This window comes from Melioribacter sp. Ez-97, assembly GCF_051488665.1.
In the GTDB taxonomy this organism is placed as follows: Bacteria; Bacteroidota; Ignavibacteria; order Ignavibacteriales; family Melioribacteraceae; genus Melioribacter.
Map to the genome: position 1 here is coordinate 115,344 of NZ_JBPSEG010000002.1, position 57,671 is coordinate 173,014.

The following is a 57,671-nucleotide window of genomic DNA, read 5'->3' on the forward strand; positions in this document are numbered from 1 at the left end:
TTTCAAAGCCGACAGTATAACATCTTCGGAATTCGGAATTAACAACAACATCCAAACACGCAAAGAATCGAATTATCATATTTCAGACAGGCTTACATTCGCTCAGTTAAATTCTCCATTGAAATTCGAACTGGCAGGTAAACTTTCGTGGAAACAGGTGGAAAGGTCTACCAGATACGTAAGCGCATTAAATATATCCGGCAGTTCATTCGACTCTGAAATTGGCGAAATGAATCTGGAGTTGGGCGCTAATGTAGATTATACCACCGAGACTCTGAAATCAACGCTGAGATTTACATACTCCGAGCGCGACGAAAATCATAAACCGCGGGCAATTGAAGGCTTGAGTCAAATAATATTCAATCAAAGGGAAAAGACCGAATCCTTAAAAAATAATTTTTCGAAAATCGCTAACGTCTCTTTTTCAACATTATATAAAATAACAACCAACGATTTACTCACCTTTAATTTATACCACAGAAAACTCCAGTATGACACTCCGAGCCCTGATAATTATGACGACCGCGACGAGCTCCTAAGCACAGCCGCTTTAACTTATCTGAAAAAACTGAGCCGGATTTTTGCTGCATTTATCAACCTGGAAGGCACATTTAATAAAACCGTTTATATTTTTTCCCAGCGGAGTTCCAATAACAATGTACAAAGAATACTAAAATTCGGCACGGGAGGCATAATCGAGTCAGGCAAATTCCGCTCGGTTAATACCGCTGAAGTTTCCGCAAATTATACAGTATTCGATTACGAAAAACTGAATCCGAACTACAAAAGTTTTTCATATCGGCATCTCATGTTGAAAGATTCCACATTAACTAACGTCTGGAAGAATCTGAATTTTTTCGTAACCTCCTATGTTAAATATTCCGAGCAGGGCGATTTCAACTGGGATAATTTTTCTGCCAGCCCCGTAAGATTTTTAACCGAATTTTACGCCGAGCCCAAATTGATTCTCAATATCGAAGGATTCAATATAGGATTCGGCATACGATACTTTTTACTGGATACGTATAATTACACGGCGGGTCTCCAGAAAAAATTGGCTTCCACATACAAGAGCGTCGGACCTATAGCTTCGGCGCGTTATATAATAAGCGACAAAATAGATTTTTCATTCGACGGAACCTATGAATTCATTTCTTCATCAAACAACTACAGAAAACAGATTAATTTCAATATGTATTTAAATTATCGATTATAATTTGCACCAATAAAGAATGTGTTTTATTTTTATAGAGCGATTTAAGGAGTATCTATTTTGACAGAGAAAATATGTTATAAAGAAATTCCGAGCGACAGAAGTCTGCTGCCGGCATTGGACGAATTTATTATTGGGGTTGCAAAAGACGCGGGATTGTCGCCCGAAAAATTCAACAATCTGTCGTTGTCTTTTTCCGAAGCCGTTTCCAATAGCATTATTCACGGCAACAAAAACGACCCCGACAAAAGAATAAGAATCACAGTTAAAGTTGACGATTCCAAAATGGTAATAATAATAAAAGACCAGGGCAAAGGATTCGATCTGAAGTCCATTCCCGACCCTACAAAACCGGAAAACCTTCTCAAAGAAAGCGGACGCGGCATTCATATAATCAAATCTTTCGTCGACGAACTGAAATATAATTTTACCGGCGAAGGCACTGAAACCATTCTTGTGCTGAATTTAAAATAAATCGTTATTTTACTTGTTCGACAAACTTCCTATATTGTGTCCGTAAATCCAATTAAATTAAAGGAGCAGCCATGCCTAGAAAAAAAATAGCGCTTATCGGAGGGGGCCAAATTGGCGGCGTTCTCACTCAATTAATAGCCTTAAAAGAATTAGGCGATGTGGTTTTATACGATATCGTCGAAGACCTTCCCCAGGGTAAAACATTGGACATAGCCGAAGCATCGAGAGTAGACCAGTCGGATGTATCAATCAAAGGCACGAATGATTACAAAGACATTTCAGGCGCTGACCTCGTTATAATTACAGCGGGATTGCCGAGAAAGCCCGGAATGAGCCGCGACGACCTTCTTACTACCAATGCAAAGATTATGAAAACAGTCGCGGAAAATGTTAAGACTTACGCGCCCGATTCGATTGTAATTGTTATCTCGAATCCGCTTGACGCAATGGTAACTCTGTTTCAAAAAGTAAGCGGTTTCCCCACTCAAAAAGTTATGGGTCAAGCCGGAGTCCTCGACTCTTCCAGATTCGCTTCGTTCATAGCGTGGGAATTGGGCGTTTCCGTTAAAGATGTAAACGCAATGGTACTCGGCGGTCACGGAGATACGATGGTCCCGCTCGTACACTACGCCAACGTAAACGGAATTCCGGTTATGGAAATGCTGGAACGCAAATACAATGACGCCGGAAAAGCCAAGGAAGTTATGGAAGCGATAGTCCAAAGAACGCGGATGGCAGGCGGCGAAGTTGTAAAATTGCTCAAAACCGGTTCGGCATTTTATTCCCCGGCTGCATCTGCAATAGCCATGGCTAAAGCTATTTTGAACGACGAGAAAAGACTATTGCCAACGTGCGCTTACCTCGACGGCGAATTCGGCGTTAAAGGCTTTTATGCGGGAGTGCCAGCCATTTTAGGAGAAAAAGGAGTCGAAAAAGTCGTGGAACTTACGTTGAACGATGAAGAACAGGCAATGTTTAATAATTCGGTAGAGGCGGTTAAAAAGTTAATTGATGATATGACCCGATTGGGATTTTAACAAAAAAACCCTCCTTTAAGGAGGGTTTTTTTATGAAAGAGTTTCGTAAACGCTTATGTATTTCCTGTTGTTTTTCTTGCGTTCAAACTTTACATAACCGTCGATTGTGGCAAAGAGAGAATGGTCGCCAGCCAATTTAACGTTCTTGCCCGGATGAAAATTGGTTCCCTTTTGGCGGACTAAAATTGAACCGGCTGTTACTCTTTCTCCTCCGAAAGCTTTTACCCCTAAATATTGAGGATTACTGTCGCGACCGTTTCTAGACGAACCCTGTCCTTTTTTATGAGCCATTTATTCCTCCTTCTTATGCTATCTTTGTAATTTCGATTCTTGTTAACTGCTGGCGATGTCCGTTTTTCTTTTTGTACGATTTTCTTCTCTTCTTTTTGAAGACCAGCACTTTATCGTCTTTTACGTGTTCCAGCACTTTTGCATGCACTTTTACGCCTTCCACTTTGGGAGCGCCCACTTTAGTATTTTTATCGTCGTTATACAACAAAACCGAATCGAATACTACTTCCGAATCGGGTTCACTGTTTAATTTCGGAACGTATATTTTTTTGTTCTCCGTTACGACAAACTGTTGCCCAGCGATATCTACAACAGCAAACATTATTCCTCCAAATTATCATATTTTTTGAACTACTAATATAGTCAAAACGTTTTATAGTTGTCAACCAGACAAGTAAGGATTTTTTGTTTATACTTAAATTTCAATGAGTTATCCTATAAATTGAATATTTACTTTTATCGTATTATATTTGTTGCGCTCTTTTTAATATTTTGTTTAGGATAGTCTATCTTAAAGGATTGTCGGCAGCATTATACAATCGCTTATTAGCGATTAAGTGTCGGCTTTTTTGGCTAACGGAGGATAGAGCATCTGGCTGTTATTGAAAGTTTCTAAATTTTTATGTTCTTTTTTATTTTATCGCTTGTATGCACCCGTAGCTTATCCGTTAGCTAACGGAGGATAGAACATCTGACTGTTATAGAAAGTTTCTAAATTTTTGTGTTCTTTATTATTTTATCGATTGTATGCACCCGTAGCTTAATTGGATAGAGCATCTGACTACGGATCAGAAGGTTGGAGGTTCGAGTCCTCCCGGGTGTACAAAAAAGCAGACCGGTTTATACGGTCTGCTTTTTTAATATTGGGGGGGGGGGTAAATTCAATACCTGTATTATTGCTACTTTTTCAAATGAACTGCATCTTACCCATATTTTGTTGAATGAATATGAATAACGATAAACATATTTATACAATATTCGGCGCTTCGGGCGACCTTACAAAACGCAAACTGGTACCCGCACTTTATTCGCTTTATATCCAGAATCTTCTGCCGGATAAATTTATAATTCTCGGAGCCGCGCGCAGTCCGCTCTCGAACGAAGATTTCAGAGAAATAATGAAAGATTCGATACTTAATTCGGACGAAATCGAAGAGAAATCTTCTGTAAATAAATTCCTCGAACATTTATTTTACATCGGCTTGCAGTATGACAATCCGGAACATTACATACAATTAAAAGAATACCTGGAAAAACTGAGGACGAAATTCGAAATCCCTGGCAATACGATTTTCTACCTCTCTACCCCGCCTTCATTGTATAAAGTCATACCGGTTCATTTAGCGGCGGCAGGGCTCAACAAAACCAGCGACGGCTGGAAAAGATTAATTATAGAAAAGCCGTTCGGCTTTGATCTTCAATCAGCCATCGAATTGAAAGACCTGCTGCTAAAAGACTGGAAAGAGGAACAAATTTACCGAATCGACCACTATCTCGGCAAGGAGACCGTACAAAACGTACTGGTAACCCGCTTTTCCAACGGCATATTCGAGCCTCTCTGGAACAGAAATTACATACACCGCGTCGAAGTGACCGCCGCCGAAAATATCGGCATCGAAAACAGAGGCGGATATTACGACGCCATCGGCGCTTTGAGGGACATGATCCAGAATCATTTGCTCCAGCTTGTCGGTTTAATAGCGATGGAGCCTCCCTCTTCGCTTGAGCCGCTTTCAATCCGGAACGAAATTTTGAAAGTTTTTCAGTCCCTGCGTCCGATCAAGAAAGAAGAAGTAGCTAAATTTGCGGTAAGAGGACAGTATATTTCTTCGGTTATTAACGGCGAAACAGTCAAAGGATACCGGGAAGAAAAAAATATAAAACCCGATTCCAAAACAGAAACGTATGCCGCAATTAAATTCTATATTGACAACTGGCGCTGGGGCGGAGTCCCGTTTTATATAAGAACAGGCAAGAGGCTTCCTACTCGTGTTACTGAAGTTGTTATCCATTTCAAACCTACTCCCCATTTTTTATTTACGCGGAAAAATATACAGGAAGCCTGCAATAAATTAATTTTGAGGATACAACCGGACGAAGGAATGCTTCTGGAAATCGGGATCAAAACTCCCGGCGCAGGTTTTGAAGTCCAAAATATCGACCTCGATTTCAGATATTCGGAACTGGCGCATCAACGAATACCGAGCGCATACGAACGGTTGCTGCACGATACGATAAGAGGCGACAACACGCTTTTTGCGCGCACGGAAGAAGTAATTGAAGCATGGAAGTTTCTTACTCCGGTTTTGGAAGAATGGGCGAACAATCCGAATGTTCCGCTTTACGGCTATCCTGCCGGAACATGGGGTCCGAAAGAAGCCGACAATCTGTTCGAAGACGAAAATCAAACCTGGCGGTTCCCATGCCGCAATTTAACCAACAGTAATCTTTATTGTGAATTGTAATGGCTAACGAAAATCTTATCATTACCGACGATATTGACAAAATAGCCAAAACGGCTGTCGATTACATTAACAATCAACTCGAAGATATTACGCCGGAAAATTATTTTACGATAGCCCTATCCGGCGGCAATACTCCGAAAAAACTATTCAGACATATTGCGGAAAATTATAATAAAGCTTTGCCGTGGAAGAGGATTAAATTATTTTGGGGCGACGAGAGATGCGTACCGCCGGAGAGCGACGAGAGCAATTTCAAAATGACTTACGATAATTTGATTAAATTCATCGATATACCTCCTGAAAATATCTTCAGAATCAAAGGAGAAAACGACCCCGATGAAGAAGCCTGCAATTACACTAAAACGCTCGAACAAAATTTGCGTTTCCGGCGCGGACATCCCTCATTCGATTTAATATTGTTAGGCTTGGGCGAGGACGGACATACAGCTTCTATTTTTCCGGACCGCCTGGATTTATTTACCACAGAAGATTATTGTGCTACTGCCGTTCATCCCGTTACAGGTCAAAGAAGAATTACAATCACGGGTAAAATCATCAATAATGCAGTTAAGGTAACGTTCCTTATTTCCGGCATAAAAAAGGCAAAGGTAGTACGCGAAGTAATATTACGTTCGCCGGAAGCCAGTAGATACCCCGCGTATTTTGTAAATCCCGTAGATGGAAAATTAAAATGGATACTGGACGCCGAAGCCGCCGGCGAATTATGAGCGTTTACTCTTCGACCTTAATATCGAGGAATACGGTTGTGCTTTTTCTATTTTGTTTATACTTTCGTTTTGGAATAATTAGAATTAAGATGGTATTAATAATTACGGGCAAAGATTCAAATAGTCTCACAACTTTTTGAATTTTTGTATATAAAATGATTTTCCCTGAAACCGTCTATAAAAATATGTTTGCCGCGCTTCAAGAAGCAGAAAAAGCATTCGAGGAGAACGAATCGCCTATCGGAGCGGTAGTTGTTTATCAGAATAAAATAATCGGCAGAGGCTACAATCAAACGGAGCGGCTAAAGGATCCAACCGCACACGCAGAAATGATTGCAATTACTTCCGCCGCCAATTATTTAAGCGACTGGCGACTGAACGAATGCGACATTTACGTTACCGCAGAACCGTGTATTATGTGCACAGGAGCTCTGCTTTTATCGAGAATCAAAACAATCTACTTCGGCGCTTATCAACCGAAATTCGGAGCCTGCGGTTCCCTCCTCAATCTGATCGAAACAAGTAATTATAATCATAAGCCCAAAGTTTACTCCGGAATCTACGAAAGCGAATCGAAAGCGTTACTGGAAGAATTTTTCAGGAGAAAGCGGGAGCCTTAAAACTAAAAGCGGTTTGTTAATTAGGACATTTATAACTAATTTTCGCCGTAAAAATTTCTTTTTTAATCACAAAATAACGAATTAGCTATGCAGATAATAATATTCGGAGCCCCCGGAGTGGGCAAAGGAACCCAAGCTAAAATTCTGGCTTCCAAATTAAATCTGGCTCATATTTCTACAGGCGACATTTTACGAGAAGCAATCAAAAACGAAACCGAACTGGGACTGAAGGCAAAGGAAATAGTCCAGAGCGGCGGACTTGTTCCGGACGAAATTGTCGGCGGAATTGTCAAAGAAACACTTCAGCAGGAAAGGTGCAAAAACGGTTTTATCCTCGACGGATTTCCGAGAACTCTTCCTCAGGCTGAAATTCTAACCAGAATTCTCTCGGAATTAAACAACGAGAAATTGTATCTAATTAAACTCGAAGCCGACGACAATGTTATCATCAATCGACTTTCGAACAGACTTGTATGCAGCCAATGCGGATATATAATCAATAAAGACGCGCTGACTGACAATCCCAAATGCCCTTCCTGCGGCGCCGAAAACAGCTTTGTCAAAAGAAAAGACGACGAAGAAGAAGTAATCAAAAACAGACTGAAAGTATACCACGAAACTACAGAACCGGTATTCGAATATTACAAAGACAAAGCCGAAATAATCGAAGTGGACGGCACAAAGCCGATAGAAGAAGTTAACCAGGCAATCCTCGATAAACTAAACGGCAATTAATATTAAGGCAGTCTTATCCGCAGATGTTAAATTCCCGGCGGGCAGGACTGCCTTTTTTTAATTTTCTTTTTTCTTCAAAACTACTTTAACAGCCTTACCGTTATCCAATTTCAATATTTTTGCGTTGTATGCCCGTATCAATTCGTAATTATGAGTGGCAAAAATAACCGACGTGCCGCGCGAATTAATTCGTTTCAAAATAGAAAGAATTTCATCCGCCGTTTCCGGATCGAGATTTCCGGTAGGCTCGTCCGCCAAAATCAAGAACGGCTCGTTAATGATGGCTCTTGCAATTGCGACTCTTTGCTTTTCGCCGCCGGATAATTCGTCCGGCATATTCGTCTGTTTGTGCGTTAAACCGACTTCCGAAAGCGCATGAATTATGCGTCTTTTAATTTCCTTCCTCGGAGCGCCTGTTACCTCGAGAACGAATGCAAGATTATCGTAAACATTGCGGTCGCTCAGCAACTGAAAGTCCTGAAAGATAATTCCGATTTTTCTTCTGAGAAAAGGAATCTCTTTTTTCTTGATCGAATCGGAAGAAAATTCGCCCACCTGTACATATCCTGAATCCGGAAAGCAGTCCATATAGATCAGTTTTAAGAGTGTCGATTTTCCGATGCCGCTTTTGCCGATTAGAAAAACAAACTCGCCCTGCTCCACCTGAAGGTTCAAATCCTGAAACACAGGCTGATTCGGATACGAAAAATCTACGTGATTAAATATCAGCATGACTTTTTCTTTAATATAAATTGAGCTCTTTCGGAATCCGGTTTCACGTCGTCAAACGTAAAAGCGTCAAAACAATTTTCAACATACAATCCGCTCCCGTCTATCGCTTCGAGATATTCTTCAATTGTATAAATTCTTTGACGGTGTTCTTCGTAATATTTTGTTCCGTCTTCCATTATAATTTCAAAATTGTTGTAATGAATTTTTTCTTTTTTATCATAGTAGCTTTTTTGGGAATACTTAATTTTGCCGAATTTTCCTTTCCTGTTGAGATACTTTGCATGTTTTATGCTGTTGGGCTCGAGACTAACGTCAAAAGTAAAAATGCCGGGGACATCCAAACATCTCTTTACTTCGGCGAATAACATTTTAAGCTTTTCTTTATGCAAAAGATAATTAATGCTGTCGAAAGTTGAAAAGATAAAATTGAATTTATTCTTAAACGGCAACGACGTCATGTCGCAGCAGACAATTTTAACGGGTTCTCTTATCAACTTCAGCATATTGACCGAATAGTCGGTTGCAACGTAATCGGAAAATTTATTCGACAAAAAGCGCGACAATTCGCCTGCGCCTGCCGCAAGTTCGAGAGCTCTGTATTCATCCGCTTCGAGTCCCGCCGCAATTTCCAATAAATATTCCGCCCAGTCTTTATAATCGATTGAGCGCATCAGATGCCCGTAAATCAGAGCCAATGCGGAATATTGCGGAGCGGTTTTATCGTTCATTCTTTTTTCTGTTCCGTACGATTTTTTCAGCCCATAAAATTGCCTCGATCATACTTCCCGCATTCGCCTTTCCTTTGCCCGCAATATCGAAAGCAGTACCGTGATCGGGCGACGTTCTTACAATCGGTAAATTTGCAGTGTAATTAACTCCCCTGTCGAAATAGAGCATTTTGAAAGGAATCAACACTTGATCGTGGTACATACCGACAATGCCGTCGAATTTTTTATAGAGTCCCGAACCGAAAAAAGCATCTGCGGGAAACGGGCCGTGAGCATATCCGTATAAATCGACAACCGGTTTTATTATCATTTTTTCTTCTTTACCGATGATGCCCTGTTCACCCGCATGAGGATTGAGTCCCAATACTGCAATTTTGGGTTTCTTTATTCCTGCTTCTTCCGAAAGCGTCCGGTAAAGAATTTCGAGATTATTTTTAAGCGCCCTTTTATTGATCATTCCCGGAACTTCTTTAACCGGAACATGAATCGTCAACAAAGAACAGATCATCTGTTTCGACAAAAAGACCATCGAATATTTTTTAGCGCCTGTTAAATGCGCAAGCAGTTCGGTATGTCCGGGGAAGTCGATTCCCGCAAGCGACAAAGCCTCTTTTGAAATAGGCGCGGTAACCATCGCGTCGCACAAATTATTTTTTACCGCCTGAACCGCGCCGAGCACAGCCTTATAGGATAATTCTCCGGATTCTTCGGAAGGCTTGCCCGCAGTCAGCCGGGCTTTCCCAAGGTCGCAGATATGAATATTATATTTGCCGCTCGCCTGTTCTTCGTCTTTAATTATTTCATACGATATATTAAAGTTGAATTTTTTTCTGTATCGTTCAAATATATTTGCAGGAATGTAAATAAAAAATTTGCGTTTACGCGACGCCAGTACGGACACGGCTTTCAGAATTATTTCCGGACCGATACCGTTGATATCTCCGCATGTGATTGCAAATTTAGACATCTATTTCTCTAATCTGTAATTGCCCAGTCCCTTCTCGTCGACAAATATAAATCTCTTCCCGATATTTTCATAATACCAGAATTCTTTTACAACGCTGTCGGAATAATCCCGTTCGATTTTATCCGGTTTGCCAAATTTAATATAAGTAACGCCCCGGTCCGTAAGAGCTCCTTTTTTATCCGTCATAGTGGAAAAGTTTTCTTCGGCATAATCAGCGCGTCTGTAAAATTCATGCATCAAATCGTTGTAAACTGAATTGCCAGACGGAAAATGTTTATTCCAATAATCAATAAGACCGTTGAACAATGTACCGGAACTGTTTCTTTTTATTTCGTCCGACGCTTCCTTGCCCATTACGGCGCCGAGAATGTCTATTGCGTATTTAACGTCGCGTAGAACGTAAGGCTTATCGATCCAGGATATTTCCAGGAAAGTTCTGTACAATAAAGAATCGTTATTATAAATACTAATTTTTGCTTTGCCTTCATAGAGCCGGCTGCTGAAACTATTGAGCGTCAAATACCGCCCTTTGTCTCCGCCGCTTAACACATAAAGATTCTTATCACATTCTTCAACCGACAGAAATCCGTTTTCTATTTTTTCAATAACCGTGTCGGAAATAACTTTGAAGTTTTGCTCTATCTTTACTCTTAAATTTTCCGCGGTAAAAGCATTCCTCATCGGTAGAATCAAACCGTAATTCTTCGCGGCAAACGGAATTTTATTCCCGTAATTCACAAGCGGGAATGAGTTTACACCCGGACACTCTTTTGTATATAACTCAATAATTACGGGGTCGTAAAAGTCTTGGGAGCCGCCGACGAAAATCGTGTCGAGTATAACAGTATTGCCGCTATTCAGAAATGAAACGGAAGGTATTAAATAATATTCGCCGTTGTTGATTCTGAAGTACGTTAAAGCTTGTGAATAATTATTCCGGCTCTCTGTTTGTTCGTACGAGCCGGCAAATACTTCTTTGCTGATTGTTTTTCTCTCTACTACCCGGTCTTTTTGAAATAATTCAAAAGTTACCGTGTAACCGGACGCATACTTATTTTGCTTTTTCTGAAAGATAAGACGATCGTACGGTATTCGCACGGAAAGATAAAGATAATTCGCGCCTTCGCCCGGCAACAGATTTTTTTCTATTAATACACCGGCTCGGTTTTGAGCGGTCACGCGGTCGGCAGTAATGAATAAATTAACAAGTAGAGCCAGAAAAAGAGCTAACCTGGTCATCTGGTTAACTATTCATGCTGGCTAAGAATTCTTTATTATTTCGCGTGCCTTTCATTTTATCGAGCAGGAATTCCATCGCCTCCGTGGGATCGAAATCCGAAAGGAGTTTTCGCAGTATCCAGACTTTATTGAGTTCTTCTTCTGTCATCAGCAGCTCTTCCTTACGCGTGCCGGATTTATTAATGTCGATAGCGGGGAATATTCTCTTGTCGGCTAATGTGCGGTCGAGCACCAATTCCATATTTCCGGTTCCTTTGAACTCTTCGAAAATAACTTCGTCCATTCTGCTGCCCGTGTCGATAAGCGCCGTTGCAATAATCGTAAGACTTCCTCCGTCTTCAGTATTGCGGGCGGAGCCGAAAAATCGTTTCGGTTTATGAAGAGCGTTAGCGTCGACGCCGCCGGACAAAATTCTGCCGCTGTGAGGAATAACGGTATTGTGCGCTCTTGCCAAACGCGTAATACTGTCGAGCAATATAACAACGTCGTCGCCGGCTTCCACCATTCTTTTGGCTTTTTCGATTACCATATTGGCGACCTGAACGTGACGCTCGGCTGGCTCGTCGAACGTCGAACTGATCACTTCAGCCTGCACGGAACGCTGCATGTCGGTAACTTCTTCAGGGCGCTCGTCGATTAATAGCATGATTATTTTAACTTCCGGATGGTTTCTCGTAATCGAATTTGCAATTTTTTGGAGAAGAATTGTTTTGCCTGCTTTCGGCGGCGATACAATCAATCCTCTTTGTCCTTTGCCAATGGGCGCTATCAGGTCGACAATTCTCATCGAATATTCGCCCGGAGCCGATTCGAGTTTCAATCTCTTCGTCGGATAAATAGGAGTAAGGTTATCAAAGAGCGTACGTTCTCTTATAGCTTCGGGATTTTTACCGTTGACCGCTTCCACTCTTAAAAGAGCGAAGAAGCGTTCGCCTTCCTTCGGAGGTCTTACCTGACCGCTGACAAAATCGCCGGTTCTCAAACTGAATCTTTTAATTTGCGAAGGCGAAACGTAGATATCGTCGGGAGAGGGCAAATAATTATAATCCGCCGAACGCAAAAATCCGTAACCGTCGGGCAGCACCTCCAGAACGCCCTTCGAAAAAGTCAATCCGTCTTTTTGCGATTGGGCTTCGAGAATTTTAAAAATTAATTCCTGTTTTCTTAAATCGCTGTAGCCGGTTAGTCCGAATTCCTTTGCTATTTTATAGAGGTCAACGATTTTTTTGGATTGAAGTTCTGATATGTCCATTGGCATTTTATTTTCCTGCAAATTGTGATTAATTAAAATGGTATTTTTTTAAAGGGGTTTAGAGTCAATTCTTATACGGTTTAGTTGTAAATAACGCAGAAGTCATCTGAGGTTCATTGGAAAATTAGCTCACTATTCATTCATAGTCAAGTAAATTGATTAATTTCCGATTTTAATTTACCGAGCAAATAGATGCTTCCGAGAACCGCCAGACACTCGTTTTTCTTATTCATAATAAATTCTTTGATCGTTTTAGCCGGTTCGTAAAGAGGGATTGCATTTATCCCCGCTCTTTCAGCTTCGTTAATCAATTCTTCCACAGAGGCAGATCTTTCAAGACCCACAGAGGTTACATATATAGTATCGAAAATAGCGCCTAACTTTTTAATCATGCCCGATATTTCTTTGTCCTTCATAGCCGCAAAGATTACGCTTCTTTTTTCATAGCCGTCTGCTTCATTTTTGAATTCCCGCAAGAAAGTATCAATCCCTTCGGGGTTATGAGCGGCATCGAAGATAACTTTCGGATATTCGCTTATTATTTCGTAGCGTCCCTGAATGTTTGTGTTTTCTATAACTTTTTCGATACCGGAATCGATTACCAGTCCGTCATTAATGTTGAGAGTTTCGTTCAAGGTTTTTAGTGCAAGAGCGCAATTAATTAGTTGATGGTAGCCGATTAACGGTGTTTTGTAAATATGAAATCGTTGGTTTTTCAACGACAAATTTACAAAATCTTTTCCTTTTTCTGCAAAATTATTTAGAAAAAATATCGAAGATTTTTTTTCTTCGGCAATAGCGCCGAATACTTCCGCCGCAGCATGATCTACGTCTCCTATAAAAACCGGTCTGCCCTGTTTGATAATGCCTCCTTTCTCTCGCGCAATTTTCTCTATGGTTTCCCCGAGTATGTGAGTATGCTCCAGACTGATTGAAGTTATTACCGACGCCAGGGGAACAACCAAATTAGTCGCGTCGAGCCGTCCTCCCAAACCGGTTTCAATTACCGCATAGTCTATATCCTTTCGTGCAAAATAATCAAACGCCATTGCAGTCGTAACTTCAAAAAAAGTTATCTCGTTTTCTATAATATATTTTTCATACTTGTTATAAAATTCGGCTATAAACTCATCTTCTATAAGATTGCTGTTTATCTGGATTCGTTCGTTAAAGCGGACAAAGTGAGGCGAACTGTACAAACCGGTTTTAAAGCCCGCAGCCATTAGAATACTGGCAATGAAAGAAGCCGTACTTCCTTTCCCGTTACTGCCGGCAATATGAAAAACTTTGAGTTTCTTTTGCGGATTATCCAGCGCCTCGAGAAATTTTTCTATGCGTTCCAATCCCAGTTTAATATGGAACTGGCGCATCGAATAGAGTTTGGTCAGAATAGCATTAATATCGTTGTCAGATTTCATACGAAGCGGTTAGATCGGCGATTCTGCTGATCGACATTTTATTGCAATACTCAATTAAGCCTTCGATAATTTCTTCGCCCGCTTTGGGATTGATAAAATTAACGGTTCCTATTTGAAACGCCGAGGCGCCTACGATCATAAATTCGACGGCGTCCTGCCAATTCATAATTCCGCCGATTCCGATTATCGGTATTTCCACATTACGACTAATTTCAAGCACTTTAGCGAGAGCCACAGGTTTTATAGCGGGTCCCGATAATCCGCCCGTCACGTTTTTAATTTTGGGTTTTCTCGTCCAGATGTCGAATGCGGTTCCGACCAAAGTATTAATCGCCGAGACGGCGTCGCCTCCGTTGTCTTTCACAACTTTGGCGAATTCCGAAATTCTCGATACGTTTGGCGACAATTTAATTATAACCGGTTTATCGGTGACCGCTTTGACGCTCTCGGTAATTCTGGCAACCGCTTTCAAGTTATTACCGAATTCAAGTCCGCCGTCCTTAACGTTGGGACACGAAACGTTAATTTCAAAAGCCGCTATCGCTTCTTCGTGAGTAAGAATTCTCGTACACTCAACATATTCTTCGACTGAGCTGGCGGCTATATTACAAATAATAGTTGTATTTAATTTTTTAAGAAACGGAATTTTTTCTTTGATAAACACTTCAACGCCCACGTTAGCCAACCCGATGGCGTTCAGCATTCCCGAAGAAGTCTCGCATACTCTCTGAGGAGGATTCCCGATTCTCGGTTTGAGCGATAAAGATTTGGTTACGATTCCTCCCAATTTGCTCAAATCGGTGAATTCCGCTATTTCATTTCCGTATCCGACTGTTCCCGAAGCCAACAATACCGGATTTTTTAATTTGAGTTTTCCAATTTGTACGGATAAATCAATCATTTTACCCTATAATTATTTGGTCGGAATTAAATACCGGTCCGTCTTTACAAACGAGATAATATCCTTCGCCGGCAGATTTTTTAATAGGGCATCCCTGGCAAATACCGAAACCGCAAGCCATTGCCGATTCCATCGAAAGCTGGCAATCGTATTTATTCATTGAAACTTTTTGTAACGCTTTCAACATCGGATTAGGACCGCACCCGAAAATTCTTATTTTTTTATTTTCTAAATTTTGAACCTCCGACTGAAAACATTCGATCACATTCCCGTGGAATCCTGCGGAACCGTCGTCGGTGGCTACCACAATATTTTTCATTCCCCATTTAATAACCTGTCCGGAGTTTCGCGCTCCCATAAAAGTAATAAGCTCCTTGCCTTCAAGTTTCTTTGTTAATAACGGAAAAGGCGCGGCTCCAATGCCTCCTCCGACTAACACTGCCGTATCGTAATCTCCTTCGGTATTAAAACCGTTGCCCAGAGGTCCCAAAATATTTAGCCGGTCTCCTGTTTTTTTCTCGGAGAGCATTTTTGTTCCTACGCCGTGGATATCGTACATGAAATAGATAAATTCGTCTTCCGTATAGCATACGCTGAAAGGACGGCGCAGCAACGGGTAATTTGTCTCCGACACTTTGATATTGCAAAATTGACCCGGTTTAACAGACTTTGCAATCTTCTGAGCTTTTACTTTTAACAGATAAGTATGATCGTTGAGTTTTTCCTGCGATGCGACTGTTGATAATTCGGTATACAAATGAGGCTCTTTTTTTAGTCGACAAATTTAAATATGTTCGTCCGAAAAACAAAAGGAATAAGATTATTTTTTAAGAATCGAATTTTCGATAGCGGTAATTTTATCCAATCTTCTTTGATGCCGTTCTCCCAGGAATTCCGATTCGAGCCATACTTTAACAATCGATTTTATCGTTTCCTCGCCGAGAGCCCTGGCGCCTACTACAATAATATTTGAATTATTATGTTCCCTTGAGCTGCGCGCCGAAAATTCGTTATAACAGGTCGCAGCCCTTATGCCCGGAATCTTATTAGCCGCAATTGCCGAAGGAATTCCGGTGGCGTCGATTAAAATACCGCAATCGGCTTCGCCCGAATTAACTTTATTTGCAACTTTCAAAGCAATATCAGGATAATCAACCGAATCTTCCGTGAATGCTCCTACATCCTCAATCGAATATCTGTCTTTCAATAATTCGACAAGTATCTTTTTTACTTTCACTCCGGTATGATCCGATCCGACGGCAATTTTTTCGAAAGATTTTTTACCCGGTGCAGATTGATTCCGGTTTGATACAATTTCGATTTTTTTCCGGATAATTAAATCTCTGGCAGCGGGAGTAATAATATAACTCCCGCCGACAGTCAGACTGTTCTTGCCCGATTTAATTACGTCCAGAACATCTTTTTCCGTAATGAGCTGTTTCATAAAAGTTCGGACCTTTTATTCATTTTAAGATAGTCGACTACGTCGCGCACGTTTTGCGCTTTGTCCCTGCTGCAAACCAGCAGAGCGTCTTTTGTATTTATAACGATTAAATTTTCCGCTCCGATAACAGCGGTAAATTTTTTGGGAGAAAACACATAAGAATTATACGAGAATTCCGAAAAGATATCCCCTATCAGCACATTGCCGTCGTCGTCTTTTTCCGAAATTTCGTAAACCGCTTCCCAGCTGCCGACGTCGTTCCAGTAAAATTCCGCTTTTGTAAGATATACATTTTTCGATTTTTCCATCACACCGTAATCGATCGAAATGCTCTTGAGCTGTCCGTAAACATAAGTCAATTGTTTAACAAAGTCTTCCGACCCGATTGCCTTTTCTATTTCGAGCAAGCCTTCGTATAAGTCGGGCAGATATGTTTTGATTTCTTCGAGAATAGTATCTACGCGCCAAACAAAAATGCCCGCATTCCAGAGGAAGTCGCCGCTTGCGATGAATCTCTTTGCAGTGGAGAGATTCGGTTTTTCGGCGAAAGTCAACACTTTATAAATTTCCGGACTTACCTCTTTCTCGTCGAACTGAATATACCCGTAACCGGTTTCCGGTCTGGTCGGTTTTATGCCGATAGTTACAAGTCCTTTGTTCTTATATGCAAAGTCGGCGGCTGTCGAGAGACATTTTCTAAACGCCTCGTCGTCTTTAATCAAATGGTCGGAAGGCAGAATCAGCGTGACGGCTTCGGGGTCCCTTTGTTTAATCAGAATTGACGCCAGCCCTATACAGGCTGCCGTATTTTTTCCGAACGGTTCGTCGATTATATTCTCTTGCGGTATTTGGGGTAATTGTTCGACGACCCTCATTTTTTGTATCTTATTGGTAATCACATAAATATTCTCGTTTTTCACCAAACCTTCGAGACGGCCGACGGTATCCTGAATCATGGTATTTTCGCCGAAGATTCTGAGCAACTGTTTCGGTTTTCTTTCTTTACTTCGCGGCCAGAAACGCGAGCCGACTCCGCCAGCCATTATAACTGCATATAAATTCATCAGATCACCCTTTTTGTTTGAGAAATCATTTTTCCAAAATTTTCCGCCCGATTTAAATAATTCGTAATGTCAACCTCCTTGCCTCTAACAACTGCAACGATAACTATTAGACAGGCTCTCAAAGCCTCGATTGCCGAATTGCTCGGGGCTACTTTTTTATTGTGAATTGCTTCTAGTCCCTGAACGAAAATAGAGTGCATATTTGAAATTATTTCAAAACCGATTTTCTGCGATAAGTTCCCGTTCTCTTTCATAGTACTGATGTAATTATTAATTTCGTTCTCGGTATAGTCGTAGCGCGCAACCCGGTTCAAAAAAGCGTCGATCTCTTTTATCGGTCTTAATATCCGCGCTTCATATTTTTCAAAATTAAATTCTTCATCGGTCTCCAGTCCGTCAAAAATAATTTCCTTTTTAAGATCCTCCGTAGAAGCTCTTTTGGGCGTTTCAACCGCGCTTTTAATTGTTGACAAGTCTGGTTTATTAACTGGTTTCCTTTTAGTGAGATCGATTTCCACATTTGAATCGGTCGCGGCAACTTCCTTTTGCAAAATTTCTTTCATCTGCTGAGGCGTTACAATATCGAGCAGATTGCTGACATCGCCTATCAGATTGCTGCTGTGGTTTTTAAATATGCCCGACAGCTTTAGAAAATCGATCTTTCCGTTTTCCGTATAATTATAGATTTCGGTGAGTTTTATTCCGAGTTTGGACAACTGCGTAATTTTCTTAAACCGCTCTATCTCTTCGAAAAGATTTTCGGCTTTTGTCAGATGCTCTCTGAGAATTGCAAGCGATTCAATTTTTTCGGAGCTCAGTCTGAGCTGATTAGCTGCCGTCATTACACACTGGATAATATAATTTCTTGTAAAATCGAATTTCATCCTGCCCTATAACACAATTTCCTGCAATAATATAAGACAAATGTAATCAATTTTAATAATTCAGTCACATAAAATAGTTAAGTAAAATTAGCGGTCTGACGACTAATTTGTTATCTTTCCCTAACACATTCGGGAGGACAATATGTTACTGACAACAACAAACGCCATCGAAGGGAAAAAAATAGTTAAATATCTCGGCATCGTTAGCGGCGAAGCAATTATGGGAGCAAATATTATCAAGGATTTATTCGCAGGAATCAGGGATATCGTAGGCGGCAGATCAGCCACTTATGAAAAAGAATTGCGAAACGCCAAAGAGCTTGCTTTAAATGAAATGGCGCAGGAAGCAGCCATAATGGGCGCAAATGCCGTAATTGCCGTCGACCTCGATTACGAAACTGTTGGACAAGCGGGCAGTATGCTGATGGTTTCTGCCAGCGGCACTGCCGTTGTCTTAGAGGACTAAAATATAAAAGTAAACCAGATAATTCCGATAGCTACTGTTATAGCCGTAACAATTATACCCGGCTTCAAATATTCGCCGAAAGTAATCGTTATGTTGTCTTTTTTTGCTGTTTCGGCAACGATTAGATTTGCAACCGAACCTATCAGCGTTAAATTGCCGGCAAACGTCGACGCCATGCCGAGTACAAGCCACGATTGCTCCGGATTGGGCATTACCTGTATTACAGGTTTCAGCAGCAAGACAGCGGGTACATTTGAGATTAGATTACTCATTATTACGGTAGCCAATGAAAACGAGAAAACGCTCTCCGTCAATAAAGGATTAATTGTAGTTGACAGATAAAAGCTTAATCCGGAAGTTTCTATCGATTTAGTTACCACAAAAAGCGCAGAGAAAAAAACAAGCAGCGACCAATCAATTTCATTGAACACTCTTGCCGGTTTCAAACGTCTTGTGACAAGCAAAAGCGCCGCGCATGCAAAAGCGGCAATCGGAATTTTCATTCCCGCAAAAAGCAATACAACCATCAGGAAAGTCGATATTGAACTCTTTATCAGCAAAGGCTTGTACGGTTTAACTTCCTCTGTTTTAATCTCATCGAAGTATGTTTGGTAAAATTCTTTTTTATAGACGAACCTCAAAACGATTAACGTCGCTAATAATCCGGATACGGAGGGAATTATCTGATAAGCCATATAATCCGCGAAAGAAATTCCGGAGGCTATACCGATAATCATATTTTGCGGATTTCCGATTATCGTCATTGCCGAGCCGATATTCGCAGACAGCGCAACCCCAATTAAATACGGTACCGGATTTCTTTTAAGCGTCCTAACAACTTCTATAATTAACGGCGTATAAACAATTACAATCGTATCATTCAGGAAAAACGCGGATAATATTCCCGATGAAAAAATTATAAGAGTCAGAAGCTGATAGGGCGTTCGCGCAAACCTGATAATTTTAGAAGATAAGATTTTGAAAAAGCCGCTTAACCTCAGATTGCCGTTAATAATCATCATCGAAAAGAGCAAAACAATCGTATCCATATCGATTGCGCTATAAGCCTCGAGCGAGTCGATCGCGCCTGCGAGCAGCAAAGCAGCCGCTCCCACAAGCGCAATCGAAGCTCTGTTCATTCTGAATTTCGGAATCCTTCCGACGGCAATTCCGTAAAGCGTGATTAAAATTATTGCCAGACTTACAATCTGAACTCGAGACACTTAACTTATCCTTCGCGCTTAACTTTAAATCCTTTCATCATCCACTTTTTGGCCAGGAGCAGTCCGAGCGGACTTAATATTGCAATTAGTCCGTAAATGAACCACATTGTTTCAGTATTCATTTGAGAAGGAGGCGTATCTGCGGGGCAATATTTCATCAAAAACCAGCCGGAATAGAGACTCGTTACAATTTTAGTAAGGAACCACGGGAACTGACCAATTCCCATATAGATCCCCGTCATATTCTTCGGGGCAATTTCGGCAACCCATTGCAAAAAGCGCGGCTGCCACATTGCTTCGCCGATTGTCATTATAATTAAATATGCCATTAAAGTATTGATATTGGGACCCAGCGCAAGAATAAAAGTGGGGAACGCCATGACAAACGTTCCGATTATCATCATGTTGTAAGTATTTCTTTTAGTTGTCAAAGCGGCAACCATCGGCGTTAATATGAAAATGAGTATCGGATTAAGGTTGACGAAAAATTCAAAATTATCCTGCACGAATCCTTCGAAAGCTCTGCTTGTATAGAGAGGCAAAGTAAGCCAGTTATGAGCAAACAACGTCTGCACCGGAATTAATATGAAAATAAAATAGAGAAAGCGGAAATCGCGCAGAGGGAAATTCTTAATATAAAATTGCACTTTTTCTTTGAAGGTCATATTCTTCAGTTCGTCGTCGTCTTCTTTCTCTTCGTTTTTGTTTTTCGAAGCTTCCGCTACGGCTTTCTCGTAAGCATTTTTCGTAATAACGAAATAGACAATAAAGATGCCCACTACGGTCAAAGCCACATAAACCCAAAAGACTCCGAGAATGCCGTAGGCTTTTCTGACGGGAGGCGATATTAGACCGGGCAGAAAGCCGCCCAGATTCATAAGAGCATAAAGCATAGCGTATCCCATTGCCGCAGTTTTTTCATCGGTTAATTTTTTTACGCCTGCGTAACACGCGGGCTGATAGATTCCGTATCCGATAATAACGCCGAGTATTCCGACCATCGAGAGAATATGCGCAGACCCCCACAAACCGGGCTCTCCCATCGCGGGCGCCACCGTTAAAATTATTCTGCCCACCAGCATTGCCGAAAGAGCAATTAACAAGGATTTTCTCAAGCCGATCCAGTCGACCGTAGCTCCCAGAAACAGCATACTCAATGTGATGCCGGCGGTCAGGAATCCGACCATATTTCCGGCTCTTATGTCGTCCAGACCGATATATTCATTAAAGTAGATTGCAAGCAACCCGACTATTCCGAAATAGGTTAGTCCTTCGAGCATATAAGATAAATTCAAGCCGAACAAAGCTCTCGATGTATGAAGCAGGTCTTTGAACGGTTGCGTTATCTCTTTCAAAGTGCTCTTCAGTATATTATTTTCCCGAGACATATTAACCTCATGATTTTGTCTATATTATGTTAACTTCGTACTCCAGTTCAATACCGTATTTATCGTACACCGCAGCCCTTACAATTTCAGCAAAATCCAGTATCTCTTTCCCCGAGGCAGTGCCGTAATTTACAATTACCAGAGCCTGGTCTTTATGCACTCCCACATTGCCGATACGTTTTCCCTTCAAGCCGGATTTCTCGATCAACCACGCAGCCGGTATTTTATAAATTCTTTCGTCGATTTTATGGTACGGTATATCCTTGTATAAAGACTGCAAAGAATCGAGTTTGTCTGCGTTAACGACGGGATTTTTAAAGAAGCTGCCCGCATTGCCCAATTCAGACGGATCGGGTAATTTCGATTTCCTTATCGCAATAACTCCGTTACGTACGTCTTCTATGTCGATATCGTCAAAACTTTTGTCATGGAAGTATTCTTTTAAAGCGCGATATTCGAGATTCAATCTTTTCGATTTGCTCAGTTTAATTACAATCGCTATAATCAGGAATTTGTTTTTCAGTTTTTCCTTAAAAATGCTCGAACGGTATTTCAAATTGCAATTGTCAGCCGGCAGAATTTCTTTTTTTAGCTCCTGTAAATTCAAGCCTTCCACTTCCACCAGACAATCTTTTAATTCCACTCCGTAGGCTCCGATATTTTGAATCGGCGCCGCCCCGACGGTTCCCGGAATAAGCGACAGATTTTCAATTCCGTACCATCGTTTTTTAACCGTAAATTCTACGAGCTCGTCCCATGCTTCGCCTGCCGACGCGCGAATCAAAACAGAGGAATCGTTTTCCGAGATTATTTCTATTCCCTTTTTGTTGAAGTGAATAACGCTTCCCTCGAAGTCTTTCGTAAACAAGACGTTGCTGCCGCCCCCTAAAATCAAATAGTTCCCGGGAAAGTTATTTCGGAGATAGTTTAAAAGTTCTTCTTCATCATCGCACTCGATAAATTCTTTGGCAACAGAGTCTACGCCGAAAGTGTTGTATTTTTTGAGCGAGAAATTTAAATGGCGTTTCATCCAATAAAGTTTCCGTATTTAGAGATTGACAAATATCCGCAAATTCTTACTCAAAATATAAGCCCGCTTTCGAGTTTTTTCCAATTAATTACTTCAATATTTTCTCCGTCGCTCCTCAATATTAGAGCTCCCTGCCTGTCAGTTCTTAATATGCGTACATCCGTCTTTATTAATAAAGCTATAACTTCCGGCGAAGGATGTTTGAAGTAGTTTCCCTCTCCTGCCGATATAATAGCGTAAGAAGGGTTGACAAATTCCAGAAACTTTTCCGAGGTGCTTGTTTTACTGCCGTGATGCGCTACTTTTAATACGTCCGAATGCAGAAATTCGCCATAACGATTTATTAATTCGTTCTCTATTTTTTTAGACGCGTCTCCCGTAAAGAGAAACGAAGTATTCCCATAAACAATTTTCAATATTCCGCTTCTGTCGTTGGAATTTAGAATATCGTTGTCTTTATTAACGTTCAAAACGTAGAGGCGGGATTTCGGATATTTAATAATTTTATGGTCATAATACTCATACGGTACGCGTTTGCTCTTTAAAAGATTTTCCAATTCGATATCCGACCCGTCGCTCGAATCGATTTCGGGTTTGAAAAGATAATTAACCCTTCCCTCTTTTATAAGCGATATAAATCCGCCGTAATGGTCGTTGTCCACATGAGAAATGAAGCCGTAGTTAATTACATCTATTCCCAGATAATCCATAAGCGGGATAATAGTTCTCTTCCCGTTGTCGAAATATTCCGTTGCGCTGCCGGCGTCGATTAAAATGTAATCGCCTGCCGGTAATCTTGCCAGGAACGCGTCGCCCTGTCCAACGTCGATTACCATGACCGTTAGTTTGTTTTCCGGGAAATATTCGTAATTGTCTATTTTCATAAATAAAATCATAACGGCGACCGAAAGGATTGCAGCCGTAATTCGGAAGGAGATATTCTTGTAACGATACGCCAAATATCCAAGAAATATAAATACGAGATAAAATAGTATCAGGTCGTACCAGGAGAATTGATTAATTCTTACATAAGCAAAATCGATCGAGCCGATAAAATCGGCGACCGTTAACATTAAATGGGAAAAAAGGATTGCGGCAGACGCGTATAATTTTCCCAGGAGCGGAAACGCCGCCGAAAATGCCAAAGTTACGATTCCAAGCGATACTATAATTCCAACTAACGGGATTACAATAAGATTCGACAATAACGCTATAAGCGATACTTTATGAAAATAAATAATCGTAAACGGCAATGTTCCAATTTGAGCTGCAAGAGATACGGACATAAACAATAAAATATTTTTTAGCCATCTTTTGTTTTTTTGATTAAAGTATTCACGTCCGGCTATCACGTTGTTAAAATACGGCGTTAGCGCAAGAATAGAGAGCACGGCGGCGAACGACAACTGAAAACCGGGTTCGAACAATTCGCCGGGATTGATTAATAAAATTACAAATGCGGCTATTGCAAGAGTATTGAACGGAGACGAATCCCTGCCGGAATACTTAGCTATTATATAAGTGGACGCCATAATAACCGCTCTGGTAACTGACGGCGGCGAATTTGTGATAATCATGTAAACAACCAGTCCTGATACCGTAAGCAAATATCTTATCGTTATATTAATACGTTGGAACAAAACAAAAAACATAAAAGCAATAAAACCTACATGTAGTCCCGATACGGCCAAAATATGAATAACACCCGCATTTATAAACTTTTCTTTTATTTCGTAATCGATCATATTTCTGTCTGCCAGTAAAAGTCCGCGGAGCAATGACGCCGTGATAAAATCGTGCTGTCTAAATATCATTTTGTCTATCGAGCACCGTAATTTAAATACCAGATCGGGGAAGAATTTTCTTTCGCTATCCGTCAGTGTAAAATTATCCGAATCATAGACATAAAAGAGCGCGCTTATTTTTCTCCTGAAAAGATAGTCCTGATAATCGAATTCTCCGGGATTCCTTTTATCCCTCGCCTTCATTAATGTCCCTTTCATTCGTACGCCGCTGCCAACCGATATCCCGTCGTAAATACGCCGTAAGTTTTTGTTTGTCGATATTATGGAGCAAAAAATATTCACTCTCTTTTTGGATACGCTGCCGTTCTTTTTAACGCTGTCGACTTCAACGGTGAAATTCAATCTGTCCTTCCTTATTAAATCGACGCTTATAATTCTTCCGTATAAAAAAGCGTTTCTGTATTTCGGGAGGGTATAAGGATAAGTCGTCTTTTCGGATTCGGAGAGCGCATAATGAAAAGAGCCGGCTGAAATTATCGTCAGAATAACTACAGCGTTGCCGTAAGCCGATTTATATTTAATATACAGTATCAAAGACAGAAGAAAAAGAATTAAGAGCGGCGGGAAGATTATATTTATTGGAAGCTTGAGTATCGATTCGAGTATTATTCCGCAAATAAAAAATACTATAAATTTTATCAGCGGATATTTATTCACTCATATAACTCCATTAGTGAGTCTTTTATATCGTACAGCGACTTGATTTTCGAAGCAATCCTTTCGGCATATTTACCGTATGTCAAACCGAGCGCGGGATTGAGCGTATGAGTACGTACAGTGAGGTCTTCGAAGTTGCCGTGGTCCGAACAGATTAATAGCGTCATTTCGTCGGGAAGTATTTTAACGAGGCTGTGCAAAAAGCCGTCGAGCGTTTTAACGGTGAGGTCGAACAATTCGAGATTTCTTCCGTGACCGAGGTGATCGGTGTGAAAATATTCGAATAACGTAAAATGATTACGGGAAGCTATTCGAACCAGTCTCTTTGCCGCCAATTCGGGCGTAATGACTTTTAATTTGTAATTCATTTTATTGACAAATCTATAGTTGTCGATATCCGCGCTAAGCGCCCTGCCTTTATGAACGTCGCTTATCTTATTCAGTTTAACTCCGCTCAGAAGACAGGATAACGTTGTAACGCTCAACATTCGCCTGCCTTTTTTGACATAGTCGAAAAATTGTTTCGGGTATGCATTTACAAAAGTAACTTTCTTTCTTTTGCGCTTAAGCTCGATAAAAATATTTTTTTCTTTAATAATAGGAACAAGAGTCGAATAAGGATACGGTCCGAAATGTTTGCCGATAATTTTCGGAGCGTTGACGCCGCAGAAAATAGAAGTTTGTCCAGTTCCGCTGAGCGGAATATCGGGCACTCCCATTGTTGCGTCGACAGGAAAAACATATGAGTTCTTTCCTGTCAGGCGTTGTTTGCCGAGATGAGGAATTTCTCCGAAAAGTTCCTTGAATATTTTAAAATCGTATTTGAAGAAGGGATTGTTAACGTAGTCCTTTTTCCCGATTCCCACCCCGTCGATGAATATCATCAAAACCGACTTCACATATTTCCTTTTTCTTTTGATTCTACGAGTAAAGTTACCGGACCGTCATTAAAAATTTTTACAAGCATCATAGCGGCATATATACCGTTTTTAATTTTCGCTTCGCCAAGATTAAATTTCATTCTTTCGATAAACTTTTCGTATAAATCATTTGCCGTTTCCGGTTTTGCCGCCTCCGAAAAACTGGGACGATTGCCGCGCCTGGTATCGCCGTATAATGTAAATTGAGAAATTACGAGAACTTCGCCCCCGATATCTTTGACTGACAAATTCATTTTGCCCTGACTGTCTTCGAATATACGCAAATTGCTGCATTTGTCCGCTACAAAGTTTACGTCTTCGATTGTGTCGCCTTCTTTAACGCCAAGCAGTATTACCATGCCTTTCCCAATCGAAGCGAAATGTTTGGGTTCTTCAATTGTAACGGAACCTTCCGATACTCTTTGCACCAGAGCTCTCATTGTTTTTGTCCGTAGATTATTCTGTCGATTTTTTGATAATCCTTAACAATTTCTATATTGTTGAAATCGTACTTCTTCATAATCGAATGAACTTCGGCGGATTGTCCCTGTCCCAATTCAAAAAATAATCTTCCGCCGGGCGATAAAAATTGAACTGCCAGTCCGGTAATTCTTTTATAAAAACTGTATCCGTCTTTATAATCCGTAACTGCGATTTCGGGTTCGTAACGCGCAATTTCTTCCTGCAGTTTATTAAATTCATCATAGCTTACGTACGGCGGATTCGAAACAATTATATCAAAGCGGATGTCCGGGAACAGATATTCTTCAAAAATATCTTTTTTAATAAATTCGATTGAATCCGAAACATCGTGCAAAGTTGCATTGTGCTGCGCTAGTTTAATCGCATCTTCGGATTTGTCGATAGCTACAATTCTGGCGTCTTTTAAATTAAGAGCAAGCGCTACGGCAATATTCCCGCTCCCCGTTCCGATGTCAAGAATCTTGAGCGATTCCGCGTCTTTATGCATTTCAATAATTTTTTCAACCAACAATTCAGTTTCCGGTCGGGGAATAAGCACGGATTCATCGACGTCGAATTTCAGTCCGTAAAACTCGGTATAGCCCAAAATATATTGCAAGGGTTCCCTGGCTCCTCTGCGCCGTATCAATTCCCTGTAGCGATCGATTTCATTTTCTTTAAGAGGTTGATCGAAGCGCAGGTAAAGGTCCATCCTCTTGCATTTAAGAACATCGGCAAGCAACAACTCTGCATTCAAACGCGGCGACTCTACGCCTTTTTTTTCCAGATACTCTGCGGACAAAGTTACGGCATTGAGAACTGTCAACATGTTATTCTACTTCTATGAAATCTCGAACGTCTACAATCATCATTCCGGCTGCTTTCGCCGCTTCGACGCCGAAGTCGCCGTCTTCATATACAACGCAATATTCAGGTTCTGCGCCCAACTTTCCGGCAGCATAGAGAAACATATCGGGAGCCGGTTTGTGTTTGATATTGTCGTCCGCCGTTACAATCAAATCGAAGTATTTATCGAGTCCGGTAACGGTTAAAGACTGGATTACATTTTCCTTAGAGCCGCCGGAAACTACAGCCATCGGCAATTTATTGTGATATTCATAGACAATCGAAGCTACAGGTTCAATCGGCTTTATGGAATCGGCGTGTTGTCTGAAATATTCATTTTTGGTTGAGACAATTTTTTCCGGGTCGGCGTCGGCGCCGAACTGCTCGTTATATAATTTAATTATTTCCTTCGACGGCATTCCTTTTTTCGAGAAGAAAAAATCATAGTCAAATTTATAACCGTAAAAATTTATGGCGTATTCCCATGCTTTCAAATGTAAAGGCATAGTATCAACCAAAGTTCCGTCGCAATCGAACAATAGCGCTCTGGCTTTGGGATCGGGCTGCATATTTGTGCTCCTTTCAGAAATTCTAAGATTTTGAAGTACAAATATACTTATTTCCCCGAATAATAGATTTCATTCCATTTCAATTCTTTTTTGAACTGATTGATCTCCGTCGAATTGTCAATCAATAAAAACTCGACGCCGGCAATTTCGGCAAAGTCGTACAAATATTCCGAAGTGACGGACTGACTAAAACAAGTATGATGAGCGCCGCCCGCATAAATCCAGGCAGTAGCCGCAGTATGAAGGTCGGGTTCCGGTTTCCATAAGGCTCGCGCAACAGGCAGTTTGGGAAGTTTATGTTCCGGTTCGACAACTTTAACGTTATTTACTATTAACCGGAAGCGGTTGCCCATATCAATCAGAGACGCATTGAGAGCGCTGCCGGGAGCGACGTCAAAAACCAATCGAGGCGGATCGTCTTTCCCTCCGATTGACAAAGGATGAATTTCGAGTGTCGGTTTTTCTGCTGCTATCGATTCGCAGACTTCTAGCATATGTGCGCCGAGGACCAACGGATTTGCGGGGTCTAAATGATAAGTATAATCTTCCATAAACGAAGTTCCGCCATTCAAACCGGAAGACATAACTTTAACCGCTCTTACAAGAGCGGCGGTTTTCCAATCTCCTTCCGCCCCGAAACCGTACCCTTCCGCCATCAAACGCTGGACGGCAATACCGGGGAGCTGGCTCAATCCGTGCAGGTCTTCAAAAGTTGTAGTAAAACCGGCGAAGTTTCCCTCTTCCAAAAACTTTCTCATTCCGGCTTCTATTTTTGCCGCTTCGTATAGCCGGCGGTAATTATCATCCCCCTCTTCGAAAGGCGTATTTATATTGTAAGATTTTTTATAAACTTCGATCAGTTCTTTAACCGCAGACTCGCTTACCTGGTTTACACAGGCAACTAAATCGCCGACTCCGAAACCGTATACCGAGTAACCGAGTTTTATCTGGGCTTCAACTTTATCGCCTTCAGTAACGGCTACGTCCCTCATATTATCTCCGAAGCGTGCAATACGCGCCCCCTGGGAATCAGCCCAAGCTATTGCGGCTCGCACCCAAACTGCAATTTTACCGATAATATTTTCATCCTGCCAATGTCCCGTTACAACCTTTCTATTCAATCCCATTCTCGTACAGATGAACCCGAATTCGCGGTCGCCGTGAGCAGCCTGATTCAAATTCATAAAATCCATATCGATCCTGTCCCACGGAATGTCGCGATTAAATTGAGTGTGGAGATGCAAAAAAGGTTTGTTCAGCAAGTTCAATCCTCTTATCCACATTTTTGCAGGCGAGAATGTATGCATCCAAAAAATCAAACCTGCGCACCTGGAGCTGCTGTTTGCTTCGATAGCCAGATTAGCAATGGCATCCGGCGTTGTTAAAACATCCTTGAAAACAATTTGAACCGGAATTTTGTTTTTGGCATTAAATGCATCTACGATTGCAACCGAGTTCTCCTTAACCTTGGATAGAGTTTCCTGACCGTATAAATGCTGACTTCCGGCGGCAAACCATATTTCATATTTATTAATATCAATCATTTTTCCCCCTGTTGTTTCTGTTGACCGTAATAAGCGTTGGGTCCGTGTTTTCTCATAAAATGTTTGTTTAAAATGTGGTCGGGCAAGTTCTGAACGTCTTTGTTTAACGACAAAGTCTTAAAAGCAATTTCCGCAATTTTTTCGAGAATCAAATTTTTTTCGACTGATTCTTCGGGAGTTTTTCCCCAGCAAAAAGGTCCGTGTCCGGCTACAAGCACTCCGGGAACCGATTCGATATTCATCCCCTTCAATCTTTCGATTATAACCAGACCGGTATTTTTTTCATAATCATTTAAAACTTCGTCTTCAGTCAAAAATCTTGTAAGAGGCACCTGACCGTAAAAATTGTCTGCGTGGGTAGTGCCGAGGCACGGAATTTCCATAAGCGCCTGGGCAAAGACCGTTGCATAAGTGCTGTGAGAATGAGTTATTCCGTTGATTTCCGGGTAAGCTTTATAGAGTTCGAGATGAGTCGGAGTATCGGAAGAAGGTTTCAATTCGCCTTCGACGACTTTGCCGTTCATATCGACCACAACCATATCGTCGGCTGTCATCTCGTCGTAATCGACGCCGCTCGGTTTTATTACGACGAGGTTTTTATCTCTGTCGATACCGCTTACGTTTCCCCATGTCGAAATAATAAGGTTATATTCCACTAGCCTTAAATTAGCGTCGAAGACTTCTCTTTTTAAGTTTTCAAGCATTATTCACCGCTCCTGACTTTATCTCTTATTTTTAATAAATCTTTCATTACGTTATAAAGATTTTCTTTATAATCTTTTGTGCCGAAAGAATCGTGCAGCTGCGAATAAAGCCGATAAAGTTCTTTATATATTTCGTGATTCCGGGGAATCGGATTATAAACTTTACTGATTCCTGTCATCGATTCCTGAGCGTCAATAATGAAATCGTAACCGCCTGCGGACTTTCCTGCGGCAACGGCGGCAAATATAGCGGCTCCTAGCGCGGGCGTCTGTTCGCTTCGGGATACTTTCATAGTACGGTTTGTAATGTCGGCATATATCTGCATCAATAATTTATTTTTAACTGCGAGTCCTCCGCAATTGACTACTTCCTCGACACGGACGCCGTATTCCTCGAGTCTGTCGATAATCTTCAAAGCTCCGAAGCCGGTAGCTTCGATTAACGTTCTGTAAATTTCAGGCGCGGTAGTATGGAGCGTTTGACCGATTAACAAACCGGTCAAACGGACGTCTACCAGGATTGTTCTGTTGCCGTTATTCCAATCGAGCGCCAGCAGACCGCTTTCGCCCGGTTTCAGTTTTTCCGCTTCTTCGCCGAGCATTTTGAATTTATCGTCGATTGTATTGCCGAATTTGTCCGGTACGAGATTATTAACAAACCAAAGGAAAATGTCGCCTACGCCCGATTGACCGGCTTCGATGCCAAAGTAATCTTCCATAACCGATCCGTCTACAATGCCGCATACGCCTTCGATATCGTTCAATTTTTCTTTACAGGGATGAATCATAATGTCGCAGGTGCTTGTGCCGATTATCTTAACAAGAGTTCCCTTTTTAATTCCCGCACCGACGGCGCCCATATGAGCGTCGAATGCGCCGACAGCAATTGCAGTCTCTTTGCTAAGTCCAAGTTTTTCAGCCCATTCAGGCGATAGGTTTCCGATTTTAACATTAGAAGGATAAGCCGTTTCGTAAAGTCTGTCCCGTAGATCTTCCAGACCTGGCGATAGTTTTTTCAAAAACTCTTTGTCGGGCAAACCTCCCCATTGTTTGCTGTACATAGCTTTATGACCGGCGGCGCAAACGCTTCTTTTGATTTCTTTCGGATTGGTATTGCCCGTCAAAGCGGCGGGAATCCAGTCGCAAATTTCAACCCAGCTGTACGCAGCTTCAAATACTTCCGGGTCGATATTTTTGCAATGCAAAATTTTGCTCCAGAACCACTCCGACGAATAAACTCCGCCGATTTTAGCTAAATACTGAGGGCGAATTTCCGAAGCTACTCTTGTAATGTAAGCCGCTTCTTCATAACTCGTATGATCTTTCCACAGCCAGACGTACGCATTGGGATTATCCTTGAATTTTTCGTAGCTGCTCAAAGGTTTTCCATATTCGTCTACGGGCATAGGACTGCTGCCGGTTGTATCGACGCCGATTCCGATTACGTCTTCGTTTTTAAATTCTGGATTATTCTCTCTGGCAATACGAAGAGCTTCTTTAATTGTTACTTCTATGCCCTTTAAATAGTCGGCGGCATTTTGTCGGGCAAGTTCGGGATTTTTATGGTCTATAATAACCCCGTTTTCTCCCGTAGGATACGGAAAAACATAGCTTGCTAATTCCTCGCCGTTCCCCAATTCAACTATCAGGGAACGGCATGAATTCGTACCGAAATCGAGTCCGATTGTATATTTTGCCATGATTATTACCCGCTGAAATAGATATAAGCGCCGAGAATCATAAGTACAACAATAATTGAAGCAATAACATCAACCGCATTCCAGCTTGCGCGGGATTCCCTTCTGTGCTCGTCCGTAATCGTTCCGAATGTCAATCCTTTTATTTTTTCATATTCCGGTTCTTCGGTTGCGTAACTTACCGCATACATAACAATAAGACTTACCAAAAAGATAAGCAGACTGTAATACTGGAAGAAGATATTATTTAATATCCATAAGAGAGAACCCTGTTCGTACTGGAAGCCGGAGACGAGTTTGACCGGAGTGTCGATAGCGAGCCTGAAAATTCCGAGAGCAAAGCCGCTGAACAAAGCAGCCAGAGCGCCTTTGGCATTCAAACGTTTATTAAATATTCCCGCAAAGAATACAACGAAAATCGGAGGAGCAAGATATGCCTGTACTCCCTGCAGATAATCGTACAAACCTTTACCGCCGCGAATTACAGGCAGCCAGAGCAATCCGATTATAACCATCACGGTTGTCGCTACTCTACCCACCCAGACGAGTTTTTCCTGAGTGACATGCGGTTTTAATCTCGAGTAAAAGTCGATCGTAAACAGCGTTGAACAAGCGTTAAATACGCCGGCTAAAGAACTCATTAATGCAGCCAGCAGACCTGCAACCACCAATCCTCTGATGCCTACGGGCAAAATATGAGCCACCATCATCGGAAACGCCTGTTGCGCATTGTCGCGAATTATCTGTCCGTCCGGACCGATTAACTGTTCCGAGAAAGCAGGCACCTTGCCGCTTACAGCCAACGCATAAAAAATGATGCCCGGAATAATAAAAATGAAAACGGGCAATAATTTAAAGAAAGCTGCTGCAATCGAGCCTCTTCTGGCTTCCCTTTCGTTCGGAGCGGACAAAACGCGTTGAACAATATACTGGTCCGTAGTCCAGTACCACAGACCGATAATCGGAGCGCAAAAGAGCATTCCGATCCATGGATAATTATCGTTAAAATACCATGCCATTCTGCCCGCTTCTTTTACGGGCGCCCAGGTTGCTTCGACTCCGGCAGGCACAAGAGGTTTCCACAAGTTGAACATTTCCGAGCCGGCGATTGCTTTCAGTTCGCTCCAGCCGCCCAAATACTGTAAACCGAAATAAGTTACGAGAATCGAACCGATAATAAGTATTATAGTCTGAAGCGCTTCCGTATAAGCCACAGCAGCCATACCGCCCAATACCGTATAAATACCTGTTATAACGATTACAAGTATGGAACCGATCCAGAAACTGTCGAGACCGAGAAAATTTATATCAGGCAGAAGAACGGAGAAAACAATACCTCCTGCGAATACTCCGACAGCAATTTTAGTTAATACATAAGCCACCAACGAGATACCGGAAAGCACCGTACGCGCGGTCGGAGAAAACCGGCGTTCCAGAAATTCCGGCATTGTATAAACTCTGGAACGAAGATAGAAAGGCACCATTACCCAGCCCAGCACCAGCAAACACCAGGCGTGTAATTCATAGTGAGCCATCGCAACGCCGTCGGTAGCTCCCGAACCCGCCAGACCGACAATATGCTCTGACCCGATATTAGATGCAAAAATTGAAGCTCCTACTATAAACCATCCCAGATGTCTGCCTGCCAGGAAATAATCGTCGGTGGTTTTTTTCTGTTTTTTGATAACCCACCAAGCAAGCCCCAATATGATGGCAAAATAGCCAAATATTATAATCCAATCGAGAGTGTAAAGTGTGCTCATAACGGTACCATCTATTTGTTGTGAAATATTGATTATTTCATAATGCCGAAATGATAAACGGTTTTTTGACGATAAAGTTCGCCCGGTCTTAACAGAGGCGAAGCGAAATTATCTTTATTCGGTGAATCGGGGAAAAATTGCGGCTCCAAACATAGAGCGGTTCTGTAATTATATTTTATGCCTCCTTTACCTACAATTGTTCCGTTTAAAAAATTTCCCGAATAAAATTGAATGCCTGGCTGATCGGTAAAAATTTCCAATACCCTTCCGCTTTCGGGGTCGGTAACCGTTACGGCTTTTCTCACTTTACCGTTATAACCGTTCAAAGCCCAATTATGGTCGTATCCTTTGCCGTACTTCAGTTGAGTATAATCATCGTTAATTCGCGCTCCGATTGCAGCCGGCTTTCTGAAATCCATCGGAGTATTATCCACCGGCGCTATTTCGCCCGTCGGTATTAACTCCGAATCGATAGGAGTAAAATTATCCGCATTAATCGTCAGGATGTGATCTAGAATGGTATTTTCAAAATTACCCGACAGATTATAATACGCGTGATTGGTAAGGTTTAATATTGTGGGTTTATCAGTCGAGCCCGTATATTCGATGACAAGATCGTTGTTGTCGTTCAAAGAGAATTTTACTTCCACGTCTACATTACCCGGATAGCCTTCGTAGCCGTCAGGACTGCGAAGTTTCATAACAACGTACGAGCTCGTATCGCCGGCAACTATATCCGAATCCCATACCAATTTATGGAATCCTTTTACTCCGCCATGAAGATGATTGTTGCCGTCGTTAATTGTAAGTTGATATTCATTATCATCGATTCTAAATTTTCCTTTGCCGATACGGTTGGCATATCTTCCGACGGTAACGCCTATAAAAGAATTGTCGTTAACGTAACCGCTCAGAGAATCGAATCCTGCTATAACGTCGGCGAAATTACCGTCTTTATCGGGAGTAACAATCGATACAAGAGAAGCGCCGTAATTGGTAAGTTTAACGGTCATACCGTTGGAGTTTTTCATAGTGTAGAGAAAGACGGGAGAGCCGTCCGGAGCTATGCCGAAATTATCTTGAGTTATTTTGTTCCCGTGGTTTGAAGAGCAAGACAACATAATTGCCGCCAGCAAAATAATTGTTATTCTCCCCATAATAATGCCCTATAAAATTAATAAAAAATTTGCCGGGTACTTAAAGAAATAACACAAATCGAAATTCTTGATGTGAATAATAAAACTATAATTACTTTTTTCAAAACATTTTTTTGGAGAACTTTGGAGAGGAGCAAAGATAGGAAGGGTATCCCGAATACAAGGATACCCGTAAAATTTATTTTTTGTACGTGCTCAACAGATAGTCCGCAACGGCTTCGGCTTCCGCCGGCTTGAGTCCTTGATTAGGCATGGCGGGATAATCGGGATTTACTTTTACCGGATTCAAAATAAATTTAACCAACTCTTCTTTCTTCCCTTCGTATTTAGGAAGAGTTTCGTTATAAGGCGGACCTACCAGTTTCTTGTCGAATTGATGGCATGCGATACATTTTCCATTGTAAATATCCGCGCCGTTTATTACTACTTTCTTCAAGCCGTATTCTTCTTCAAGTGCGGATTTATATTCATCGTAATTTGCCGCAAGCAATGCAAATTGCTTTTTCGTCGCCGTATCCAACGAAGAATATTCCTGCATTACAATGAAGAATACCGCCAGAACGAATAAATAGACTAACGACGAGGCATATCTGATTTGAGCGTCCCTGATCATAAGATAAAACAGAACGCTAATAAACATGACGACAAAGAGCGCCAATAGCGTATAAGCAAACAGATTGTACGACAATGCCTGATTCGATTTTACCATTATCGATATGATAATAAACAAAGGCAATATTATCGAAATGACCAGGCCTGTTCTTAGTCCGAAATTTTTTATAAAGTCAAAGTATTTTTCGTCTGATTTAACTGCATCGGAGGAATATGATTTATAAATAATGAAAGCTGCTGTAAATCCTAAAGAAAACAAAATTATCTGTAAGAATCCCGCCAAAGTCTGCAACGAAAAAATTATATGAACAAAATAATTGCCGGAGTTCCATAATTCCGGGCGGGTCGTAAAATTCAATGAACCTGCAAATAAATAAACGGACGCCAACAATAACGATAGTCCGAATACGCCGGATTTTCTCAAAAGCTTATTGGTACGACTCAAGTAGAAAGACGATTCTTCTTTAATTTCTTCTTTAATATTTTCATTCTCGGTTACAGCGCCCAGTATATCTCTCATATGGAAGCTGTATTTGTACGTATAGACAAATATAATGGCGGCGATATAAACTATCGAAGAAAGAATGATATAGCCTGCGGCAGGCGCATTCGAAAGGTGCAAAAGTTGAGCCACGCTGAACGCTATACTCAACAAAGGCACCAATCCCAGTCCGAACGCTGATACCTTATTGAAGGTTACCAGGTCAATAAGAAATTTTGAAAATTTATAATGAGCGGTATTGTTGTTTTTTTCGCTTTTGTTTTTAAAGAAAAGAGAAAAAGTCAGCGATCCAATCAGCAAACCGACATAGGGAATAAAAATCAATAATGCCAGCGCCATCAAATATTTAAGCAGAACCATATGATGCGCGGATTGCGGCAATACATATTTGTCTAAGAATTCCATATACGAACCATTAAATTTCTTTTAGGAATAATTTACTTATTGAAATTATTACTGTAATTACAAGGACAAACAAATTTACTTTTATGAACGCTTCTTTGAACAATACTCTTTTAACGCGCGCGCTTTTATCATAGAAATACGACTTAAGAATACTTTTCGTATCGAAAATAAGCCAGGCGCTAAGCAGCAAAAAAGCCATAAAAGAATAGAGACTGAAATTGACCGAGTAAAACGGAATAAACAAACTGCTGACCGCCAGGGCTACAATCCAGATGAAAGTTATTCTTCCCAATTGCGACTCGGAGAAATTTGAAGTTAATACGGGGAAGCCGGCTTTTTCATAATCCCTGCTGTGCAGCAACAGCAGAAGCCAGAAGTGAGGTATTTGCCATATAAAGAAAAAGAGCGCAAGCGATAAAATTTGCAAATCGAAAAGGCTGCCTCCTGCGGCAGTATAACCGATTATGGGGGGTATTGCGCCTATCAGCGAGCCGGGAATTATTGCAAGCGCATTGATCCTTTTTAACGGCGTATAAACAAAATTGTACCAGATCAAAGCAAGCAACGAGAGCGCCAATGAAGTAAAGTTTGAACTGAAATAAATAATTAATCCCGCTCCCACCGCCAAAATCAGAGCAATCACTCCGGCAGTTTGAACCGAAATTCTGCCCGCCGGTATCGGTCTCCCTTTAGTCCTGTCCATCAACTTATCTTTGTCTCTTTCCTGTATTTCGTTAATAACCGAGGAGGCGCATGCCATTAAAAAAACGCCAAAGGTGACTATCAGCATTTGCCAGGTAATAGTTTCGGCATAAAGAATATACCCGACCGATGTTGACATCGCCACGAAAGCCGTAATCTTAACTTTTGCCAATTCGGAAAATAATTCCAGAGCATTTTTGAGACCGGCAATACCGAGCGCTTTAATATCCGTCAATCCGTACGTTAATCCCGCCATATTCTATTCGCTTTCTTCGACTGTTTTATTTTGGTTGTACCATTTTTCGAAATCGGACTTTTCCATAGCGACCACTTTAGTATACATCATTGAGTGGTTCAAACCGCAATACTCGGCGCACGCAACGTCGTAGTCTCCAGGTTTAACCGCCGTAAATGAGAGAAAGTTAATCTTATTTGGTATTGCGTCTTCTTTAATTCTGAAAGCGGGTATATAAAACGAATGATTTACATCCATCGATTTTAATTTCAGAACCACCGGCTCGTTTACGGGAACGTAAAGAGTGTCTGTTCGCAAACCGTTTTTGTAATTAAATTCCCAGGACCACATCCTCGCAGTCACGTCCACTTCAAATGCATTTTCGGGAATTTTTCTTATTTCGCTGAATCCCGTATATCCGTAATAAAACATCGACAAAACGATTAGCGTTGGAATTGTTATCCAAACTATTTCGAGCCATATATTGCCGTGGATATCAACCGGCTTACGGCCTTTTTTCCGGTTGTATTTGAAAACAAAATAAATCATTGTTATTGTAATGCCCAGAAGGAGTATAACCGAGATTCCGACTATATAGAGCATTACAAAATCAACTGTTTCCGTATGTACTGACGGTGCAGGCGACATTTTTAAACCTCAACGATAAATAAAATCAAAAAATGTTAATACAAAAATTATCAATAATGTTAATCCGCTAAGAGCCAGAAAAACTTTAAAAATCGGCTCGTCGAATTTAATATGCATAAAAATGTTGATTACCAGAGCCGATTTAATAGCTGCTATAAACATTGCAATCATTAACGTATAGTCGCCCAAATGAATACCGGCGACGGATACTGTAATCGTAGTCAATGCCAACAACGATAACCAAACAATTATATAAGTGTTGTAACCGATTATATGTTTTTTATTTTCCATTTCGTTGCCTCACTGTATAAGATAAAAGAGCGGGAACAGAAAAATCCAGATCAAATCTACCAGATGCCAGTAGAGTCCGGCGTTTTCAAGTTTGGTATAATTATCGGGAGTAATATCGTTTTTTATTATAAAATAGAGCATAAACAAGAGCACAACAACTCCGATAAGAACGTGAAGACCGTGCAATCCTGTCATTACGTAATAGAGACCGAAGAAAAGAATCTGACCGTTCGGTCTTCCCAACAACTCTTCGGAGCCCGGGAATATACCGTGGTCTATTTTTGACATCCATTCGAAATATTTGTTTACCATAAACATCAATGCAAATAGAATCGTAATCGTAAGCATTATAATCGATAAAAATTTATTTTTCTTCTGAATTGCAGCAATCGAAAGAGCCACGGTAAGACTGCTCGTCAGAAGAATTACGGTGTTAAGCGTACCGATACCGGTATTAAGCTCCATTGCGGCAATACGGAATTGGTCGGGATACTGGTATCTGTAGACGGCATATGCCAGGAACATTCCTCCGAAGAGCAGCACTTCGGTAAACAGGAAGAGCCACATCCCCAATTTAGCTCCCACATCGTCGCGATGAACGTGCGCCGCTGTATGATTATCGGCTGCGCTGTTATGATTCATTTTTCATCTCCTTGAGCTGGCTGAAATCGTAAGGTTCATGAGTAACCGTGGGTATTTCTTTGAAATTTTCCATTGGCGGCGGAGAAGGTATATGCCATTCAAGCGTAACGCCTCCCCACGGATTCGGACCCGCTTTCGGACCTTTACGCAATGAATAGATTAAATTGCCTGCCATTATAAAAATAGCCAATGCCAGAATCCACGAACCGATTGTGGATATTTCCTGCAATGTGGCGAACTGAGGCAGATAATCGTAATATCTTCTCGGCATTCCCATATATCCCATAATGAACTTTGTAAAATAGAGCATATTGAATCCGATAAAGAAAAGCAGGACGGCTAAGTTTGCCGCTTTCTTGAAGTACATTCTGCCGAACATTTTCGGGAACCAGTAATGAAGCGCGGCAAAAAAGATTGTTCCTGTTCCGCCAAACATAACATAATGGAAATGCGCCACTACAAAATATGTATCGTGCAAATGGACGTCGGTAGCCAACGAACCGAGAACCAAACCCGTCAACCCTCCGATCGAAAAGAGCACTATGAACGCCATCACCCACAAAAACGGCGTTTGCGGATCGATTGAACCTTTATACATTGTGGCGACCCAATTAAAAACTTTAACTCCGCTGGGCAAAGCCACAATAAACGTCAATAGAGAAAATATCCATCTGGCTGTGTCGCTCATCCCGCTTGTAAACATATGATGCGCCCACACCAAATAACCGACGAATGCAATTGCAAGCGACGACATTGCAATAGCTTTGTAACCGAAAATCGTACGCCTTGCAAATGTCGGAATGATTTCCGAGACTACTCCCATTGCCGGCAGTATCATAATATAGACTGCCGGATGCGAATAAATCCAGAACAGATGTTGATATAAAATCGGATCGCCGCCCAATGCAGGGTCGAAGATTCCCACTCCGAATGCGCGTTCAATAATAACCAACAATATCGTAATACCGATTACCGGCGTTGCAATTATTTGAATCCAAGCCGTAGCGTATGTAGCCCATACGAAAAGAGGCATCTTGAAAAAAGTCATTCCCGGGGCTCGTAAACGATGCACCGTGGTAACAAAATTTATTCCCGTCAATATCGAGGAAAACCCGAGCACAAAAGCCGCAAATATCGCCATCGAAACATTTGTCGAACTTCGAACGCTGTAGGGTATGTAAAAAGTCCAACCTGTGTCAATCGGTCCGCCCGGCAGAAACAAAGAAATAAAAACAAGAATTGCCCCGGCAACATAAACATAATAAGAGAGCAAATTCAATCTCGGAAACGCCACGTCGCGCGCTCCAATCTGAATCGGCAGGAAAAAATTCCCGAATATCGCCGGCAAGCCCGGAACAATAAAAAGAAAAATCATTATTACGCCGTGAAGCGTGAACAACGTATTGTATGTTTGCGCGTCCATAATCGTTTTACCGGGCGCAATCAATTCCAACCTCATCAGTATTCCGATAATAACGCCGACAATAAAGAAAAACGAAATTGTGTATAAATACATCAATCCGATTCTTTTATGGTCGGTCGTCAACAACCAGGATAATATTCCCGAATATTTATTTGTGCTCTGCTGATAAAAATTCTTTTCTTCTATTGCAACAGCTCCGTTTGCCATTTTTATTTTACTCCGTTGTCTTACTTCTTTTTTTGAATAATAATACAGCCGCAAAGAGTCCTACCCCGAGCAGCATAATGGCGCCTATAATTCTCGTGATGTTCAATGTATAAGAGCGCCCTTCGGGATCGTAACTATAACAAAACTGAAGAACCTTTGTAATGGTAGGATTTTCTTTACCGGCTTTTGCTTCCAGCATAGCCATTTTAACGTCGAAAGGATTGAAAGTTACGCCGAACAGATAACGAGTAATCTTTCCTTCCGGCGAAAGCGCTATAACAGTCGCCGGATGCACATATTGACTGTCTTTTGTCGGTTTATAGTAAAATCCCGCCGCGTCGGTAACCTTTTTAATATTTACACTGTCGCCTGTTAAGAATATCCAGTCCTCCGGATCGATTTTCTTTTTAATCGATTCCAGATAATTTTTTTTCCATTTGGCGGCAATCGCCGGATTTTCCTTGTGATCGAAACTGAGCGAAATAATTTTGTAATCTCTGCCGGGCTCTAAATCAACTTTATCGATTGTCCACGCCAATTCGTTTAACATGGGACTGCAAATGCCGGGACATTCATAATAAACCAGCGCCAGGAGCACCGGTTTATCGATCAGACTTTTCAAATTTACGGTGTCGCCGGTCGACGTTACGAACCGGGCGTCGTCGGGAATATATTCGCCGAGTTGTTCGTCGACGCCTACGTCCACATGCTTTTGCCCGAGTATTAAACTTGCGGCAAAAAAGATCATCAAAATACTATTAAAAAATAATCTCTTCATTTTATCGACTAATTGATATTAAATATTCATAGATTTTTTTCAAATCATCTTCTTTCAGTTTTTCAATTCCGGGTTTCAGCCCAACGGACAGCGGGTAGTTATTCTTAATTGTCTTGAACTTTTCATACGTAATATTCTTGTCAGATAAAAATGCATAAACCAATTTATTCAGGTCAAACGCGTTTTCGATTATCATTCGAGCCGTAGAATTATTCGGTTTTTCGCTCATTAGTTTTTTTACGATTTCAGAAGTTTTTTCGATAAGATTTTGATTTTCGCTCGAAAGAATTTCGATGGCTTTGCCGACTGGAATTTTATTCGGAATTTCGACGCCCGCCGTAACATTGTAGAGCTGATCGATATTTTTCAACTCTTCTTCGGTTATCGGGGGAAATTCAGCGAATGTCCTGATGTAATGGATGATTGCAAATCTGTCTTCTGGAGGCAGATATTCATAAGCCGCCATACCGTTTTGAATTATTCCTTCCTGAAGAGTTTTGTACATCATGTCGATGGTTCTGCCGTTAGTCCACCCGTCCTGCAGATGAAAATTTCGAGGTTTGGGGTTCAGAGCTGCTCCGGCAGGTCCGTCTCCTCTACCGTCGGCGCCATGGCACGACTGGCAATTTGCATCATAAAGTTCTTTGCCTCGCGAAAGCATTTCTTCCGAAGGCAATTTAACCTTATTCAGATCGACTGCCGGCATAATACCGCCCTTTGCCTCCACGATTTCTTTTTTAACTATCGAACTGTCTTTAACGCCTACAGGCAGTTCGTTAAAAGAAATCGTTATCAGATTATGACCGAAATAAATTCCCGCAATCAAAAGAATCAACAGAAAATAAGGGAAAAACCATCCGAACAATCGGACCGGATTTTTCAGAAGTTCTCTGAATTTAATTTCGTCTTCTACTTTTATCTTTTTTTCCATAGTTATAATCTGAAATCTATTCCGCGTTTTAGTTTCGGGTCGCCAATTGCGACCATATTGTGTTTATTTGCCATATAACCGAATACGGTAATCAGAATTCCCGCAGCCAAAAGAATAAAGCCTATTTCAATCCATCCGAATACAAAACCTTCTTTGGCAAAAGTGGGCATTACCATCCAGTAGAGGTCGTAATAGTGCGCAATTAAAATTATAAACGACATAACAACCAATCGTTTCGGATCTTTTTTGGACGGCTGGGACAGGAGTCCGAAATACGGTATAACGAATCTGATAAATATCAATCCTATACTTACGAACTTCCAGCTTCCTTCCCATCTTTCCAAAAACCAAAAAGTTTCTTCCGGAAGATTTGCGTACCAGATCAATAAGTACTGAGAAAAAGCTATGTAAGCCCAGAAATTGGTAAAAGCAAACAATAAAGCGCCCAGGCTATAGTAGTTGTCGGACGATATTCCTTTTACCAAATAACCGTTTTCAGACAATAATATAATTGCGATTGTAGCCGTTGCCAATCCCGCCAATACCGTTCCCGAAAAATAATAGACTCCGAAAATAGTAGAGAACCAGTGCGGCTCCAGACTCATTAACCAGTCAATTGCCGTGAATGTAACGGTTATAGCAAAAAACGGCATGAAGGCGGCAGATATCTTCGTATTGGTTTTTGTTAATTGCTGGTCTTTTGTAGCGTCCTGCTTGCGCGAATTACGAGTGAGAAGAAAATAGAACAGCCACCATACGGCAATAAACGCCGCAACCCGTATTATAAAGAATTCCACATTGAGGTACGGAGCTTTGCTTTTAAGCAATTCATCCATTTCGACCACTTCAGGATGCATCCAGTGAAAAATATGTCCCATATTCGCCAGAACGGGCAAAGCTACAAACGGAACCACCAGAACGGATGCGGCAATAAATTCAACTATTCTTCTAAAAGGGACGCTCCATACCGCGCCGGAAAGATATTCCGCTCCGATCAAAAATAATGCGCCTACGCCCACGCTGATAATAAAAGTCAACAGTATAATATTATTAAACGCGCTTCTTTCGAGATCCGTCATATAGCCGGCTGCAGAGAGAATAATACCTGCAATTAGGAGAATGTATCCGGCGTTAGTAACTTTAGCGGGTATATTTTTTTTCTGGTAAACGATATCCATATTTATTCCGAATTTTTATTACTCATTTTAAATCGGCTTCCCTCGCGTTCATGGCTCTTTGCAAGGCTCTTACATAATTAACTACAGCCCATCTTTCTTCTTCGTTCAATTGCGTAGAATACGACGGCATTGCGTTTTGTCCTTCGGTTATAACGTGAAATATTCGACCGTCGCTCCAGTTCCTTACTTTTTCGGAATGGAGAGACGGAGGATTAGGGAACTGTCCTCTTAGCCTGCTGTCGCCTTCGGCGTGATATCCGTGACAGGGGCTGCAATATATATCATATTTTTTTTCGCCGAGTTTTAAAACTTTTTTCGACATGGGAAGTGGGTTTATCAAATACTTACCGGCTTCCTCGGGCATATTTTTATAAGGATAAAACTCTTCGCCTCTGGCAACGGTACCTTCGACAGGGGGTCTCATTCCGAAACCGTCTGCAAATACCGCGCTTGTTGATTGCGGCGTCAGTTTGTCCTGTTCCATCATCCAATTAAACGGAACCATATACATTAATTTATTGAGCGTAAAATAAGTAGCGCCCGACGTAATAACCGCAGTCGCCAAAAGAAACATTATAAATTTCGGTTCGAGCAGTCGCGGTTTGAATGAAATTTCGTTTTCGTCATAATAAACGGGGGATATTTCTTTAGCGCGTAACGATTCCAAAAATCTCTTTACTTCTTCTTCATTAAACTTATCGTCTTCGGCATGAATAACCAAGCCGTACTTATCGGACGACACTTGTTTCATGTAACCGGTTCCGTGCAGCGGATGAGCGTTGTTCGGAAGTTTGAAAAAGATAAAGAGCATGGCAAGCACGGTTGCAATCGAAGCCGACAAAACGGTTACTTCGAAAATAACCGGCACATATGCCGGAAAAGAAAAGAGGGGTTTTCCGCCGATTACAATCGGATAGTCGACTGCGGAAATCCAGTACATCAATAACAAAGCCGTCAACGCTCCCGAAAGTCCGATCACCAGAGCAACGTATCCGAGTTTGGAAGGCGGCAGTTTCATCGCATCCGGCATTCCGTGAATCGGATACGGCGAATGAACGTCGTATTTCTTATAACCCGCTTCTACAGTTTTTTCCGCAGCTTCAATTATATCGTCGGGATTATCGAATAAGGCGGAATAACCGTATAAAATTTTATCTTTCATCTATCAATGCTCCTTATGAGAAGGTTGAGCCCCGTCAACAACCGCTTTAACTTCGGCGATCGATACAACGGGCAATGCTTTCGTAAAGAGTAAAATCCACGTAAAGAAAAATCCGAAACTTCCTATTAAAATCATAAAGTCGACCAGGCTCGGCGTAAAATACTGCCAGCTCGAAGGCAAATAATCTCTCGACAACGAAGTAACAACTATTACAAAACGTTCGAACCACATGCCGATATTCACAAACACCGCGATTACAAACATTACGGGGATGGTTCTTCTTATTTTTTTGAACCAGAATAATTGCGGCGCAAGAACGTTACACGAAACCATTATCCAGTAAGCCCAGGCATAAGGACCGAAAGCGCGATTGATAAACGTAAATTGTTCCGGTTGAACCCCGCTGTACCAGGCAATAAAAAACTCCATCGAATATGCATAACCGACCATCGAACCCGTAAGCAGAATAATTTTGTTCATTCGTTCAAGCGTATCGATCGTAATGATATGTTCGTAATTGAAAATTTTTCTGACGAAGATCAAAACGTTCTGTACCATCGCGAATCCAGAGAATACGGCGCCTGCCACGAAGTAGGGCGGGAATATCGTGGTGTGCCATCCGGGGAGTATCGAAACCGCAAAATCGAAACTGACGATAGTGTGAACCGAAAGAACAAGCGGCGTTGCAAATCCCGCTAAGATCAAATAGACCATTTCATAATGCTGCCAGTGCCTGTTAGAAAATCTCCAGCCGAGACTGAATATCGAATAGATTACTTTTTTAATTTTGTTTGATGTTTTCTCTCTCAAAGTGGCAAAGTCGGGAATCAATCCGACATACCAGAAAATCAAAGAGACAGTCAGATAAGTCGATACCGCAAAAACGTCCCACAGAAGAGGCGAAGTAAAATTGACCCAGATTGAATGTTGATTGGGATACGGGAAAAGATATCCTGCCAGCCACGGTCTGCCGGTATGAATTAGCGGGAATATACCTGCAGTCATCACTGCGAAAATAGTCATGCCTTCGGCAAAGCGTGCTATTCCCGTACGCCATTTCTGCCTGAATAAAAAGAGAATTGCCGAAATCAAAGTTCCTGCGTGACCGATACCGACCCAGAATACGAAATTGACAATGCCGAAACCCCAAGCCACCGGAATTTGATTGCCCCACGTTCCGATACCGTAATAAAAAGTCATAAACAGACCGACGACGAACAGACCGAGCATTGACAGAGTGATTGACAAAGCGATATAAAATTTCTTATCCGGCTTTGTCTCCAGCGGTTTCGAAATCAAATCGTCGAGAGACCTCAACGGCGGTCTGCCTTCTATTACCGAAGCTTCGTGCGTGTAATCGACTGAACTCACTGAATTTCCTCCGTATGGATGTTCCTGATTTTAGCTAAATACGAGATGTTCGGTTTCACATTCAAAGTTTCCAATACGTGATATGCAAGGTCGTGTCCTCTTAACTTTGCAATTTCCGAATCCGGGTCGTTCACGTTTCCGAATACAATCGCTTGCGAAGGGCACGCTTGCTGGCAGGCGGTTTGAATTCCATCGCCTTTAAATTCTTCGCCGCGCGCTATGGCTTCGGAACGGGCTTCCATAATTCTCTGAATGCAGAAAGTGCATTTTTCCATAACGCCCCTGGAACGAACTGTAACTTCTGGATTATTTACAAGCGAGGTCAATTCGTTTTCATAATATGCGTCTTCAAAATGATCCCTGTAATTGTAAAAGTTGAATCTTCTCACTTTATAAGGACAGTTATTCGAACAATATCTGGTCCCGACGCAGCGGTTGTAAACCATTTGATTCAAACCGTCGGGGCTGTGATTGGTAGCATTAACCGGACAAACATTTTCACACGGCGCATTGTCGCAATGCTGGCACAACATGGGCTGATTGCTTACCACGGGGTCTTCAGGAGCGCCGGAGTAGTATCTGTCAATTCGAATCCATTGCATTTCCCTTCCTTTGGCAACCTGGTCTTTTCCGACTACGGGCACATTGTTCTCAACGCTGCAAGATGCGACGCACGCATTGCATCCCGTACATTTATTCAGGTCGATTGCCATCGCCCATTTTACGCCGTCGTATTTATGCTCGTCGGTAATACTGAAAAGTTCGTGCTTTTCTTCGTGCAGGAAATGATGATTTTTATTGTATTGAGGAAGCGTGCCTTCCTGAATAATTTTTCTGATACGGTGGAAATCTTTTACAAATGTATCGTCGAGAGAATGGTGTTCCTGCGTTGAAGCAAGCGTATATTCGCCTTTGCCTTTTTTAATTTTCACGCCGGAGTGTATGAACGGCGAATAGTCCGATTTTTTTGAAATGAATACCAGCGGGTTGAAACCGACGCCTTCACCCACTACGCCTACGCTTTTTCTGCCGTATCCGGCTTCGATATGAAGCGTATCGTCGCTCATTCCCGGCTGAACAAATACAGGCAGCTCAAGACTATTTCCGTTATATGAAACTTCAGCCATGTCGTTCATTTCAAGATTCATTTTCTTAGCCGTAGCGGGAGATATCGACAAGTAATTGTCCCACGTAACTTTCGTTACCGGATGAGGCAATTCCTGCAGCCAGCCGTTATTGGCATATCTGCCGTCGCCGATGAAATAACTTTCCGTTATCAACAAAGTATATTCGCCGGACGGAACTTTGGCATTCATCAACACCTTCAACGAGCCGGCATCAAATACGGGCTCGTTAGCGGTTTCATTAAATTCGACGAAGCCGTCGTGCAAAGACGCATACCAGAAAGCTTTGAAATCCGACGCGGGTTTTATTTTATTGTAAATTTGTTCTCTGCAAGTTTCGGCAATAAAATCGCGATACCTGCCGTCATTAAATTCATTTTCAATACCTTCCGACCATCGTAACAATACAGCTTCTTTCTGCCGCGTATCGAATATCGGCGCAATAACCGGCTGTTGCAAACCGTAAACGCCCTTACGTACATAATAGTCGCCCCAGCTTTCGAACTGAACGTTTTCTGGAAGCACATAACCGCTCAAGTCGGCTGTTTCGCTTTTTGAGCTTGTAATCGTAACAACCGTCGGAACGGATTTAAGAGCTTCTGCATAACCGTAGTCTGCCGGTAGATGAAATACGGGATTCGTATCCAGATGGATTACAACGCCGACACTGCCTGCACGCATGCTGTCGCACAAAGCCTGGATTTCTTTCATACCCGACATTGGAAGCAGATCGACGAACGAATATTTCGAGTCGTACAAATTCTTATTACCGAGTATTTCGTTCAGTAAATTAGCTGCAAGATGCATTTCCACAGATAAATTACTGCCCGCATAAACAATAGATTTTCCCCTGTTTGCGTCGAGGTCGTCGATCAGCAGTTTTATTTTTTCATCTTCCTGAAATTCCGCGAGATCGAATTTTCCGAGAAACGATTCGAAATCCGCAGGAAGTTTTAATTCGCTTCCTTTTTTATAAAGAGCGTTAGCCAAGCCCATTAATAAATTAAATTGCTTTAAGGGACTGACTCTAAGCCTGTAATCAGCCATCATCCCGGTAACGCTCATCCGGCTTTCGGCTATGTACAATCTGTTTAATTTTCCGTTATTAACAATATCCCGTCCTTGAGAAAATCTTCTTGTATTTTCGATGTAATTTCCTTCGTTGCCCAGGAAGTCGCCTTCGACGCTGAATATTACATCGGCTTGCTCCCATCGAATCGCAGTATATTCACTCGAGCCATAAGAAATTTCCCATGCTTTTTGGCGCGCGCTTTCATTGAAGAGTTGATAAGAATAAATTTTCGTCGTTGGATATTTATCCTTGAATTGTTTCATTACTCTTAAAGCGGAAGGAGATTTAACGCTTCCGGCAAAGAGAGCGATTTCTTTATTCTCCTCAACGGCTTTTCTCAACGCATCGACAATTTCCGAATCGACTCTGTTCCAGTCCGCTCTTCTGCCTTTGATAATCGGGTAGCGGAGTCTTTCCGGGTCATATAAATTATAAATCGAAGCCTGACCTTTAGCGCACAATTTACCCCGATTAATCGGGTGTTCCGGATTGCCGTCGATTTTAATGGGTCTGCCTTCGCGCGTTTTAATCAAAACGCCGCATGCGCTTGAACATCCTGCGCACGAAGAAGCGTAGTAATTTGCTTTACCGGGCAAAAGATGCTCGGGCTTTTTATTATTATAAGGAACTATTTCCCCTTTATCGCGATAATCCGTACAAGCCGTAGCGCCGATTGCAGCCGTTGCAGAAACCAAAGCGAGAAATTTTCTGCGCGACAGTTTAGACAATTTATCGGGGTCGAAATCCTCGGTAACCCCTTCCATAAACTCATCCTCTTTAAGTTTACGAATCTCTTCGCTGTCGTTATAGTCTTTCAGGCTTTTCCAGAAATCTTTTTTGTCCATAATTGAAACCTTATTTTACTCTTTTTACGGCGTCTTTATGAATGCTTACTTTTATTTTGTTATTGCTCTTAAATTTCAAAAATCTTTTGGGCAATAGACCGGCAATGAATCCCGCCAGAGACAAAACGCCGATTATTTCAAAAAATTTTCTTCTCTTATAAATTCTTTCCATTTTCTCTCCGGCTATCTGTGACAAGCAAAACAATTTTCAGGACCGTTTTTTACGTCCTTCAGATACGGTAAATTTTCATGCGGACTGCGATGGCAATCGAGACACGCAGCCATCGTAAACTGTCTGACCTGAGAAATTTTTTCCATCTGAGCCACGTCGCCGTGACAGCTTTCGCATTGAATGCCTTTATTGACATGGACGCTGTGATTGAAATAAGCGTAATCGGGCACTTTATGAATTCTCTTCCAGGGAACCGGTTTGTTTTCTTCGTAGTATTTTGTGAGTTTAATTATTTCAGGACTATCCTTGCGGGCATAAGTATGACAATTCATACAGATGTTGACGGAAGGAATTGCCGCATGCCTTGACTTTTCGACGCCTACGTGACAATATTGACAATCGATAGCCATATCGCCGGCGTGAAGTTTGTGTGAAAAATTAATCGGTTGTTCAGGCTCGTACCCGAGACCGTCCCGCTCCGGACGCGAAACATAATAGGTAACGATAAAAGTTGAAATAATGACAAATAATGTCAGAGGCAACCGAATTTTAAGAAGATAATCCAAATAATGTTTTTTCATCAATAGCTCTGAATTAAGATTAATAATAAGATATTATGTACAATTATCTGAATTCAAGATTTAAATATACACAACAATGAGAATCTAACAAAAATTCATTAATAGAAAAAATTATTTTTTTCGTTCAACGACAAATTGAACGAGCCCCGAGAGAGAATTTTTTACGTCGCAATCGTCGAACTTATCCAAACATTCCAACGCCTTACGAGCATATTCATTGGCTTTTTCTTCGGCGTAACTAATGCCGTCGTATTTTTTTACAAATTCAATAATGGCATGAACGTCCAGATTTTTACCGCCGTTTTTAATTAATTTCAAGATTGACTTGGATTCATCTTTATCGGCTTCACTCAATGCGTGTATAAGCGGCAGAGTAAGCTTACGCTCCTTTATGTCGCCCGCCAGCGGTTTGCCCAGAACGCTAGATTTACCTATAAAGTCGAGTATATCGTCGCGAATTTGGAATGCAATGCCGAGGTTTTCTCCGAATTGACGCATGGAATTAATTTTATCCGTGTCGTTCGTTGCCGCCATAGCTCCTATTTCGCAGCAAGTCGACAATAACGACGCCGTTTTATCGGAAATAATTCTGAAATAAGTTGACTCGTCGTTATTCAGCTTTCTCGTTTTTCTTATCTGCAGCAGTTCGCCTTCCGACATTCTTTTTACTGTATTGGTAATCACTTTTAGGAAATCGTGATCTTCATTCTCGACGGCTAACATAAGTCCCTTTGCCAGCAGATAGTCGCCCATCAGAACGGCAATTTTATTTTTCCATATTGCATTTATCGACGGAAAATTTCGCCTTGTATCGGCATTGTCAACTACATCGTCGTGCACCAAAGTTGCTGTGTGGAGCAATTCAACCAGTCCGGCTCCTCTGTAACTTCTTTCAGTAATGCCCCCGGAAATTTTACTTGAAAGCAACACCAGCAGAGGACGAATCTTCTTGCCCTTCTGTTTTAGAATATACTTGGCGACCAGATCGACAATGCCTACATTCGACTTTAACGAATCTTTGAAAACGGCATTGAATTCTTTTAATTCTTTATCGACGCTGTGCGATATATCGGAAAGCGTATATATGCTCAATTTTTCTTCTGGAATATTTTTGAAACTAAAATACTTATTTCGTATAAGAAAACCAATGGAACTGCCAGAATAATCTGGGATACCGGGTCGGTTCCCGGAGTAAGAATTGCGGCAAGTATTAATATGGCAATAATTGCATGCCTGCGGTAACGTCTCATTAAGCCGGGATTAAGTATCCCAATCTTTGTCAGAAAAAAAGAAAGCATCGGAAGTTCAAATACGAGTCCGGCGCCGATAATTACGCTTAAAATTATCGAGAAGTATTCGTCGATTGCAAAATTATTTTCGATAGCTTCCGAGCCGAATTCAGCCGCGAATTTCAACGTCAAAGGCAGCATTACGAAATACGCGAATACTACTCCCGCCAAAAAACAAAACGTTGTAAAAAGAACTATCGACGAAATATATTTTTTTTCGTTTTTCTTTAATGCCGGAGCTATAAATTTCCAGAACTGGTAGACTACATTCGGGAAACTAAAAATCAGTCCTACGATTATAGCTACCTGAAAATAAAGGAACAATTGTCCGAACGGTCTGAGATTTTGCAGTTTGATATTTGACTGCCGGGCAGGCAATAAAAGAACGCCGTCAATAATAAAGTCAATAAATACCCATGCAATGATTGTTCCTATTACGATTCCGATCAAGGAATAAATTATTCGCCACCTCAATTCTTCGAGGTGTTCCAGGAAAGTCATTTCGACTTCGCCGGACTCGTTTTCTTCATTCAGGAGTTTGGTGTCTTCCGCCACGTAATCAACCGTTAATTAATTCCGGATAAAGCGGGAATTTAGAGCAAAGCTCTTTTACTTCCGATTTAATTTTATTCAATTCTTCTTCGTTGTCGACGTTTTTAATCGCTCTGTCGATAAACGAAGCAATTATTTTCATTTCGTTTTCTTTCATACCGCGCGTTGTAACAGCCGGAGTGCCGATTCTTATACCGCTTGTTACAAACGGGCTTTTCGTATCGAAAGGAATCATATTTTTATTGACCGTCATTCCTGCGGCGCCCAAAGCATTCTCGGCTTTTTTACCGCTTATATTTTTGTTTGTTAAATCGATAAGCATAAGGTGATTGTCCGTACCGCCCGATACAACTTCGTATCCCAGAGCCATTAATTCCGACGCAAGAGTTTTTGCGTTAGTAATTACCTGTCTGGCATAAACTTCAAACGAATCCTGAAGAGCTTCGCCGAATGCGACGGCTTTTGCCATTATAACGTGCATGAGAGGACCGCCCTGAATTCCGGGCATTACCATACCGTCAAAAATTTCGGACATTAATTTAAGCCTGTCGCCTTTGACGGTTTTTATACCCATCGGATTTTCTTTGTCTTTTCCGATTAGAATCACTCCGCCTCTGGGACCTCTCAATGTTTTGTGCGTTGTGGATGTAACCACATCGCAGTAAGGCAGAGGATTATTCAATAAACCTTTTGCAATCAAGCCCGCCGGATGAGCCATGTCGCACATTAAAAATGCTCCTACTTTATCGGCGATCTCGCGGAACTTTTTATAATCCCAGTCGCGTGAATACGCGCTTGCCCCGGCGACGATAAGTTTCGGTTTCTCTTTTTTGGCTATATCTTCTATTAAATTATAATCGAGCAGTTTGGTTTCCTTGCTTAACGTATAAGAGACGGCATTATAAATTTGTCCCGAGAAATTCACAGGGGAACCGTGCGTAAGATGCCCGCCCTGGTCAAGACTCAGTCCGAGAATCTTGTCTCCCGGATTGAGCAGCGCCATAAAAACTGCCATGTTAGCCTGCGACCCGCTGTGAGGCTGAACGTTTACGTACTCCGCGCCGAACAACTTTTTCAATCTTTCGCGAGCCAGCTCCTCGGCCATATCGACGTACTCGCATCCGCCGTAATATCTTTTACCGGGATATCCTTCAGCATATTTATTGGTCAGCACAGAGCCCGTTGCGGCAAGCACAGCAAGACTGACAAAATTTTCAGACGCTATTAATTCGAGGTTGTCTACTTGTCTTCCGATTTCAAGATTCAATATTTTGGAAATTTCAGGGTCATTAGCCAGATAATTAAGCATAACTTTTTCCTGTAATTAATTTTTAACACACAAATATAAAGTTTTCCTTTCGGTTATTCTAACATTAATTTGCTTTGATAAAAAATGATAATTGCCGATAGGCAAAAAAAAAAGCCGTCCCCGTTTAAAGAGACGGCAATTAATCTTAATTACATTAAATTCTTACGGCACCTGGATAGACCTGTCGATCCAAGAATAGCAGGCTCCTTCGATTTTAATAGTATCGCCCGATTTAAGTTTTCTGAAGAAATAATCCTCTTTGGTAGGAACTGAATTTTGAAGCGCTTTAACTCGGTCTGCCGCTACGGTAGCATACTGTCCGCCGAGCGAGGCGGCTTTTCTGTAGGTATCAACTGCAAGTTGATAAACGCACTTAGCCATAAAATCATAATCGCAGGAACGCGCAGCCTGTTCGTACAACTGCGCTTCAATAAGATACGGATAGTCCCATTGAGGATCGATTTTCATTGCTTTCTGAAGATAAGTTCTGGCAACCGAAAGCTGGTCCAATCTTTTATAAATCAACGCGAGGTTGACGTAATTTTCCTTACCGTCGGGTTGCAGTTCAATGACTTTTTTGTAAGCGTTAATTGCTTTGTCGGTTCTGTCGAGCTTGTCGTATGCGCTTGCAAGCTGTTTCCAATAATTGATTACGTCGGGAGCTTTCTGAGTGAGAAATTCAAGCGGCTCTACGGCTTTTTCATAATCCTGAGCTCTCAAACAGGTGGAAGCATATTTCCATGCTTTTTCGAGATTTTCCTTGTCGAGATCCCACGATTTCTTTGTGATTTCGACTAATTCTTCGATATTCTCGGCAATCGATTCCAATTTTTGTATCCATAACGGATTATCGGGCTCGGCTTCGGATAATTTAGAATAGAGATCGAGCGCCTTTAACTTGTATCCGTTTTCTTCGGTTGCGTTTTTGATGTAGAGAATACCGAGTCTGTCTTTATAAAACGCAGGCAATTCCGGATCCTTGGCTAAAGCTTCTTCATAAACCGGAATAATTTTCTCTGCGGATTCATTAGCCCACACTTCCATTACATAAGCTTTACGCGCCAAATAATATCCCGCCAGATCGGGTTCATATTGTATCGCTTTGTCGTAGAAGTAAAGGATTGTGTCGGTAAGCGCTTTCTTTTCGTCGTCGGTAGCATTCGTACTGTCGTGCAAATACCAGAGCGTTTCTTCCATTTTAGGGAATATTTTGTATTTAATGAATTGCGATGGATCTTCATTGATAACTTTCCATCCGAAAGGAGCCGCGCTGACATAATCTTTATTCTTATGATACTCATAGAACAAAGAAAAGTTAGCCATCAATTGATTCTGGGCATATAATGAAGAAACGCCTAAAAGATAGGTCATTATCAGCAAATATTTTAAGTGTTTCAATTTGTAAATCCCCTAATTTGTTTTCAATTATCTGTCTTGTCTAATAAACCAGATTTCTCCGATACTCAAACTTACTGAAAATCTATAAATATTTTCGAGTAATAAATTATTATCTTTAGTTCCGCGACGGCCGTACTGGAACGCGAAGTCGAGCCTGTTTGCCATATCCAGCGGAATCGAGAAACCGGTATAAAATGAAATCTGGTTTATCCCCTTTCCGTTAATTTTATACTGAGATTCTTCATAGCTTAAACCGAAACGAAGCATTACCAGTTCCCAGAAACTGCTCGAACGGACGTCGGATTTCCTGTATTCGAAGCCGAGGCTATACTTATTTATGTCCTGCATCACATCGGATCTGATATTGTTATGAGTAAAATCGCCGAAGGACTGATGCAAATAATCAGCTATGAACCGGTAGTCGTCGTTCCATATAAACGAGAGACCCGCGCCGTAACGCGCCGGAATTTTTTCCGAAACGCTCCCGCTCGACGAAGTTACTGTTCCGATTACTGTTGTTGCATTGCTCGCGCTATCGACTTTAACATTGACAGAATTCGAATAAAAAGCGCCCAGCCTCAAATCGCTTATATCGTCCGATCCCAACAAACCGGATAAGTCCTGAGATATTGCGCCGATTGTCAATCCTGCCGCAATGTAACTGTACTCATCCGAAAAAGAGCCGTCTATTAAACCGTCGCCCGATGTAAATTCGATGGACGTCGTTCTCGAAATTTTTCCGTTATAATAATCGAGCGAAGCGCCCAGCGTTGCGCCGAACGGCATTTGATACGTTCCGCCTATCATCACTTTTGAAATTCCGCCCTTGCCTTCATAATCCGTAGTATATCCGCCGACTATCGACGAGTCGGTTACAACGCTCAGTTTGTAATCGACGTTAGAATACGGCACAATTCCGGCTACAAGACTAACGCCGTATTTTTGATATATCGGGAATCCGATCATGAAACCGGGTATGATCAAATCTGAATGATAAACCGACGAATTGTTTGAAGAAATGTTATTGCCGTGATAAACAACGCCCGTTTCGAAGCGGGTGAATTTGAGCGCCGACCATCCGGCGGGATTCATCGAACTGAGATAATCGAAATCCCTCAACGCAATTCCAAGCTCGCCAATCGACATCCTGCGGGCGTCGTAACTGAAATAGAGATCGCCTATACCGAAACGCGAATAAACCGATCCTCCGGATGCATGAGAGATATAAGGCAAAACCAGCGTTATTAAAAATCCGATTAATATCTTTTTCATAAAATTATCTGCTTTTTAAGTATGTTATTTTAAGTTTGGGACGATTGCCTTCGTTCACGGAACGCGCTCCGTAAATCCATATTGTAGCTAACGACTCTTTTTCGTCAGCCAGATACAATTCGAGCCCGTTATTGACGTACGAAGTATCCGAGACCCATTTTTGAACTATCCAGGCGATGTCTCCTTTGAATTTGTCGCCTTCCCTGGACAATATAGTAGTAATCGTGCTGTCGGAAGTGTAAGATTTCTCGACGCTGTCCGCCAATACTTTTACAATAATCGAATCGGATGCGGGCTCGCCGTCGACGGTTTTTAATTCGTCTACGTATAATTCCAATTCCGCTTTGTTAACAATTATGTTCTTAGGCAATTCTTTGAGGTCAAAATAGAGAAACCCTCTGTTAAACAATCCGCCCTGAAGCACAATGTCGTTATCCGAAACCACCGGCTCGCCTTTAATTGCATGAACATCCATATAAGGAAGAGCGGACAAAGTATCGGTAACTTCATTCCTGCCGTACATTATTGTCAAAGCCGGCAAATCGGTATCAGTAAAAAGCTGGTAAGCGTTAAATCCCACAATCCTTTGCGTATTTTGCGCGGGCTTTATCAGAATGCCGTAGTTTGGTTCGGCGGCGTTGGAATCCGCGCTAAACTTTATCCAATCGAGCACAACCGAAGGGTCTATCTTAAATGAAATCGAGGTGTCGTCGATCGTTTTTTCGTATGCAATATCCTGATAATCATATTGCAGAGAGTTCAGACTGTCGGTGTCGAAACCGGCTGTGCTCCACTCGCTTGTTATGCGATGTACCGTAAAGTCGAACGGCAGCGATTTGTCCCCCAAATAGTATTTCAGCTTGATGTAAATAGAAGCTTCGGAAATCGTCAGATTGTTATCCTGCGCAAGAGTGATAACCGAATCGGGGACCGAAAATTCATACCTCAATAATGCCTGGGCTTCGTATTTATCGTATTTTCCTACGAGTAGTTTACTCGATATTCCCAGTTGCAGATCTCGCTGAAAAGTATACGAATTTGTTTTTACATTAGCCGAGTCCGTATTGAAAAGATGAAATGAAAGAGTGGCGTCGTCTTTAATCAAATCGTATCCTACCGAGGCGGGATCCTGATTGCATGAAACCAACAAAATTCCGAATAACACCGGAAATATCAGTTTAATTTTTCTAATCAATTATTTTCCTCCGCAAAAGTTTGAGTAATAAATTTGTTGATTTCATAGAAATCGGCGGCTACAAAATTGGGCTTTTTGCCGTCATTAATCAAGTTTTCTATCTCATTGTCGTAAATATCATTCGCAATCAAGATTGTTTTAACGTTCGCATTAATTCCGGCTTCGATATCGCTCACTCTGTCGCCGATCATAAAAGATCTGGACAAATCAATGTCATGATCTTTAGCTGCTTGTAAAATCATAAACGGAGAAGGTTTCCGGCATTTTGATTTTTCCGGCGGGTCAAAATCGGGGTGATAGGGACAATAGTAAATATCATCAATTGCTACGCCGTTTTCTTCAAGTAAATCTTTAACTCTTTTATTAACAGCTTCAACCTCTTCAACTGTCATCAGTCCCTTTGCAACTCCGGCTTGATTCGAAATAATGATAAGTTTGAATCCGAATTTTTCTTTCAAATCCTTAAGATTTTCGGCGACTCCGTCGATCAAACGGACAATTTCAGGGTCTCGAATGTAACCGGGGTCGTGATTAATTGTCCCGTCTCTGTCCAGGAATAATGCTGGTCGCATTAATTAATCGGATAACTTTTTGTATAGTTCAACGTATTTTTTGGCGGAATTGAGCCAGCTGTAATCGCCTTTCATACCCGTTTTCATCAATTCCGTCCATAATTCTTTATTTTCATTATAAAGTTTGAGAGCTTTTTTGACTGCGCCGACCAAATCCGTAACGGTATATTTTTCAAAAAGGAAACCGTTGCCGGTCTTCGTTTTTTCGTCAAACTGAATAATTGTGTCTGCCAATCCGCCGGTTTTGTGTACTATCGGGACTGTGCCGTATTTAAGGCTGTACAATTGATTGAGACCGCACGGCTCGATTTTCGAAGGCATAAGGAACATATCGGAACCGGCTTCGATTAAATGCGCCAGGTCTTCGTCGAATCCGATAAAGCACGAAAATTTACCCGGATATTTCGCGGCCATTTCGCTGAAAAATTTCGTGTATTTCTTTTCGCCCGCGCCAAGCAATACCATTTTAATCTTCAGTTTCATCAACTGATTAAAAGCTTTCTGCAAAAGGTCCATCCCTTTTTCGTCGGTCAAACGCGATATCACGCCGATAATCGGAACGTCTTCTTCGTATTCAAAACCGAAATTTTCCGATAATGCTTTTTTATTGACTTTTTTATTGTCGAGTTTTTTAACCGAGTATTTTTGCGGAATCTTTGTGTCTTTTTCCGGGTCCCAAATCAATCTGTCAATACCGTTTAAAATTCCGAATAAATCTTTGCTTCTCTTTTTGAGATATTTTTGCAAACCTGCGCTGTAGATTTTAGCGGAGGTCAATTC

56 protein-coding genes and 1 tRNA gene (2 of these 57 cut by a window edge) are annotated in these 57,671 nt (G+C 41.5%); 9 read left to right on the forward strand and 48 right to left on the reverse strand.

All coding sequences use genetic code 11. The annotated features are described in order from the left end of the window. The 3 genes from ACSSWA_RS02835 to mdh all read left to right on the forward strand — a co-directional run. On the forward strand, positions 1 to 1,216 hold the 3' portion of the coding sequence (locus ACSSWA_RS02835) for a hypothetical protein (protein WP_437355071.1). It extends 707 nt beyond the left edge of the window; 1,216 of the gene's 1,923 nt are visible here — the last part of the coding sequence; the start codon falls outside the window, past its left edge; the stop codon is at positions 1,214 to 1,216. 57 nt (positions 1,217 to 1,273) lie between these two features. Further along, the gene (locus tag ACSSWA_RS02840; protein ID WP_437355072.1) at positions 1,274 to 1,687 is read left to right on the forward strand and encodes an ATP-binding protein; all 414 of its coding nucleotides are present in this window, start codon (positions 1,274 to 1,276) and stop codon (positions 1,685 to 1,687) included. A 71-nt stretch (positions 1,688 to 1,758) separates the two neighbouring features. Continuing rightward, positions 1,759 to 2,724: a malate dehydrogenase gene (gene mdh / locus ACSSWA_RS02845; protein WP_437355073.1), complete on the forward strand. Its 966-nt coding sequence runs from the start codon at positions 1,759 to 1,761 to the stop codon at positions 2,722 to 2,724. A 30-nt stretch (positions 2,725 to 2,754) separates the two neighbouring features. Here mdh and rpmA read toward each other — a convergent pair whose 3' ends face one another. Together rpmA and rplU are read right to left on the reverse strand one after the other, a co-directional pair. Continuing rightward, on the reverse strand, positions 2,755 to 3,015 hold the full coding sequence (gene rpmA / locus ACSSWA_RS02850) for a 50S ribosomal protein L27 (protein WP_437355074.1): 261 nt from the start codon (positions 3,013 to 3,015) through the stop codon (positions 2,755 to 2,757). A gap of 13 nt (positions 3,016 to 3,028) precedes the next feature. Beyond that, positions 3,029 to 3,337, reverse strand: a complete 309-nt coding sequence (gene rplU / locus ACSSWA_RS02855; protein ID WP_437355075.1) for a 50S ribosomal protein L21 — start codon at positions 3,335 to 3,337, stop codon at positions 3,029 to 3,031. Positions 3,338 to 3,764: 427 nt separating this feature from the next. Between rplU and ACSSWA_RS02860 the strand changes: the two genes are divergently transcribed. From ACSSWA_RS02860 to ACSSWA_RS02880, 5 genes are all read left to right on the forward strand, one after another. Continuing rightward, positions 3,765 to 3,838 (forward strand) — tRNA-Arg (locus ACSSWA_RS02860). Positions 3,839 to 3,962: 124 nt separating this feature from the next. Then, the gene (gene zwf, locus ACSSWA_RS02865) at positions 3,963 to 5,480 is read left to right on the forward strand and encodes a glucose-6-phosphate dehydrogenase (RefSeq protein ID WP_437355076.1); all 1,518 of its coding nucleotides are present in this window, start codon (positions 3,963 to 3,965) and stop codon (positions 5,478 to 5,480) included. Then, a complete protein-coding gene (gene pgl, locus ACSSWA_RS02870; RefSeq protein ID WP_437355077.1) occupies positions 5,480 to 6,208 on the forward strand; it encodes a 6-phosphogluconolactonase in 729 nt (242 codons plus the stop codon). Before zwf ends, pgl begins: the two co-directional genes overlap by 1 nt. A gap of 155 nt (positions 6,209 to 6,363) precedes the next feature. Beyond that, the gene (locus ACSSWA_RS02875) at positions 6,364 to 6,828 is read left to right on the forward strand and encodes a nucleoside deaminase (RefSeq protein WP_437355078.1); all 465 of its coding nucleotides are present in this window, start codon (positions 6,364 to 6,366) and stop codon (positions 6,826 to 6,828) included. Between the two features lie 87 nt (positions 6,829 to 6,915). After that, complete coding sequence (locus ACSSWA_RS02880) at positions 6,916 to 7,563, forward strand: adenylate kinase (RefSeq protein WP_437355079.1); 648 nt, start codon at positions 6,916 to 6,918, stop codon at positions 7,561 to 7,563. A 57-nt stretch (positions 7,564 to 7,620) separates the two neighbouring features. On the opposite strand, the gene ftsE is transcribed toward ACSSWA_RS02880, so the two are convergent. From ftsE to ACSSWA_RS02935, 11 genes are all read right to left on the reverse strand, one after another. Continuing rightward, positions 7,621 to 8,295 (reverse strand): cell division ATP-binding protein FtsE, encoded by a 675-nt coding sequence (gene ftsE, locus ACSSWA_RS02885; protein WP_437355080.1) that lies wholly within the window; start codon positions 8,293 to 8,295, stop codon positions 7,621 to 7,623. Then, on the reverse strand, positions 8,289 to 9,023 hold the full coding sequence (locus ACSSWA_RS02890; protein ID WP_437355081.1) for a class I SAM-dependent DNA methyltransferase: 735 nt from the start codon (positions 9,021 to 9,023) through the stop codon (positions 8,289 to 8,291). The genes ftsE and ACSSWA_RS02890 overlap by 7 nt, the downstream gene beginning before the upstream one ends. Then, on the reverse strand, positions 9,013 to 9,990 hold the full coding sequence (pdxA, locus tag ACSSWA_RS02895; RefSeq protein WP_437355082.1) for a 4-hydroxythreonine-4-phosphate dehydrogenase PdxA: 978 nt from the start codon (positions 9,988 to 9,990) through the stop codon (positions 9,013 to 9,015). Before pdxA ends, ACSSWA_RS02890 begins: the two co-directional genes overlap by 11 nt. Beyond that, complete coding sequence (locus ACSSWA_RS02900) at positions 9,991 to 11,229, reverse strand: GWxTD domain-containing protein (RefSeq protein WP_437355083.1); 1,239 nt, start codon at positions 11,227 to 11,229, stop codon at positions 9,991 to 9,993. A 4-nt stretch (positions 11,230 to 11,233) separates the two neighbouring features. Further along, positions 11,234 to 12,481, reverse strand: coding sequence for a transcription termination factor Rho (gene rho, locus ACSSWA_RS02905; RefSeq protein WP_437355400.1), 1,248 nt, complete (start codon positions 12,479 to 12,481; stop codon positions 11,234 to 11,236). Between the two features lie 146 nt (positions 12,482 to 12,627). Next, positions 12,628 to 13,899 carry a bifunctional folylpolyglutamate synthase/dihydrofolate synthase gene (locus tag ACSSWA_RS02910; protein WP_437355084.1) on the reverse strand — a complete coding sequence of 424 codons (1,272 nt, stop codon included), beginning with the start codon at positions 13,897 to 13,899 and terminating at the stop codon, positions 12,628 to 12,630. Continuing rightward, positions 13,889 to 14,800, reverse strand: a complete 912-nt coding sequence (locus ACSSWA_RS02915) for a dihydroorotate dehydrogenase (RefSeq protein WP_437355085.1) — start codon at positions 14,798 to 14,800, stop codon at positions 13,889 to 13,891. The genes ACSSWA_RS02910 and ACSSWA_RS02915 overlap by 11 nt, the downstream gene beginning before the upstream one ends. A 1-nt stretch (position 14,801) precedes the next feature. Continuing rightward, positions 14,802 to 15,557: a dihydroorotate dehydrogenase electron transfer subunit gene (locus ACSSWA_RS02920; RefSeq protein ID WP_437355086.1), complete on the reverse strand. Its 756-nt coding sequence runs from the start codon at positions 15,555 to 15,557 to the stop codon at positions 14,802 to 14,804. Positions 15,558 to 15,620: 63 nt separating this feature from the next. After that, the gene (gene rpiB / locus ACSSWA_RS02925) at positions 15,621 to 16,244 is read right to left on the reverse strand and encodes a ribose 5-phosphate isomerase B (protein ID WP_437355087.1); all 624 of its coding nucleotides are present in this window, start codon (positions 16,242 to 16,244) and stop codon (positions 15,621 to 15,623) included. Next, positions 16,241 to 17,308: a mannose-1-phosphate guanylyltransferase gene (locus ACSSWA_RS02930; protein WP_437355088.1), complete on the reverse strand. Its 1,068-nt coding sequence runs from the start codon at positions 17,306 to 17,308 to the stop codon at positions 16,241 to 16,243. The genes rpiB and ACSSWA_RS02930 overlap by 4 nt, the downstream gene beginning before the upstream one ends. Next, on the reverse strand, positions 17,308 to 18,192 hold the full coding sequence (locus ACSSWA_RS02935) for a hypothetical protein (RefSeq protein ID WP_437355089.1): 885 nt from the start codon (positions 18,190 to 18,192) through the stop codon (positions 17,308 to 17,310). The genes ACSSWA_RS02930 and ACSSWA_RS02935 overlap by 1 nt, the downstream gene beginning before the upstream one ends. 142 nt (positions 18,193 to 18,334) lie before the next feature. On the opposite strand from ACSSWA_RS02935, the gene ACSSWA_RS02940 reads away from it, so the two are divergent. Then, on the forward strand, positions 18,335 to 18,658 hold the full coding sequence (locus ACSSWA_RS02940; RefSeq protein WP_437355090.1) for a heavy metal-binding domain-containing protein: 324 nt from the start codon (positions 18,335 to 18,337) through the stop codon (positions 18,656 to 18,658). Here ACSSWA_RS02940 and ACSSWA_RS02945 read toward each other — a convergent pair. From ACSSWA_RS02945 to glgA, 35 genes are all read right to left on the reverse strand, one after another. Next, positions 18,655 to 19,881 carry an anion transporter gene (locus tag ACSSWA_RS02945; protein WP_437355091.1) on the reverse strand — a complete coding sequence of 409 codons (1,227 nt, stop codon included), beginning with the start codon at positions 19,879 to 19,881 and terminating at the stop codon, positions 18,655 to 18,657. The two genes, ACSSWA_RS02940 and ACSSWA_RS02945, sit on opposite strands and share 4 nt — an antisense overlap. Before the next feature lie 5 nt (positions 19,882 to 19,886). After that, complete coding sequence (locus tag ACSSWA_RS02950; protein ID WP_437355092.1) at positions 19,887 to 21,269, reverse strand: MFS transporter; 1,383 nt, start codon at positions 21,267 to 21,269, stop codon at positions 19,887 to 19,889. Positions 21,270 to 21,288: 19 nt separating this feature from the next. Further along, a complete protein-coding gene (gene murB, locus ACSSWA_RS02955; RefSeq protein WP_437355093.1) occupies positions 21,289 to 22,299 on the reverse strand; it encodes a UDP-N-acetylmuramate dehydrogenase in 1,011 nt (336 codons plus the stop codon). Positions 22,300 to 22,349: 50 nt separating this feature from the next. Then, a complete protein-coding gene (locus ACSSWA_RS02960) occupies positions 22,350 to 24,761 on the reverse strand; it encodes a DNA internalization-related competence protein ComEC/Rec2 (RefSeq protein WP_437355094.1) in 2,412 nt (803 codons plus the stop codon). Continuing rightward, positions 24,758 to 25,660: a metalloenzyme gene (locus ACSSWA_RS02965; RefSeq protein ID WP_437355095.1), complete on the reverse strand. Its 903-nt coding sequence runs from the start codon at positions 25,658 to 25,660 to the stop codon at positions 24,758 to 24,760. Before ACSSWA_RS02965 ends, ACSSWA_RS02960 begins: the two co-directional genes overlap by 4 nt. Continuing rightward, positions 25,657 to 26,121, reverse strand: coding sequence for a D-aminoacyl-tRNA deacylase (dtd, locus tag ACSSWA_RS02970; protein WP_437355096.1), 465 nt, complete (start codon positions 26,119 to 26,121; stop codon positions 25,657 to 25,659). Before dtd ends, ACSSWA_RS02965 begins: the two co-directional genes overlap by 4 nt. Further along, positions 26,118 to 26,972 (reverse strand): peptide chain release factor N(5)-glutamine methyltransferase, encoded by an 855-nt coding sequence (gene prmC / locus ACSSWA_RS02975; RefSeq protein ID WP_437355097.1) that lies wholly within the window; start codon positions 26,970 to 26,972, stop codon positions 26,118 to 26,120. Before prmC ends, dtd begins: the two co-directional genes overlap by 4 nt. 1 nt (position 26,973) lies before the next feature. Further along, on the reverse strand, positions 26,974 to 27,558 hold the full coding sequence (locus ACSSWA_RS02980) for an HAD family hydrolase (RefSeq protein ID WP_437355098.1): 585 nt from the start codon (positions 27,556 to 27,558) through the stop codon (positions 26,974 to 26,976). Positions 27,559 to 27,605: 47 nt separating this feature from the next. Continuing rightward, positions 27,606 to 29,102 (reverse strand): L-arabinose isomerase, encoded by a 1,497-nt coding sequence (gene araA, locus ACSSWA_RS02985; protein WP_437355099.1) that lies wholly within the window; start codon positions 29,100 to 29,102, stop codon positions 27,606 to 27,608. Next, positions 29,099 to 29,806 carry an L-ribulose-5-phosphate 4-epimerase gene (locus ACSSWA_RS02990; RefSeq protein ID WP_437355100.1) on the reverse strand — a complete coding sequence of 236 codons (708 nt, stop codon included), beginning with the start codon at positions 29,804 to 29,806 and terminating at the stop codon, positions 29,099 to 29,101. Before ACSSWA_RS02990 ends, araA begins: the two co-directional genes overlap by 4 nt. Beyond that, positions 29,806 to 31,506, reverse strand: coding sequence for a ribulokinase (locus ACSSWA_RS02995; RefSeq protein ID WP_437355101.1), 1,701 nt, complete (start codon positions 31,504 to 31,506; stop codon positions 29,806 to 29,808). Before ACSSWA_RS02995 ends, ACSSWA_RS02990 begins: the two co-directional genes overlap by 1 nt. Positions 31,507 to 31,511: 5 nt before the next feature. Beyond that, on the reverse strand, positions 31,512 to 33,266 hold the full coding sequence (locus ACSSWA_RS03000; protein ID WP_437355102.1) for a sodium:solute symporter: 1,755 nt from the start codon (positions 33,264 to 33,266) through the stop codon (positions 31,512 to 31,514). 32 nt (positions 33,267 to 33,298) lie between these two features. Continuing rightward, positions 33,299 to 34,423, reverse strand: a complete 1,125-nt coding sequence (locus ACSSWA_RS03005; RefSeq protein ID WP_437355103.1) for an aldose epimerase family protein — start codon at positions 34,421 to 34,423, stop codon at positions 33,299 to 33,301. Between the two features lie 178 nt (positions 34,424 to 34,601). Continuing rightward, positions 34,602 to 35,942: a c-type cytochrome gene (locus ACSSWA_RS03010; RefSeq protein ID WP_437355104.1), complete on the reverse strand. Its 1,341-nt coding sequence runs from the start codon at positions 35,940 to 35,942 to the stop codon at positions 34,602 to 34,604. Between the two features lie 10 nt (positions 35,943 to 35,952). Continuing rightward, positions 35,953 to 36,900, reverse strand: a complete 948-nt coding sequence (locus ACSSWA_RS03015; RefSeq protein ID WP_437355105.1) for a protoheme IX farnesyltransferase — start codon at positions 36,898 to 36,900, stop codon at positions 35,953 to 35,955. Positions 36,901 to 36,903: 3 nt separating this feature from the next. Further along, entirely contained in the window at positions 36,904 to 37,527 is a 624-nt protein-coding gene (gene coxB, locus ACSSWA_RS03020; protein ID WP_437355106.1) for a cytochrome c oxidase subunit II, read from the reverse strand. 9 nt (positions 37,528 to 37,536) lie between these two features. After that, positions 37,537 to 37,818: a cytochrome C oxidase subunit IV family protein gene (locus ACSSWA_RS03025; RefSeq protein WP_437355107.1), complete on the reverse strand. Its 282-nt coding sequence runs from the start codon at positions 37,816 to 37,818 to the stop codon at positions 37,537 to 37,539. A gap of 9 nt (positions 37,819 to 37,827) precedes the next feature. After that, positions 37,828 to 38,460 carry a cytochrome c oxidase subunit 3 family protein gene (locus ACSSWA_RS03030; RefSeq protein ID WP_437355108.1) on the reverse strand — a complete coding sequence of 211 codons (633 nt, stop codon included), beginning with the start codon at positions 38,458 to 38,460 and terminating at the stop codon, positions 37,828 to 37,830. Further along, positions 38,450 to 40,090 (reverse strand): cytochrome c oxidase subunit I, encoded by a 1,641-nt coding sequence (ctaD, locus tag ACSSWA_RS03035; RefSeq protein ID WP_437355109.1) that lies wholly within the window; start codon positions 40,088 to 40,090, stop codon positions 38,450 to 38,452. Before ctaD ends, ACSSWA_RS03030 begins: the two co-directional genes overlap by 11 nt. Before the next feature lie 7 nt (positions 40,091 to 40,097). Beyond that, positions 40,098 to 40,868, reverse strand: coding sequence for an SCO family protein (locus tag ACSSWA_RS03040; RefSeq protein WP_437355110.1), 771 nt, complete (start codon positions 40,866 to 40,868; stop codon positions 40,098 to 40,100). Between the two features lies 1 nt (position 40,869). Next, positions 40,870 to 41,799, reverse strand: a complete 930-nt coding sequence (locus tag ACSSWA_RS03045) for a c-type cytochrome (protein WP_437355111.1) — start codon at positions 41,797 to 41,799, stop codon at positions 40,870 to 40,872. A gap of 2 nt (positions 41,800 to 41,801) precedes the next feature. After that, positions 41,802 to 42,977: a quinol:cytochrome C oxidoreductase gene (locus ACSSWA_RS03050; protein ID WP_437355112.1), complete on the reverse strand. Its 1,176-nt coding sequence runs from the start codon at positions 42,975 to 42,977 to the stop codon at positions 41,802 to 41,804. Positions 42,978 to 42,999: 22 nt separating this feature from the next. Then, the gene (locus tag ACSSWA_RS03055) at positions 43,000 to 44,139 is read right to left on the reverse strand and encodes a quinol:electron acceptor oxidoreductase subunit ActD (RefSeq protein WP_437355113.1); all 1,140 of its coding nucleotides are present in this window, start codon (positions 44,137 to 44,139) and stop codon (positions 43,000 to 43,002) included. 3 nt (positions 44,140 to 44,142) lie between these two features. Continuing rightward, positions 44,143 to 45,510, reverse strand: coding sequence for an NrfD/PsrC family molybdoenzyme membrane anchor subunit (gene nrfD, locus ACSSWA_RS03060; protein ID WP_437355114.1), 1,368 nt, complete (start codon positions 45,508 to 45,510; stop codon positions 44,143 to 44,145). Next, the gene (locus tag ACSSWA_RS03065) at positions 45,507 to 48,551 is read right to left on the reverse strand and encodes a TAT-variant-translocated molybdopterin oxidoreductase (RefSeq protein ID WP_437355115.1); all 3,045 of its coding nucleotides are present in this window, start codon (positions 48,549 to 48,551) and stop codon (positions 45,507 to 45,509) included. Before ACSSWA_RS03065 ends, nrfD begins: the two co-directional genes overlap by 4 nt. Positions 48,552 to 48,561: 10 nt before the next feature. After that, the gene (locus ACSSWA_RS03070) at positions 48,562 to 48,723 is read right to left on the reverse strand and encodes a hypothetical protein (RefSeq protein ID WP_437355116.1); all 162 of its coding nucleotides are present in this window, start codon (positions 48,721 to 48,723) and stop codon (positions 48,562 to 48,564) included. An 11-nt stretch (positions 48,724 to 48,734) separates the two neighbouring features. Then, on the reverse strand, positions 48,735 to 49,304 hold the full coding sequence (locus ACSSWA_RS03075; protein WP_437355117.1) for a cytochrome c3 family protein: 570 nt from the start codon (positions 49,302 to 49,304) through the stop codon (positions 48,735 to 48,737). A gap of 111 nt (positions 49,305 to 49,415) precedes the next feature. Next, positions 49,416 to 50,396 carry a polyprenyl synthetase family protein gene (locus ACSSWA_RS03080; RefSeq protein WP_437355118.1) on the reverse strand — a complete coding sequence of 327 codons (981 nt, stop codon included), beginning with the start codon at positions 50,394 to 50,396 and terminating at the stop codon, positions 49,416 to 49,418. Then, entirely contained in the window at positions 50,393 to 51,148 is a 756-nt protein-coding gene (tatC, locus tag ACSSWA_RS03085) for a twin-arginine translocase subunit TatC (protein WP_437355119.1), read from the reverse strand. Before tatC ends, ACSSWA_RS03080 begins: the two co-directional genes overlap by 4 nt. 4 nt (positions 51,149 to 51,152) lie before the next feature. Continuing rightward, positions 51,153 to 52,454, reverse strand: coding sequence for a serine hydroxymethyltransferase (gene glyA / locus ACSSWA_RS03090; protein WP_437355120.1), 1,302 nt, complete (start codon positions 52,452 to 52,454; stop codon positions 51,153 to 51,155). Positions 52,455 to 52,616: 162 nt separating this feature from the next. Then, positions 52,617 to 53,852 carry a tetratricopeptide repeat protein gene (locus ACSSWA_RS03095; protein ID WP_437355121.1) on the reverse strand — a complete coding sequence of 412 codons (1,236 nt, stop codon included), beginning with the start codon at positions 53,850 to 53,852 and terminating at the stop codon, positions 52,617 to 52,619. A gap of 27 nt (positions 53,853 to 53,879) precedes the next feature. Further along, positions 53,880 to 55,124 (reverse strand): hypothetical protein, encoded by a 1,245-nt coding sequence (locus ACSSWA_RS03100; protein ID WP_437355122.1) that lies wholly within the window; start codon positions 55,122 to 55,124, stop codon positions 53,880 to 53,882. 4 nt (positions 55,125 to 55,128) lie between these two features. Continuing rightward, a complete protein-coding gene (locus ACSSWA_RS03105; RefSeq protein ID WP_437355123.1) occupies positions 55,129 to 56,319 on the reverse strand; it encodes a DNRLRE domain-containing protein in 1,191 nt (396 codons plus the stop codon). Then, a complete protein-coding gene (locus tag ACSSWA_RS03110; RefSeq protein WP_437355124.1) occupies positions 56,316 to 56,891 on the reverse strand; it encodes a D-glycero-alpha-D-manno-heptose-1,7-bisphosphate 7-phosphatase in 576 nt (191 codons plus the stop codon). Before ACSSWA_RS03110 ends, ACSSWA_RS03105 begins: the two co-directional genes overlap by 4 nt. 3 nt (positions 56,892 to 56,894) lie before the next feature. Next, positions 56,895 to 57,671 carry the 3' portion of a glycogen synthase GlgA gene (glgA, locus tag ACSSWA_RS03115; RefSeq protein ID WP_437355125.1) on the reverse strand. It continues 711 nt past the right edge of the window, so the window shows 777 of its 1,488 coding nt (coding positions 712-1,488); the start codon falls outside the window, past its right edge — the gene reads right to left on this strand; it ends in the stop codon at positions 56,895 to 56,897.

Coding starts and splice junctions, on each gene's coding strand:
- mdh (WP_437355073.1), top strand. CDS start 1,759: ATGCCTAGAAAAAAAATAGCGCTTATCGGAGGGGGCCAAATTGGCGGC.
- rpmA (WP_437355074.1), bottom strand. CDS start 3,015: ATGGCTCATAAAAAAGGACAGGGTTCGTCTAGAAACGGTCGCGACAGT.
- rplU (WP_437355075.1), bottom strand. CDS start 3,337: ATGTTTGCTGTTGTAGATATCGCTGGGCAACAGTTTGTCGTAACGGAG.
- zwf (WP_437355076.1), top strand. CDS start 3,963: ATGAATAACGATAAACATATTTATACAATATTCGGCGCTTCGGGCGAC.
- pgl (WP_437355077.1), top strand. CDS start 5,480: ATGGCTAACGAAAATCTTATCATTACCGACGATATTGACAAAATAGCC.
- ACSSWA_RS02875 (WP_437355078.1), top strand. CDS start 6,364: ATGATTTTCCCTGAAACCGTCTATAAAAATATGTTTGCCGCGCTTCAA.
- ACSSWA_RS02880 (WP_437355079.1), top strand. CDS start 6,916: ATGCAGATAATAATATTCGGAGCCCCCGGAGTGGGCAAAGGAACCCAA.
- ftsE (WP_437355080.1), bottom strand. CDS start 8,295: ATGCTGATATTTAATCACGTAGATTTTTCGTATCCGAATCAGCCTGTG.
- ACSSWA_RS02890 (WP_437355081.1), bottom strand. CDS start 9,023: ATGAACGATAAAACCGCTCCGCAATATTCCGCATTGGCTCTGATTTAC.
- pdxA (WP_437355082.1), bottom strand. CDS start 9,990: ATGTCTAAATTTGCAATCACATGCGGAGATATCAACGGTATCGGTCCG.
- ACSSWA_RS02900 (WP_437355083.1), bottom strand. CDS start 11,229: ATGACCAGGTTAGCTCTTTTTCTGGCTCTACTTGTTAATTTATTCATT.
- rho (WP_437355400.1), bottom strand. CDS start 12,481: ATGGACATATCAGAACTTCAATCCAAAAAAATCGTTGACCTCTATAAA.
- ACSSWA_RS02910 (WP_437355084.1), bottom strand. CDS start 13,899: ATGAAATCTGACAACGATATTAATGCTATTCTGACCAAACTCTATTCG.
- ACSSWA_RS02915 (WP_437355085.1), bottom strand. CDS start 14,800: ATGATTGATTTATCCGTACAAATTGGAAAACTCAAATTAAAAAATCCG.
- rpiB (WP_437355087.1), bottom strand. CDS start 16,244: ATGAAACAGCTCATTACGGAAAAAGATGTTCTGGACGTAATTAAATCG.
- ACSSWA_RS02930 (WP_437355088.1), bottom strand. CDS start 17,308: ATGAATTTATATGCAGTTATAATGGCTGGCGGAGTCGGCTCGCGTTTC.
- ACSSWA_RS02935 (WP_437355089.1), bottom strand. CDS start 18,192: ATGAAATTCGATTTTACAAGAAATTATATTATCCAGTGTGTAATGACG.
- ACSSWA_RS02940 (WP_437355090.1), top strand. CDS start 18,335: ATGTTACTGACAACAACAAACGCCATCGAAGGGAAAAAAATAGTTAAA.
- ACSSWA_RS02950 (WP_437355092.1), bottom strand. CDS start 21,269: ATGTCTCGGGAAAATAATATACTGAAGAGCACTTTGAAAGAGATAACG.
- murB (WP_437355093.1), bottom strand. CDS start 22,299: ATGAAACGCCATTTAAATTTCTCGCTCAAAAAATACAACACTTTCGGC.
- dtd (WP_437355096.1), bottom strand. CDS start 26,121: ATGAGAGCTCTGGTGCAAAGAGTATCGGAAGGTTCCGTTACAATTGAA.
- prmC (WP_437355097.1), bottom strand. CDS start 26,972: ATGTTGACAGTTCTCAATGCCGTAACTTTGTCCGCAGAGTATCTGGAA.
- ACSSWA_RS02980 (WP_437355098.1), bottom strand. CDS start 27,558: ATGCAGCCCGATCCCAAAGCCAGAGCGCTATTGTTCGATTGCGACGGA.
- araA (WP_437355099.1), bottom strand. CDS start 29,102: ATGATTGATATTAATAAATATGAAATATGGTTTGCCGCCGGAAGTCAG.
- ACSSWA_RS02990 (WP_437355100.1), bottom strand. CDS start 29,806: ATGCTTGAAAACTTAAAAAGAGAAGTCTTCGACGCTAATTTAAGGCTA.
- ACSSWA_RS02995 (WP_437355101.1), bottom strand. CDS start 31,506: ATGGCAAAATATACAATCGGACTCGATTTCGGTACGAATTCATGCCGT.
- ACSSWA_RS03000 (WP_437355102.1), bottom strand. CDS start 33,266: ATGAGCACACTTTACACTCTCGATTGGATTATAATATTTGGCTATTTT.
- ACSSWA_RS03005 (WP_437355103.1), bottom strand. CDS start 34,423: ATGGGGAGAATAACAATTATTTTGCTGGCGGCAATTATGTTGTCTTGC.
- ACSSWA_RS03010 (WP_437355104.1), bottom strand. CDS start 35,942: ATGGAATTCTTAGACAAATATGTATTGCCGCAATCCGCGCATCATATG.
- ACSSWA_RS03015 (WP_437355105.1), bottom strand. CDS start 36,900: ATGGCGGGATTAACGTACGGATTGACGGATATTAAAGCGCTCGGTATT.
- coxB (WP_437355106.1), bottom strand. CDS start 37,527: ATGTCGCCTGCACCGTCAGTACATACGGAAACAGTTGATTTTGTAATG.
- ACSSWA_RS03025 (WP_437355107.1), bottom strand. CDS start 37,818: ATGGAAAATAAAAAACATATAATCGGTTACAACACTTATATAATTGTT.
- ACSSWA_RS03030 (WP_437355108.1), bottom strand. CDS start 38,460: ATGAATCATAACAGCGCAGCCGATAATCATACAGCGGCGCACGTTCAT.
- ctaD (WP_437355109.1), bottom strand. CDS start 40,090: ATGGCAAACGGAGCTGTTGCAATAGAAGAAAAGAATTTTTATCAGCAG.
- ACSSWA_RS03040 (WP_437355110.1), bottom strand. CDS start 40,868: ATGAAGAGATTATTTTTTAATAGTATTTTGATGATCTTTTTTGCCGCA.
- ACSSWA_RS03045 (WP_437355111.1), bottom strand. CDS start 41,799: ATGGAAAAAAAGATAAAAGTAGAAGACGAAATTAAATTCAGAGAACTT.
- ACSSWA_RS03050 (WP_437355112.1), bottom strand. CDS start 42,977: ATGGATATCGTTTACCAGAAAAAAAATATACCCGCTAAAGTTACTAAC.
- ACSSWA_RS03055 (WP_437355113.1), bottom strand. CDS start 44,139: ATGAAAGATAAAATTTTATACGGTTATTCCGCCTTATTCGATAATCCC.
- ACSSWA_RS03065 (WP_437355115.1), bottom strand. CDS start 48,551: ATGGACAAAAAAGATTTCTGGAAAAGCCTGAAAGACTATAACGACAGC.
- ACSSWA_RS03070 (WP_437355116.1), bottom strand. CDS start 48,723: ATGGAAAGAATTTATAAGAGAAGAAAATTTTTTGAAATAATCGGCGTT.
- ACSSWA_RS03075 (WP_437355117.1), bottom strand. CDS start 49,304: ATGAAAAAACATTATTTGGATTATCTTCTTAAAATTCGGTTGCCTCTG.
- glyA (WP_437355120.1), bottom strand. CDS start 52,454: ATGCTTAATTATCTGGCTAATGACCCTGAAATTTCCAAAATATTGAAT.
- ACSSWA_RS03100 (WP_437355122.1), bottom strand. CDS start 55,124: ATGAAAAAGATATTAATCGGATTTTTAATAACGCTGGTTTTGCCTTAT.
- ACSSWA_RS03110 (WP_437355124.1), bottom strand. CDS start 56,891: ATGCGACCAGCATTATTCCTGGACAGAGACGGGACAATTAATCACGAC.